This window comes from Leptolyngbya boryana PCC 6306 (assembly GCF_000353285.1).
Taxonomy (GTDB): domain Bacteria; phylum Cyanobacteriota; class Cyanobacteriia; order Leptolyngbyales; family Leptolyngbyaceae; genus Leptolyngbya; species Leptolyngbya boryana.
The window spans coordinates 1-45,320 of the sequence record NZ_KB731327.1; the positions used below are offsets into that span (position 1 = coordinate 1).

Here is a 45,320-nt window from a genome sequence, read left to right on the forward strand (position 1 = left end):
CAGAACTTACTTGCATCCCTATGTCAACCCATCCATACCTATAAGATATCCATATCATTCTGCTCCTATATAAATTACTTATGGATAACAACCGCGTATACATACTCATAGAAATGGCGGGGATCGCTGAAAGCTATACAGGCAGAGGGTTGCAGCGTTTGGTAGTTGCTCACGGCGCGATCGTACCCTTGTCCACACTATTAGATATCTATATCATTATAAGCTGCTTTATTGAATATTGATATAGATATCCGTATCTTTATTGAGTTTTACTTATGGATAAGTACTCGCGGGGATTGGATGATAAGCGATTTGTATCAGTCGCTTTTCTTCTCTTGCTATTTGTGCTTAGTGCCTGAAATGCCCGCTATGTATGGGTTTTGATGTATATGCATAATTAGCTTGCATATTCCAATTACTTGCATATTGATACGGATTGCGCTATGATATACATATCCAAAGGGCAATCGATCCAATTCCACTCGCATCGATTGCCCACCCCATGAACAGGAGTCTTTTTATGTTATCAGTTTCTTCTACTTCACTCTCAACCGATGAAGCCGCGATCGTTGATCATGCCGCTGAACTCCTCAAACTTGTGAACCTCTCCATGAATGACCAACTCACGATCGAACACGCCATCGGTCTGATCGCGATCAACCGCAATTGCACTCGCCCCCGCGCCGCTCAAATCCTCAATAAAATCGCGTTCCCTCAAAACTTCTAACGCTGGAATGTGCCCCGGTCAAATCAAGGGCGATCGGGGCTTCTAACCCAAACATCACAATCTTCTGGAGATTCAATCATGGCACTCATTCTTAACTTCAACGCCGCTCATCGCGCCAAGCAACTAAAACAGCCGATTCACGCGATCGAGAAACTACAAAACACACCCCAAGGACATAAACAGGCTGAGGCATTGAATCAACAGATTCGCCAACAGTGGAGAGATCGAGGATCAGCATCCTTGAAACAGCAACAGGGATTGATGGATCAAACTCGAAGAGTAATTAAAGATTCTCTGGGGGCGGATCATTGGAGTCTCGATTACATTAAGTTCACGACCGCAGAATACACCGAACTCAATAACCTCAAACAGCATCGAGTCGCACAACGCAATGAGGCAACTCAACAACTGGATAACCCTAGTGCGATCGTGGCTAAAGCCGCACGACTGCTCGACTTTATGCTTAAATCAGTGAAGCTGTTCTGCTATTGATACTGTGACTGAAACTTCTAAGTCAAAACGCTCCCTCACCAGAATTGCCGGAATCGTTGCGATCGCCACGCTCATCAGTAAAGTTTTTGGACTTGTGCGCCAAGTTGCGATTGCAGCGGCATTTGGAGCGGGAGCCGCAGCCGGAGCGTATAACTTTGCCTATGTAATTCCCGGCTTTCTGTTTGTGCTGTTGGGCGGCATTAATGGACCGTTTCACAGTGCGATTGTCAGTGTTCTTGCCAAACGCAAACGCGAAGAAATTGCGCCCGTTATCGAAACGATTTCAACCATAGTGGGTGGGTTACTGCTGCTGCTAACGATCGGAATTATCGTTTTTGCTGAACCATTGATGCATCTGACCGCTCCCGGACTGTTTATCTCTCCAGCAGAAGCCACCGCAAAAGGGTTAACCCCTGAACGGTTGCAGGTGCTTCAGCAAACGCGGGACATTGCGATCGTTCAGCTTAAAATCATGGCTCCAATGGCGCTTCTTTCTGGTCTAATCGGCATCGGTTTTGGAACGCTAAATGCAGCAGATCAATATTGGCTCCCATCGATTAGCCCATTGTTATCAAGTTCGGCGCTGATCGTTGGATTAGGAGGCTTAACCCTTGTGCTCGGAGCCAACATTCTCAAGCCGGAATATGCCATGTTAGGCGGTGAAGTCCTCGCTTGGGGAACGCTGAGCGGCGCAATTTTGCAATGGTTGATTCAACTTCCGGCACAGTGGAAATCGGGACTCGGCGGTTTACGATTACGCTTCGATTTTCGCCGCCCTGAAGTGAAAGAAGTTCTCAGAGTGATGGGTCCGGCTACATTTTCATCCGGCATGTTGCAGATTAATGTCTGGACAGACCTATTCTTTGCGTCCTTTCTAAAAAATGCTGAGGCGGCGGTTTCAGCAATGGGGTATGCTGGATTGCTGATGCAGACTCCGTTGGGAATTCTGTCTAACGTAATTTTGGTTCCGCTACTGCCAATCTTTTCTCGCCTTGCCGCTCCAGAAAATTGGGATGAACTCAAACAGCGCATTCGTCAAGGGTTACTTCTAACCGCCGTTGCAATGCTGCCATTGAGTGCTTTAATGGTTGCGTTAGCACAACCGATCGTTAGTATCATTTACGAACGGTACGCTTTTAATCAATCCGATGTCCAACTTACCGCTATTATTCTAATGGCTTACAGCGTCGGAATGTTTGTGTACTTGGGTCGCGATGTTTTAGTTCGAGTCTTCTATGCATTAGGCGACGGAGATACACCCTTTCGCATTAGCATCGTGAATATTTTTCTGAATGCGGTCTTCGATTATTTGTTAATCAATCTTCTCGGTGCGCCTGGACTCATACTGGCAACGGTCTGCGTCAATCTCATCTCGATGATTGTGTTAATGGTCTTTCTTGATCGCAGGCTCAATGGTTTACCCTGGCGTGAGTGGAGCTTACCGATTTTAGGGCTGACGATCGCAAGCGGTATTTCCGGTGCAGCCGCTTGGGGATCTGCAAATTTCATTCAGCGCTTTTTAGGACCAGCCAGCTTCCTGACCCATCTAATTCAACTGAGTGTGGCGGGTTTGATTGGGCTAATCATCTTTGCCCTCATTGCGATTCAGCTAAAGTTGCCAGAAGTCAATCTGTTTGCTAATCGACTTCGTCAACGTATCTTCAGACGGTAATATGCAACCTACTCCCTACACCGTAATTTAAGGTGTTGGTAAATTAGCGGATGAATTTTATATTTCTACTCCTAAAGAAGTAGAAGAGAAATCTCGATGAAATGTCCCGAATGTAGCAGAGAACGCGTTTGTCTGAACCCGAAGTTGTGAGAATACACATGCTTTTTCAGAGCAGGGTTGAGAGATGTCATACCGCCAAGATGCTTTTCATCTGACACTCCAGAGCTTTATGCCTCTCGCAATTGCTGGGAACTCAAGTAATAATAGAGACCCCGCTTTGTGATCAGTTGTTCGTGAGTTCCTTGTTCTAAAATATTGCCTCCTTCAATTACTACAATTCGATCTGCCGTCGCGACAGTCGAGAGTCGATGAGAAATAAAAAGTATAGTGAGATTGTGAAAAAAGTTATCTAAATTCTTAAGAACTAGAGCTTCTGTTTCGTGATCTAGAGCTGAAGTTGCCTCATCCAAAATGAGAAGGCGTGGCTTTCTCACCAGAGCACGAGCAAGCGCAATCCGCTGACGTTGCCCCCCGCTGAGATTTTCTGCCTTCTCCGCGAGCATAGTATCGTACTGTTGAGGTAACTGACTAATAAATTCGTGAGCAGCCGCACATTTTGCTGCCTCAATAATCTCGTCCAAAGAGGATCCTGAATTTCCATAAGCAATGTTTTCGCGAATGGTGCCCTCAAACAGATCACTGTGCTGGGTGACCACACCAATCTGGGAGCGAAGAGAAGGTAGCCAAGCCTTAGCAACATCAAAGCCGTCTAGATAAATTTTGCCTAAGGAAGGGGGATAGAAACCAAGCAGTAGCTTGATTAGGGTCGATTTACCTGAGCCGCTGCGACCGACGAACGCGATTCGCTCTCCCGGCTGCACCTCTAAGCTAATATTTTGCAAGACATTTCTCTGACCATCAGATTCATAACGAAATGTCAGACGCTCAAATTGGACATGACCTTGTAGATTCGGCAATCTAATGTTTTCTTTTGCGGCTTTGACATTTAATTCGGGTTTACTCTCTAACACATCGTTCACCCGCTCAATAGCATTTAAGGTTTCTTGAAAAACGTTCCAAATTCCAACGAGTTGAGTAACCGGAGCAGAAAAGCTTTTTGCCAATAGGGTAAATGCAACAAGTTCTCCCACGGTCATCTGGCTCTGAAGCACCATGATCGCTCCATAGAACAGCACAGCAGAGTCACTCAAATGACTGACGACTCCGCTTGCCAAGTTAGAAACGATGCCCAGTTGAATAGTTCGTAGATAGGCGTTGGTAGAACGAAGATATAGATTTTCTGCCTGCCAACGGGTTGGGTACTCAATCCCCAAAGTTTTGATAGTGCCCAATCCACTCAAGGATTCGATCAGAAAGCTTTGGGCATCTGCTCCCTTCTCAAACACATTCCGGTAGGAATACTGCATCTGAGGAGTAACCCAGTATAGGTTAACGAGGTGTAAAGCCAAAAAGAAACAGGCAACGAGTGTGAGTGCACTATTTAAATAGAACATGAGTCCCAGATACAGAATGGCAGAGAACACGTTCAAGAAAGATTGCAAACCAATGTGTGTAAAAAAATTGGTGATTTTTTGGGTTTCCTCGAACCGACTCGTAACATCTCCAACCTTACGAGCTTCAAAAAAACATAAGGGCAGGGAGAGCAAATGCTTATAAAAATCAGTCAACATCAGCAGATTTGTTCGCATGGAAACGAACAAGAGAAGTTGCTGACGGCAAGAACTGATATAGGCATTTAATAGAACAACTGTACAAAGAACAATTAGGCTATACAAAAGCCAGTACGAGGTTTGATTGATAACAACTTTATCTAAAATAAACTTAGTCAAGATTGGCAAACACAGTCCAAGCAATTGAATCACCAATGATGCTAAAGCAATTTCCAGCACTAAGTATTTGTATGAATTTACATAGGGAACAAACTGTTGCAAGGTAGGTTTTGACTCTTCGATCTGCTTAATGACTTCCGTTGGTTTCAAGTAAAGCGTGTAACGAGTCCAGCCTTTCAGAAAATCCGCTTTGGACAAGTTCAGAAGCCCCTCCCCTGGATCGGCAACTTTCACAGTTCTATCGTTCGCTTTGTAAACGACAACCCAGTGATACCCTCGCCAGTTCACGATCGCAGGCAATGGCTTTTGAACCAAATTGTCGTAGGTTTCCAATATTGCTTCTGTTTCATATCCCAAGGTATTGGCTGCTTTTAGCAGATGGAGCATGGAAGACCCTGACTGTCCAACATGAGCCAACTCTCTTATTCGGTTGAGGCTGACGTGCTTTCCGTAGTAACGACAAATTGTTGCTAAACAGGCAGCACCACAGTCCATTGTGCTTTGCTGATAGATCAATGGAAAACAGCCGAAGCGATTCTTAAAGCTGACCTGCATTGCAACGTTCTCCGACCTCGTATTTTTCTAAGTTCTAGATGACAACTTATCTGGGAAACTCTGTTTTTAGCTACGATTCTTCCAGAAGCTTGCTATGCGATACAAAGGCAGCTTGCTAGGCAATCACGGGTGTTCTTTCATTTGCTTAATAGCACATCGAATAAGCGTTGATTTCTCGTTTGAACCTCTGCTTGAACGGTGAGTCCTGAAAATAACTGTATTGAATGCTCGTTAGTTTTAATCGAGTTTTGAAGTAAGCCTAGTGTTACAGTAAAATTATCTTCGTTACTAGAGTCAGGCGTAATCTGTTGCACTTGAGCTGAAATACTACCAAATTGCTGGAATGGGTAGGCATCAACCTTGATTCGTGCTAACATACCCACCTTGATAAAGCCAATATCTTTGTTTGGCACAGTTGCCTTTACTACAAGCGGTGTCGTTTTCGTTGGAACGATTTTTCCTCGTGCGCTCACCCAAACTGGAACTCGCCCCAAGTAGAGTAAACACAAAATCGCTCCTAAAGCAGCGGTCATGAAGTAGATAGCACCTCGTTGCATGAGCGAAGGTTCTACCATCATGACTTCCGATAGCTGGTTCGTCTGCAACGCTTTTTGAGCAAATGTATCTAGCGTTGCAATATCTTGCTCTGAAACTGAAGCAGTTGTTTGAGAAGCTTGTTTCACCATCTTAATTCATATCCTGCTGTACAAACTAGCGTATAAACCACCTTGGTCTATTAATTGGGCGTGGGTACCGCACTCCAGAATCCGTCCTTGATCCAACACCAAAATGAGGTTAGCCGCACAGATAGTACTTAAGCGATGGGCAAAGATAAAACTGGTTCGGTTTGCCATTTGCCGTTCTAAATTATCTTGGATTATTCGCTCTGATTCTGAGTCGAGTGAAGCAGTAGGCTCATCCAGAATTAAGATACGGGGATTGGTTAAGAGGGCACGCGCGATCGAGAGACGCTGTCGTTGACCGCCGCTCAGGGTAATACCACGTTCCCCAATTTGAGTGTCGTAATCCATCGACAATTTTTCGATGAATTCATGGGCACCTGCTAGCTTAGAGGCTCGCACAACACATTCTAAATCTGATGTTGGATCAGCTTTCGCAATGTTTTCTCGAATAGTACCATTGAATAGAAAAGCATTCTGTTCGACAACGCCTAATTGATTGCGGTACGAAGACAATTCAATATCACGAATATCAATTCCATCTACTAAAATAGTGCCACTCGTGGGCTGCAAAAGCTTGCTTAATAGTCTTGCTAGCGTGGTTTTTCCGGAGCCACTTCTGCCCACAATCGCGATTTTTTGACCCGGTGACACCTCTAAATTGAGATCGCATAGAACATTGCGATCGCTGCCATCGTAACAAAAGCAAACTTGTTTGAGACTTACGGAACCCGAAATCGTCGGCATTACAGCAGTCCGGTCCTGATGTTCGGGCGGGATCACCAAAACATCGTTAATCCGCTCGAAGGCAATCCGGATCTCTTGCAGGTCATCCCACACCCCGATCAAACTTTGTAGAGGTGTCAAAAGCAAGCCCAGCATGGCGTTAAATGCAACCAGTTCCCCAATTGTCAAGGCACCCTTGATTGTGAGATTAGCGCCATAAGCCAGGATAACGACAGTCCCAATTTGTTGAATCAGATCACCCATCAAGCTGACATTGAATGCGAGCAGCGAACCTTTGAACTCTGTCATTAACGCTTTGCCCATCAGGGTGCTTCCTCGCCTGAAAAAGAGGGTTTCCGTCGAGACCGCTTTAATGGTTTCGATCCCACTGATTGCCTCAATCATATGAGACGCTACCTCCTGACGACATTCAAACACCCGCTGATTATTCGCACGCAGTAGCGGTGCCGAGATAATCAGAACGCATCCGTACATTGCAACGAACAAGATAGCCACACCTGTCAGTCGAGCATTTTGGTTCAAGAGAAACGCTAGATAAATAAGAACCGTTAAACTATCAACAATAATTTTGAAACCGCTTTGGGTCACTAGTTGCAGTAGCCTTTCGTTTTCCTCAAATCGAATCGTGAAATCTCCAACTCGCCATTTTGAGAGGATTTGTGGGGGTAGAGAGAGAACATGATTAAACAACTGAATGGTGATCGATACACTGAGGCGTTTGAGAGCATGTGCCAACAATATTTCACGCAAAGCACCACTTGCAAGTTGTACACCTGTGACGATTAGCATTCCGAGCAACATGAGTTGGAGTAAAGAGCTGTTGCTGTAAGCAAGCACTTTGTCGATCGTAACTTGAGTGAATAGAGGCGCAATTAAACCCAACAATTGTAAGATTAGGGAGATGATGCCAATCCATACCAGAACTCGTCCATAGGGACGGAGCATGGGTAGAAACTGTTGCAGAATTTGATTAGAGCGGCTGCCTAAATTGCCAAAATTTGGCATGTAACTGATATTCAGCAATTTGCCATTCCAGGATTGAACAAACTTCTGTCTAGGAATGAGATTAATTCCAGTCAAGGGATTTGCCAGCGTGACCTGCGTACGAGAAACAGACAGGATGACCACTAACTGATCCTCAGGACTTTCCACTATGGCTGGAAGCATCACCATCGAGAGCCGTTGGTCGTTTAGGGACAGTAATCGTGTAAGGTATCCCCATGCTTCCGCCTTCTGACTAATGGTCACTAACGTGTCAGGGCAATTTTTCTGAAGCTGTTTGCGGATGATAAGTTGCAGATTACGCGGTCGCTGATAAAGACGATCAATCAGCGCAAGACAAGCAACTCCCGCGAGCACCGGTGTTCCAACTTGGACAAACAGGTAGTGACGGGAAAACCATCCTTCTCCAACTTTGACCTTCTTGAACTGAAACGTGGAGAATGGGTCAGGTTCCTTATGTAGTGGACGTGGACTCGCTAAAACTGCCTGCTGTTGTAAAGTACGATGTTTCGCAAGTTGGGTGATGTAGTCTCGGACTTGTGCATTGGCAACCAGTTGAGAACAGACCAATTGATCCAGACACCAAACAACGGCATCTTCAAGAGCAATGGCACTTGTTGAATATGTGGATTGACCCAGCAAGGCAGTTTCACCACAAAGATCACCTGTTTTTAAGGTGGCTAGAGCTATTTGATTTGTGCCTTCTTTAATCAGGACAATACGCCCTTCACGGATAATAAAAGCGGCATTGGTGATCGCGCCTTCTTGAAACAGAAGTTCACCTGACTTTACATGAAGTTTTTCAACGGATTGGAATAGCGCTTGGCTTTCTAGCAAGCTTAGAGCAGAGAAAGATTCAAGTTTCCTAAGAAATGCCAATTCCCTTTGCTGGTGGACTCGAACTTCTAAATCCTTCCGAAAGTGAGGAAACTGACGCACGAGCCACTCAAAGTCTGTCGCTCTCAACTTGAGAAGTGTGAGAGGTTCAGTTACCCGAATCGTGAACTCAACAGGCTCTTGAAACAGTAGAGATGCTTCCCCAAAGCTATCATTCATGCCAAGAATCGCCAGTGTGATGGGTTGGTTGACAGCATCATAAGTCACTGCTCTCGCTTTGCCTGCGATAATCAGATAAAACGCCTCTCCAGGCTCACCAGCACGAAGGATGATGTCCCCCAACTGGAAAGAAATTAAGATCGCCTTTTTCACCAGTCCATCAATTACGGCTGGTGGGAGGGAGTTAAAGAGGCTATGTTGCAGGAGTTGCTGCTCAACATTCATAAGTATACTAGCCGCTGAATTGACGCACATTCAACTTAGAGAAGACTGTACTCTGGTAGAATTGTTTGATTCGGTTGAAAAACTCTTTGGGAATTTCACCAAGCCATTTATTCTCGATCACTCCATCGTTTACCAGTACGGCAATGGGAAAGCTATCGACTAAGTAACCGAACAGTAATCTATCCATTTGGACAATAGGAAAGCGAACCAGATGTTGCACCTTAAAGGCTTCGATTTCTTCAGGTTTGAGGGACATAATGCCGATAACGCTGGGTAGATCCTTCTGAGTATTCATAACATTCAGCAAGGGCACCCATTGTTTGCAATAAGGACAGTCTCTGCCGAGGAAGACGACAAAGTGGGTTCCTTGCTGTAGGCTTGCGTTATTGTCTTTCAACCATTGAGGAGACCAGCGTTTCCCAGCTTTGAGTCGTGAGAAGTCTATCAGTGGTTTAGATCGCGATCGCCAACCGAGGAGGCTACCGATGGGCAAGGCGATGAGCGTGACGATCCACTGCCAGGAGTACGTTTGGTAATCGGGTGTTGGGTAAAGCCAAGCTAAGTCTAAAAGCAGAATGTAGGCGAGATTGAGCAAGATGCTTTTCTGAGGAGTGATAACGAACAATCCGCTATAACAGCCACAATCTTCAGTACGCCCTGAGGACACGGACCAAGTTGTGAGTGCAGAGAGCGCCAGAATGAGAACAATCGTTCCAGGAACTAGCCACTGAGGGAAATCATGAAGGATTAATGCTGTCCCTAACGCGCACTCCAGACCGATAAATGCGATTGCACTTGGTAGTACGATTCGGGGAAACAGCCCATATCGAAAGAGCTGGACCATGAAAGATTGAGAATTGAGTGCCTTAACGATTCCTGTAATAAGGAAGACAAGACCAACAACAAAGGTGCTGAGGTGTGCAATCATCACAGGTCCTCAAAAATAGGATAGATAATTTTTGACTCAATACGCATTTTTGCAACTAGCTTGTTAAACAGGAGTGTGCGAATAGTGTCTTGCTCTGCTTCCAGATTGGCTGGATAAATGGCACCTACCTTAAACAGGTTATAGCCTTGCTCAGTTTTAGTAGGACCCACAATGTCTCCTGCCTGAGCATTAAACACGGCAGCTTCAATCTCAGTAATCACTTCGTTGCGGCTCATTCTACCAACATAACCTGCTTTTGGCTTGCTCTCCTCATCAAGAGAATGTTGCATTGCCAGCAAATGAAAGTTTTCATCTTCCTCGGTGATTTTAGCGTAGAGTTCTTCAGCTATCTGTTGATTCTTAACACGGATGCTGTAGAGATCAGCTCGGTCAAACTCCAGTTGATGTTGAGCAAAATAAGCTTCAACATCCCTGTCAGGAATACTTTCTCGAACCTTGTTACGCAGTAAATAGTAATCAAGGTGATTCTGGAGGGATAGGATATTTTGATGTTTATCTCTCAACCAATGCCTCAATTTCTCGACAGATTCCAGCCCAAGATGATAGCGAAATTCGTCGGATGCAACCTGCAATTCTTCTGTGGAGTTGCTGAGGTTGTTTTGAAGGGCATATTGGCGAACAAGCAATTCTATGATAAATCTGCCAAAATAAATTTCTACATCATCAAACATGAAACGGCGAAGAGCTTCGCGTAAGTCAAAAGCATCGCCGTTGACAGTGACCAGAGCGGGAACTTCTCGCCCTACATGTTCTTGCAAACTCTGCAACGTCATAGAATTGCCCCATAGTATGTAAACAAATTTGCGATGAGAACCAACCCCCTAGTTTGTCAGGAGAATGATCAAACTATGCTACTAGTAGCTAGATCTGCCAGGTAATGAAAAATCACTGTAATGCTCTTATGGATAGACTATGCTGATTTGTCGTGAAATCACACATATTGGCTAGCTTGTAAGAGTATTCCAGATTCTTTCTGGTTACCTGGCAACCTCAACTTCTTATTTTCCAGATCTAGGAGAATAAAATGAGAGATTTTTAGAAGTCAATCTCTATCTATCCAGGAAGGCAACGTCCTGCTGGACCAACAAAGATGTTATATGGCACACAGGTCAATCCTGGGCAGCGGCAGCTGGGACCGAATACTGCATTACATGGTTGACCCACTCCATCAGCGGGACAAGCGCCACCATAGATGCTACTCAACGCAACCATGCTCACGACAGTAGCGCGTGCAGGTAAGTCTTGAACATCAAACTCTTGCCGCACAGTGGTTGGAATCAATGAATTCCTGCGTAACATAACTGGTTCTCCAATTTCAAGATGTTGTTAATCGTTACTAACTATCGAAGAGTTGATTTTCGATAGATTTCGATAGAAGTGTCTATCGCTTCTTTAATCAACCTGAAGTACAGAATATAGGAAGAAAAAAAGCCTAACAACGTACAAAAGATCATATCTTTATTAACGTTCTTGCAATCACGATAGTCAATGTAATCTCAAGACAAGTAAAATCTGCTGTTGGCAATTGACTTGAGAATTGCTAGCTACACATTCATTTTCGGCTCTTATCTGCTAAAGGGTGTTATCCACTTTGAAAACAGTTGGCTCTATGGGCTACTTTCAATCATCTATCAAAATTACTAATATGAGCTGAATTCCCTCTCTAGCTTGGGTGCTACAAAAGTACATAACACCCTCTAGTACTGTCACAACAAAACATTTAAAGCGCGCGAAAGCTTATATTTTTATTGCTCCTATCTTGACAGCAATAGCCACAGCATGAGCACGATTATTGGCACACAGCTTTTGCAAAATACAACTGATATTCGATTTGACTGTACGCTCTGCCAAATTTAAACAAGAAGCAATTTCTTTATTACTCTTTCCAGCAACTATCAATTGAAGAACTTCACATTCGCGGACAGTTAGTTGTGCTGAACCATTTGAAGAGCACAACCCCTCGTCATTACCTGTTGAATGATTCATATTGAAAATCTAACTCATTAGGAAAGCCGCCGCATAAAATTAATTCTTAGTAAACCTGACTAAAGACCCTAAAAATATACTGTAATTCTCGCTCTTCTAGAAGTTGAATCGTATTGATAAGAATTAGCAATAGTATTTGCTTTATTTGCTACTTTTCTCTAATAAAGCTTGTGCTTGTTAATTCTGTCTATCACCCATTTGAGCTACGGAATTTCTCAATCGATACTTGTTCATCAAAGATTGCCCAACCTGATTGAGGTATTGAAAGAGGACAAATTTTCAGGCAGAAGCGGCTCAAAAAACAAATGCTAGTAAATGAATTATTTAGTGTAGGGTGTTTACTAATTAAACCTTGCGTTTTAATCTCAAGAAACAATTAAAAGTTTTATAGATAGGCATCTCAGCCTCTGATTAATGAGGAATTGAAAGTCTTGTAGAACATGGATTTCAAATCGATTTTCTGCTATCACGCAAAAAATCTACCTAGTCTAAGTAGTCAATATTATGTTAGAAAACATAGAGACTCGAAGGCTATTGAGTAGGAAGATTATGCAAGAGACGAAGGATATTAAGCCGGAAGAAAAATCTACTCCTGACAGTCAATCTGTTTTGGATTTATCAATTAAACGAGTTTCTAAAATCTACCGCTTCTTGGACTAGCGCATTGCTATTGCCGTAGTTAGTATCCTTGGAGTTGATACTTAGCTTGGCTGCACATACATTCTGAAACGTTCCGCTGATTCTGTCGCTTATAGTTGTTCCAGCCACTCAAGGTAATGTTGAAATTACAGTCACTCAAATAAGATACAGAGTCTATCAATTGCTCTCATTACCCGCCCTTAGTGAACTATATTCTTAGAAGTCTTGACCTTGATTGAATTTTCGGTGCGTCGCTAACTGCAAACTCCATTAATAGGATTTGACCAACTCATCCTTGCCAATTTACTCTATATACCAATGACTGAGAAAATTTTGAGAGCATTGTCTGCTCTGATGCACGCTCTAACCAAAGCACATAGTGATCTATTTGGTCATACACTTGTATTAATTTCTTACAATAGAAAACTTCTAGCCTTCTAGATTATTACTTAAATTGAACTATCGTATGTACACATACGATAGTTTAATTATAAGCTCTGTATGATGGATACCCATCATACGAACTGTCAACTGTAGGAAGTTAAAGGAAGTAAAGCTAAAGGTTAAAGACAAATTAAAAGCTAGGCAAAGGTAGCCATGACAGATATCAAATCAACAGACGCTAGACCAGCAGAGAACTTAGTACCTGAGAAACAATCTCCACCCACTAAGACTAAATTTGTGCAGGGTAGAAGGCGATTTTCTTGGCGCATTGGGCTTGGTGCTATGGGTATCATTGGCACTGCGAGCTTTGGATACAGCCGCTTCTTCAATCGCCCTTCTGAAGCCGTTCCCGTTGTCCTTGTTCCCGTAACCAGGAGCAATGTTGAACTTACCGTGACAGAAAGTGGCACGATTGAGCTTGGTGGACAACAAACCCTGAAATCGCCGCACGACGTGACTGTTGAGCAAGTCAATGTGAAAGAAGGCGACCGCGTTCAGCAAGGACAAGCATTGCTGATTTTGCGTGATCGTGAAACTCAAGACAAATTACAAACTCAGCAAGTCGAAACGGGCAAATTTCAGCTTGATCTTGCCCGTAATCGTGACAAAGTAGACGAAGCTCAACAGAGGCTTAAACTAGCAACGGGAAGGTATCAAGCAGCACAAAATGTATTTCGCCAGGGCGCGATTTCTGGCTCCGAATTTCAGCGATTTCAAGACGAATTAGAAAAAGCAAACACGGAGTTCAAAGATTCTCAAACTGACCTGCAAAAGTCTGAACTTGAAACCCGCAAAGGACAAGAGAAACTCATCGGGATGCAGCAGCAATTGAGCGATCGTATTGTTACGGCTCCAATCAGTGGCATGGTGTTGAAGGTGAACGTGAAGAACGGAGACGGAACGAAAACTGAAAGCAATTTACTGACGATCGGCGATCCAGCAAAAGAAGTTGTGAAGTTACAACTAACGACGCTGAATGCAGCGAAAGTTCGGATCAACCAGCCTGCAAAAGTGAGTGTAATTGGACCAGACGCTAAAACATTCACGGGAAGAGTCATCAGTCTATCGCCGCAAGCAACCTCTCCAAGAGAAGGCGAAAGCAGTAACACAGGGATGAATTCTGGTGGATTAGGCAATGAACAGGCTAAAGTTGAAGCCAGAGTCATGCTTGATCGTCCTAGCACTTCACTAATTCCCGGAAGCTTAGTAAGTGTTGAGGTGATCACTGACCAGCGGCAGAATGTGGTTGCAATTCCGCCTGAAGCAGTTCAGCGCACTGAAGCATCACCCTTTGTTTGGGTAAAAGATGCTCAAGGGAAAGCACAGAAACAATTGATCGCTTTAGGACTTCAAGGCTTACAGCAAGTCGAGGTGACATCCGGACTAAATCAGAACGATCAAATCGTACTCGCTTCTCCAAGTCTGCCGCTTACGGTTGGAACACCGCTCAAACTGGGTAGCCCACCTCAAGTATCTCCTGAAGGCGCAAAACCGTAGTGCAAGTTGATCAAGATTGCTGTTCATTCGAGAAGCTTCTATGACACTCTCATTTGGCGATTTGCTGGGTACAACTTGGAAATCTCTTGCGAATGACTTAATGAGATCGGGACTCACAACGCTCGGTGTGTTTATGGGTGTTGCTGCTGTCAATGCCACCTTAAACATTCAAACAATTAGCAGCACACAGCTTGCGTTGAAGTTAGCCGATCGAGACCAGCCTTATATTGTCCCGTTTGTGCAACCTCAAGCCGAAACTCTGCCACCCGAACTTGGAGTTGCAGATCAACAAGCATTAAGGCAAGCTGTTCCCTTGATTCGATCAATCAGTAAAGTCGGTCGGGTGTTTAGTATTCGCTCCGTACAGTTTGAAGGTCAGGAAGCGAAAGAGATCGAATCGAACAGTGTTTCTCTCAACTATCTAGAAACAACTGGGCGCAGAATGGTTCAGGGAAGATTCTTCGATCGTGCGGATTTTGATCAATACCGTCCAGTAGTCATTCTTGATCAAAAGTTAGCAGCAACCTTGTTTGCAGGACAGAACCCAATCCGACAGGCAGTTTATGCTTCTGGTAATCGCTTTACTGTTATTGGAGTAACACAGACGAAATCCAGCGGCTCAGAGTTTATGCGATCAGAAGGAATGATTTGGCTTACAGAACCTTATGCCACTGCCATTCAAGGCGGATTTCAATACAGTACTTTGCAGATTAGCGCTCATCGACTCGAAGACATTAAAGAACTCTCAGAGAAGATTGAACAAGTCCTATCACAACGCTATCCGCAAGCGAGAGTAATGATTATTGATAACGCAAAGGATTTAGTTAGAGAGCAGGAAGCACAAAAAATCGCGTCTACAGCATTGATGCTGGTTGGATTAGTGGCGCTAGGAATTGGTGGAGTTGGAATTGCGAACATCACGATCGCATCTGTGATCGAACGGACTAAAGAAATCGGTATCCGTCGGGCAGTTGGGGCAACTCAGTTTGAAATTATGATGCAGTTTATTTTAGAAGCTACTTGTCTGAGTGTCGTGGGCGGTGCGATCGCAATTATTACCGTTCACGGCATCACTTACGTGGCAACCAGCACTGTTTTTCCTGCCCCCTACAAATTCTCTTTCAACAATACAGTTTTGGCAATGAGTTCAGCACTCTTGGTTGGCGTTGGAGCAAGTTTCTTTCCTGCTCTCCGCGCCACTCAGGTAAATGTAGTACAAGCGCTTCGGAGTGAGTAGCAGTTTAGGAGGTGGTAACGAAGCTAGAGAGCAGACTAGATGATGTGAACACTGCATAGAGTCCAAAAAAGCGGTCGTTGCATAATAGAAAGATGAATTAAGGGTGGTTCTCATGCAATGCCCCGAATGCCAGTCTACTCATATCCGCAAAAATGGAAAGAGAAAGAGTAAACAAAATCACATCTGCGTCAATTTAATTGTGGGCGACAGTTCATCGATTGCTATGAGCCGCCGAAAGGCTACAGGGTCAGGCGAGAGCGATAACACGATCGCATTCGGCGCTATTGCATACTCGATCAGATATGGATATGCAATCAAGTGAAGTTCGAGTACACCCAACCGCTCCCAATGCGATCGCACTAATTCCGGCAATCGCTCAGTGTCGATCGCCATTTCTTCAATGCTCGGATTGCCTGTCTCTCGATCAACCTGATACGTCACCCATGATCGCTCTCGTTCAGCAAATGGATACTCAGAGCGCAACTCATGTAAACGTTCTGTCACTGCGGGTACGCCTTGCCACGCCGCGAGTTCTTCGTCTCCTGCAAAAACATCGGGCGGAGTCGTTTCTCCATAAACAGAGCGAAGAGCGGCTTGAATCTTTTCAAATTGCTCGTCCTGCCAAACCGTATGTCGATCCAGTTGTTCAGTTAACGCAGGCGCATCAAAGGGCGGTAGTTCTAGATCTGGGTACACGGCTGAGATCGCTTGCTGGTCCTGCTCAAAGGCAAAAAGCTGCTCTTCCTGTGTTTCCATTGCGAAGAGGTCAGATCGCCAGAGGCGGCGTTGGTCAATCAGCAGCGCGGTTCTTGTCATCCACGTTCGCCAAGTTTCGGCAGTCAACCCGCTCGACCTGAGAGAGCCGTCGCCATCAGGATGCTGATCGAAGGGCGGAACGCGCAACCCATCTTGTTCGAGTAACCACACACAAAAGTAGATCGCAGATCCCATGCCCAAACTGAGGAAAAACAGGGGATCGGGATTTTCGGGCGGTGGACTCTCAAGTAAAAACATTAGCAGTGCCTACGAGAATGGTCGCTGCTTATCAGAATAAACGATCGCACAATCCTTCGAGTCCGCGATCGTTGACCACGCCGTTGATTTGCTCAAACTCACTCACCTCTCCATGAACGACCAACTCACTATCGAACACGCCATCGGTCTGATCGCGATCAACCGCAATTGCACTCGCCCTCGTGCCGCTCAAGTGCTGAACAAGATGGCGTTTCCCGATAACTTCTAACACTCGAATATGTGCCCCGATCGATAAGGGTTGGGGCATTTTGAAGTACTGCCGATTCAATTCCTATCCAATTTATTGATCTATATGCGTATTCAAGTTGAATCTACCTCAACTTGCAATAATTGCGGCAATGTTCTTATCGATTGCAATGAAATTTTGCGTGAGAGTGCAAAAAGCCGAATCAGCCAAAGTGCAAACACTGTGACAATCGCGGGTGCTACGAAAGGCTGATCGCACACTTGCAGATTGCCTCCGTTGTGACCGACCAACAGCCTATGAGGATTAAAGGCACACGCGCCTGACCTCATTTACTAATGGGGTTTTTAGTGAGCCGGAGAAACCGATGAGCCTCTACAGCTAGAACTGGTACGATCGCCGATTAATCACCCGTGTAGTCAGACACTCGAATCACCTCCGATGGCTTGATCGATTTGCTGCCAGTTCCAGGAACGTGAACTGTAATACTATTGGGCTTTTCAGATAAAACTCTAACCAACGTTTCACCACCTGCTTGCAGCCGAGCGTAAACCCACTTGTTATGACTCGCAGGCTTCACAGGCTCTTGGGCAGTTTCAAGCTCTTGAACGGGTTCTGCTGCCGTCTCTGGAGTCTCAAATTGCTGCCAGCATTCGTAGAACCGCACTTGCTGTTCATCATCGTCAACTTGAGTCGTAAAAGCATCGAGAATTTGCTGCTGTTGACCCTGAGAGCAACGCTCAAAGCGATCGTAGAACTGTTGGAAGGCTTCAACCGAATTAATTAAAGCCATCCGGTCTACGGCTCGTTGAACTACGTCTTGAGGCAGCAGAGTAGGATTGTCCACCCTGTCCGCTTTGTCCAAATTTGCTGAATCGGCTGAAACTGGCTCTACGCCTACCTGTCCACTCTGTCCAGCCTGTCCGTCCAGAGTCTTGACCCTTAAAGAGTCTTCCTCAACTTGTAGACTGGCATCATTTGATTTCAAATCTACTTCAAAACCTTTACCCTGAACAGTTGATCCACCCTGGACACCCGCACTGTATAAAGGTTTCAGGCTGTCCACCCCTTGATTTTCAGAATTTTGAGGCGGGACACCCTGGACACCCGCATTGTGTAAGGATTCTGGCGTTTCAGAGAGTGAAATATCAGGTGGATTCCAGTAAGCCTCAAACTCCTCAAGCCCGCCCTCGACACACATAGCTTTCAAGCAAGTCCATTCTGGATTTTGGGGAAATTCCGCATTACCCCCACCCGAAGACACAAACACTCTTGGCACAGGAGTAATGCCCCTCCAATGAGCAGGGATGCGGCTGCGTTCGCCCTCAACCATCGGACTCCAGCCGCGATCGACGTAGTTTCGAGACAACACGGTTCTCAAGTGTGAAATAAATTTGGTTTGTCCCAGATGGGTATAGCCGTGTTGCTGGCAATAAGCCCGATACCAGTCATAGAGTTGGGCATGAGAAACAGTCTCGGTCGGATCAGCACTTGGGCGCAGGCACAAATCGACAAAGCTCTTAGTAGAATCGCCATATAGTGCTGCATCCAGAACGAGATTTTTGGCGCGATCGCTGGTGGGAGGCGAAAGCAGGATGGCATCACGCTCCGACCGGGGCATTGCCAGCGCCCACGCGATCACTTCTGCCTTGACCGCTTGCAATTTCGCGCCAAGATTGGGATCGGCAATCACTAGCCGCTCAATCACAGCAATGGGATCAACTCTACGACCCCAGCCGTCAGCAGCATTTTCGATTTGTAGATGTGAAACAGACCCAATCCAAAAGCGAATGTTCCAGGTTTTTTGATAAGCGACAGGGCTAAACAGCGCCCGCCCGGTCATGGCTCCATTGTCTACCAGTTCATAAAACGCCTGAAGCCCTTGCACAAAACCGCCAACGTCAGCAAAGCCGAAAATGCGCTTGCCAGTCAGATGTTGATGCCTACCTTCTGGTGTAGATAGGTCAGAGAATGCAGTTGAACTACCAGAACACTCTTCCCCAAGCAGGCTATTCCAGAACCGCCCCAAAGTGCCTTTACCGCCGCCCGATTTCCCAATCAGGTGAGGAACCCGCCCATAGGGGGCGGTTGGATCGAGAAAAGCTGATGTGTGGGCGCGAATTTTTGCAAGTTGATCCGCACCAAACGCTTCAAGCACAAACTTGAGGAAGACTTCAGGGCATTCGCTACTGGGCTGGTAATTGTGCGGAATCACGGTCGTCAGCAGAAATGCCTTGTCGTGAGGCATTGTTTGACCAGTCCTGAGATCAACGGTCACATCGTTAAATGCCAACAAATGCGCGTTGGTGGTCAGCGTTTCTCGCTCAAGTCTGGAGCGGCAATACTTGAAAGCAGATTCCTTGTGCTTGTTATCTTCGTAGGGACGAGTGATATACGGTTGTCCGTATCGGGGGATATTGATTTTGAATGCCTTTGCCCCATAGTCGGTGATCAGCTTGTTGATCGCGGTATCGGTCTTGTGTTCCCAGTAGCGTCCATTCCAGCAATAAAAGGCAGAGTTGATCACAATCCAATCGCCTGTTTCCCCACCAAATAGAACTCGGTAGGCGGAACCGTCAAACTGCTGACGGGTGCAGCAGTATTGAAAATTCAGCCCCATGTCTGCACAAACCTGTCTAAACGGGTTGTCTGGGTTGCCATCATCCCCGCCGCCATCGCCATCATCGCCGCCCCCGCCGTTGAAAGGAGGCTCGTTACCGCCGCCCTGGTGCTGCCGCAGTTCGACTTGACGATGGATCTCAGCTTCCAGCCGCTTGATGAATTCTTCCCCGCCGATCGACGCGACCATATCAACCGCATCGCTCTTTGGCGCTAGGTCAGAGTCGATATTTGTGGGCACAATCGCTAAAAACGGTACACCTGCACGATCGCAGGCTTGCTGAAGCAGTTCTGCTTTCTTGTACCCGGCTGTATCGTGATCAGGATGGTAGACTAGCCCCACATTTTCAGCCTTGAGCAGTGCGATCAAGTCGTTAATGGCTGCTTCACCCCAGTCTGAGCCTTGCAGGGTGATCGCCGCATAGCCTTGTTGCCAGTAGATCTCGGCTGCTGGCTCTCCCTCAACTCCGACTAGGAAAGTTGCAGTACACGATCGCACAGCCGCGATCGCGCTTTCCCATCGATAGGGCATCCAGGGCGCTAGACCTTTTGAGCAAACAGGCTCACCCATAACGGCTTCACGGGTTCCAGTCTGCTCACTATTTTCCCAGACCGGCACTTCTTCCCCTTCCTCTGCTGAATGCCACTGACGATAGGTCTTGTCGTAGCCTTTGGGCTTCGATTCGTCAGCCCATTGAACCCGTTCAACCCACTGAGAGGAAGAATATTCAAACCGCCAAACTAGCGTTTCCCCATGCTGTTTGCTGCGTTTCCGCTGTGGCTTGGGGCTATCTGTAACAGGTTCAGCTAGTCGAGCCAGCACCACGCCCTCAGATGGCAAGGGAGCGGGTTTAGGAGGTTTCTTTGAGGGCGTGATAGTGCCGCGAACCCATTCCCCAGCAACGGGAGCAAGGCTGTAGCTTCCCTTTCGCACTGTTTCCTTCTGATTGTCTACAACTTCTGACCAGGGACGCAAGGCTTCCTTGATCTCGCGTTTGTGCTGTTCGGTTTTGTCGTTCCAGCAGCCAAAATTGGGAACGTTATGGCTGTTCAGCTTTTTGCTGATTGAAAAGTTGTCCTCTCCGCAGGCAGGGCAGATGAATTTTCCCTTCTTTCCTTTTCCTGTAGCGGGCTGTAGATGATCGATGAAATGCCGAATGTCAAACGGCGGTAGCTGTTTCAGATACATGATTTTGGATGCTCTAGGTTTCGTTCTATGAGTGAACAGAAACCAGGTGCGCCAAACCTCACAAGCCGCGTAGAGCCTCAAAACCTAGTCTAGATAGGGGTTCTGAGAAATTTGATACCAAGTGGCTACTTTTGCTATCATTGCACTACGGGGTTGCAGCATTCAAACTGCAACTGGGAAAAGGTCTGGGAAAGCCGTTCAAACTTTACGACCTGATTTCAAATTGAATCAATTTGCTGAAAACCTCATCTGTCACAATTCGTGACGTTGGGGTTTTTTAGCGAGTAGAGCTTACTGCCCTGTTGGGACTAGCCAAGCTTTAATAAATGGTAGCAGTTGAGATTCCTCCAGTACATAAATACTTGAACGTCTACGGAGCAGCAGAACTCGTTGATCACCAACTGTGGTGTACAACGAGTCTGAGTGCTGTCCGATTCTTGTCTGCCCCGTCAGAACCAACAGTTTAACCGCAGAGCGGTTTCTGTCGCGTGACGACGTTCCAAACAATTCTGCTTGGCGATTCATTCTAAGCCAAAACTCTTGCAGTGCTAATCGCTCAATATGATCAGGCTTCCAGGGTTTTAAACCACTGCTTCCAGTCCTAATGTAAAGAGCTTCTTTTTGCTCATTGTAAAAAACTGTTCCTTTGCCCTGACTGCGGAGAGCAATCGTAAAGACAGTTTTCTTTGGCGGTAACGGAAATTTGATGAAAAGGTCTAGCCTGCCGTGATCCGGCACTGGCAAATCAGTAAAAATTTGAATCTCTTGATCACGGAAGGCTTCATCCAATGCCTTTCCGTTTCTGAGGATGCTGTTGACTTTTTGCGTTCGCGTTAAGAGAAATCTAGACCCGATCGTGCCACCTAAGAAACTACTCGTCCTTAAGAAAAGCTCAGGAATGACAACACTTGCGGTAAGCGCCCCAGCCGCTACAGCATAAGCCGCCATTATCCAGCGGTCTTCTTCCTCAAGCCGTCTAAATTCTGCCTGGTTATCGTGTTTCGTTTCCACCACACACCCATCATCAAGAGATGTCTCTATTCTCCCCCTTGAGCTTGCGCCCCTGATTAGTTCTAAGTGTGGCTTGTTTTGCACAAACATCCCTACTCGCTCTCTCCGGCTGTAAGAACTTGCTGCGCTGTCAAATTCAAAGCCTTGAAGGTTGAAGATTTAATACGATCGCTCCCGCGAAACTCTGATGCTTTGTAAGCTTTGCCATCCAGAGACAGCACCAGCACGACTTCTCGCAACGGATCAACGATCCAAAACTCAGGAATGCCCCGTTTCGCGTACTCTTTGGGTTTTTCAACGTAGTCTCGATCGTAATTATTACTACCAGGCTCCCCCGGCGAAACCACTTCAACGACGAGTCTCGGAGCAGGCAGATCCGATTCAATCAGTGATCGTCGATCTCGCTTCAGCGCTTGATGAATCTCTTCTGTCACTACCATCAAATCGGGGTAGCGAGATGTTACCAAGGTGCTTGAGACCCGAATTTCAGTTCCTCGACGCATGAGATAGTGCGGAACAAATTGCAGCAGCACAGAAAACAGAAACCCAGCGATCAATACATTCCCATCGTTCTCAGCGCCCATCTCAACGATTACCCCATCGACCAACTCATAATTGCCCTCTGGCAGTTCAGACGGGTCTAGTGCTGCATACTCCTCAAACGTTCTGAACCGTGATTTCGCTTGCGTCATGGCGATTGCCCTCGCTACTGCCTACGTCAATGATGGCTTAAATTCTTCAACTGAGTGCTTTTTCAATCTCAGCCCCCAGCCGATCCAGTGCCTTCTCTTTAACGTGATCGGCTGCGCTTCTTGCACTCTCAGCGAGAATCGTATCAGTATTGGGTGTGAGTTTCAGCGCTCCTCCCAAGTAGCTAAGTGCTTTGCAGTAGTAATCAGATAAATGAGTTGATGCCAACCGCTTTACGGTCTGATGGTCGCCGCTCTGAAATGCAGCAAGCGCTCGGTTGTGAAGCTCAGTTTCAGGATTGCCAAGTGTTTCAAGAATCGCTGCAACCGCTTGATTGACCTTCTCTAAGGTGAGTTCACTACTTTGTGTCACTTCCATTGCTGTTTCTCCTATTCGTAATCTTCTTTTGCGTCTCGTTCAATCTGGGGCAAATAGGCGGATTCCCAATTGTCTATTAAGTGCGTTCTAACCATTCGTCCGATCATCTGTGGGTAGCTATCTCGATGAACGATGTGTCCCACGCGCAACAGAACGTAGTTATAGCGAGAAAGTTCGATCGTGTTGTATTTGCGGCGATACCGTTCTTCCATTGGTATTGGTGGAATGGTATCAATCGGGGATTGTCCAAATAACGGCAAAGATTTGAGATAAGTGGGCAGGTCCTCCTCAGAACGATCTCGAAGAATTAGAAAATGTTCTGATGAGGTGATGCCTCTCGCTTGAGCATCTGCGATTCCTGCCTTGACATAGAAATCGCGGTAGCGCTTGAAGTAAGCCTGCAAAGCGTTTTTAAGAATTGAAGATTTGTTATATCCCAGTTCCTCACACGCTTGCATTAGCTTGTCCCAATCGTCATCTCCCAAGAGAACATGGTTGATTCGTAGTTCTTTGATCGCCATTCTAGAAAATTGTATTCATACTCATAGCAAAGTTTCTCACAAATAGAACAACGTTATATCACCTGACAGAAATCATAAGCCACAGTAATGAAATAAAACAGCCTAGTTAGGAAAGATTATGCTATACCTATAGCATTCGGGTGACATTACTCGATCTTCAACTGACTTTGAGGAGACATCTTATGATGTTCAGTCCATCTAAAACTGACTTGAGCAACGATGAAATTGACGTTTCAGATATCAATTCATCTAGAAACGTAATTGAACTTCACCCGAATTCGCCTGACGTTTCACTTGATGCTATTTCAGAAGAGCCAATTACTGTTTCTGATTTTTGCCAACAGTACAGTATCACCTCAGATCAATTTTTGGCACTGCGACGCAAAGCTGCAAGAAAATATCCAGATTTAGACTTCAAGCCTATTCGCGAAGGTTCGCGTACTTTCTGGGTGCAAAACGCTGAAATTTTGATTCAAATGATCAAAGAAGGTGCGGTAGAGGCTAAGTCTACAACTGCAAAAAAGCCGGATGCGATCGACGGTGAAATTGTCAACGAACAGCAATTAGCGGACGGCTCTTCATTAATTGTGCGACGGCAAGTCTTTGAAGTTTCTCTACACCCATTTGACGCGCCTAAAACCCGCGAATTCGTTGAAATTGATGCTTCACCAATTCAGCAATTGAATGCCTCCCTAAAAGCCGATCAAGATGCTGCTAAAGAAGCAGAAAAGCTAACTCGTTTGGGACGAATCGCGAATGAAGCCATTGTTGAGAAAGAACAAGAAACTTTAGTTCGACTGTTGATCAAGCAAGGCTATAGCAAAGAACAAGCGATAAGAATTGCTTCAGGAATCAATTAAACAAACAGCAGGGAGAAAGCGCTATGCCTAGAGGCAAAAAATCAGAAGTGAATCCAGTGACCGAGATGCCAGTGATCGAAGTAACTCCCGTAATGGGCGAACCCGACAAGGTAAATGTAGAACGCAAAGAATCCAACAATGTGATTCCATTCACCGGAACTGATCAATCCGTACAAAACAAACCAGATACCACCGCAATCGATCAGTTTCTTGCACAGTACGGAATTGAACTTGTCTAGGAGAAGATACTATGCCCTTTCAGCTTCCTCAAAATTTCAATGTTAATCTGCCGAATTTTCAAGAACTGGCAGAAAGCGCGATCGGTACACCAGAAAGCGGATTTGCCCCGACTGAAGTAATCGCAAGAACCTCTGATACAGATCGAGAGCAACACGCGCAGATTTATCGCGAACAAATGAACACGATCGACAACCTGAAAGACGGTCTTCGACTCGTAAACAACGTTGTGACTGCGGGTGTAGAAGCTACCGTATTAGGTCAAACCCTGCTCAAGTACCAGACTGGACTAGAAAAGGTTCGCAACGAAGGTGTAAAGCTCCAGAAAGCGCAAACGCAAACCGCAATTTCGCAAGCAGAATTATCGCAATTGCAACTCAAACTTGGATTTGAAACCGACAAGCTGCCAATTCTGAACGTTGGCTATCAAGCCAAACTGCAAGGGTTACAGGTACAGGCAGAAATGGCACAACGCGAAACCGAGAAGTTGATGATTGAACGCGATACCCGCTACCCGATCGTAGATGTTCAAGCGATCGCCGCCTAAATCCGAAAGGGGCGTTAGAGCGCCCCTCATCAGTCCCAACCATCACGAAGGAACTAGAACCATGTTAAATCGAGAATTGCTCAATCAATTAGCAGAAACGGTTTCAGTTAGCGGAATCGCTGCAAGTGCCGTCATCACGCTTGCAACCAACACGATTCTTCCTAGCCCTCAGATTGCCACACTCAGCACAATGGCAGGAGTTGGATTTGCGGTGTCCTACAGAGGATTGAATCGAGATCAAACCATTCGCAAATTGCAGTCCGAGCGCAACAATTTTGAACAACAGAAGCTAAAGGCTGAAACCGCTCTCAGTGATGCTCAGAACCGTCTTGAGCAAGGCTTAAAAGACCGTCAGGACTACTACGAACAAAAACTGGTTGATCTGCGATCGCAGATCAGCGCAGACACGAATTTGAGGACAAAATACGAGGAAGTCAAACGAGCCTTTGATCAAGGTGCAACTGAACTTAGATCAACCCTTGCTGAATGTGACCAGCTTCGATCGACCGTTGCAGGGTTCGAGGGTCAGAAACAACAATGGATTCAGAAGTTTGATGCAATCATCCTAAACCACACTCAAGAGAGTGAGAAATTGCATGAGCAAATTCGCCAGCTTGAGCGCGAGAATCTAGAGTACAAAGCGCGATTCGACAGCATTGACGAACTTGCGAAACTGAGAGCCGACAAGGAAGCCTCAGAACTGCGAGACGCGATCGCGCACTTGCAGAAAGTCTACGAGCAAAAAATGGCTGAATATGTGCAGCTTGCCCATCGCTACAACGACCTCAGAACTGAGGATGACGCTAAATTTGCCGAGCTACAGGGCAAATTCTCCTATCTCACAGGTGAAGGCTTTCAAGAAGTTCAGCAAGAATTCAGTGCGGACCTCTCTGATCGCGATCGAATGCTGATTGCGGCAAGCGCCAGGATCTCAGAGCTTGAATCGCCCTACTATTTCGATGAGATTGGCGAATTTACCCGCCCAAATCGCTTGATTAAAGCCTTGTGGGAGAGTGAGCAGCCCATTTGCCTCGATGCCTCTGAAATTGTGCCCTACAGCGATGGGACTGGCTTTGATGTCTTTCTCAGTTTGCGAGATCGCAAAATCAGAGGGCAAGCGACGATCGATGCACTCAATGATCGCGGCAACGAGTTCAGCGTTTTGTGCGGTTGCATTAAGGATCTGAAGTTTGAATACGATCGCACCAACCCACATCGCATCAAAACGGCAATGGTGTTCCGTAAGACTGCGAAAACCGACTCGAAAGCGACGATCGATAAGCTGTGGATTCCAGCCGATCAGTTTGCTGCAAAAGTACCGAAGCTCCTGAAAAAAGCCATGACCCGCATCATGGCATCCACAGGCGAGGGCAAAGGCATCTTTGTCAATTTGCTTCTAGCCGTCGAAGCCAATCAGATGGCTCCTGCTTTTGTGCGATTGCATGACCCGATGGACGGTTCCGCAGAAGACCACTGGCAAATCCCCAAAGCGTCGAAAGGAGCCGCCCAAAGCGTCAAAGCCATGAAAGCGTTTCTTGCCGAATTTGATCAGCGTTTGGAAAAACACATTGCCCACCCTAAAACACTCGACATCTTCGATGAAGTCGATATCCTTGCCGAGCGCGATAGCAGCATCAATAAATCTATGCTGACTTGTGCTAAAGGAATGCGGCACAACGGCATGAGAGCCTATCTCATCGGACAGTCCCCCAGTGCTGGAAAAAAGGGCTTTGAATGGGCAGACTTCGACAATTTTAACTGCGTTTATTTCGGGACTGCTACCATTACCGCGATCGACAAAACACCTGCCCTAGAAACAAAGAAAGACGCGCTCCGCAAGGAGTATGACAAACTCAAAGAATACTGCGATCGCCAAAATGAGGAGTTTGGCTTAGACGGTTGGAATGAATATCGAATTGGGCTGATTGTCACAGGTGGAAAGGCTTTCTTCTTCGAGCTTCCCAATGCAGATTCAATCGTTTGTGATTGGAGCAAATTGACACAACAGCCAACAGAAAAAGTGGAAACCCTAGAGCCTGTAAAGTCAAACTTCGACTGTCCCGAATGCAGTTCTAGCAACACAAAAGATCGATCAGGCAGAAAGAAACTGGCAAATCAGCTAACCAGATATTATCGAGTTTGTAGCGATTGCCAGCATAAATTTGAAACTGATTTGTAGGGCATTGTATCAGCGCAAGCCGTTGCGCTACTCTGCGCTTCAATGCGCGACGGCTTCTAAAAGCTTTGCTACACAGGCAATTCATCAGCGCAATCATCAGCGCATCTTCAGCTTGTTTGGGATCGCGTTTGAAGCGCAACTGTTAGAAAATAATACTGAGATTGTATTAGGAGAAGTCATGTACGGTTATCGAGGAAATCGAGGAGTCATTAGCAACTTTCTTGGAACTCTGTTAGCAGGTTATCTAGTGGGTCAAATTCTGCCGCTCGGTTCACTGGTTAACGCAATCGGTCAAAACATCGACAATATTGCTAAATCAGGACAGGTAAAACGATGAAGCATCTATCGAGCGAGTACAAAGCTTACATCAATTCGGCTGGTTGGAAAAAGTCGTTAAGACGTGCGATCGCATTCAATTTGTTATTGGGTCAAGACGTTGTTTTCCCATTCCTAAAAGCTCACGATATTGAGCATCTGAGCTATAAGCGAATTAACTTCAAGAATTGCAGAGGGTACGAAATCCCATTTCTTGATCTACTGCCGCTCAATCGTGTAATTCATCGTCAAGTTGTCACACCCATCAAAGATGTGTTGCGATCCCTGTTTGGACGGAAATTAGGCAGTGCGATCGTCGCTTACTTCTTAAGAATGTGCCTACTGTTTTGGTATGCGATAGTTCTGCTTACCGTAGTTACATTTTTCTCGCTGTCAAATCTGCTTTGAGTTCTTATTGCGATCCTCGCATTGAACTAGGGCGGAATGCAACGAACTTCACGCAGCCTTTTCATTACCTGTCTGGTTGTCTTTGCTGGCGTTAACACAATCTTCTAGTGAAGACGCTTGTTATCAATTCTTATCACTTCACCATTCACATAGAACAAAACAATGTCTCAATACTCATCTGAATCAGCGCACCAACAAACGGTTGAAATTTTGCAACAGTTACAAGTGCCAAACCCAGAGTATGCTGTGAATCTGATTGCTTGGCTCGAATCAATTGCGACTGACTCGAATTTTCAGAATTCGGTGCAAACTGAAGCACAACGATTTGCAATTCAGTGGCATTGCGCGAAGCAATATGCAATCTCTGTTTTGGATGTTGCAGATCCAACCCCAGAGCTTATTTTAGAGATGTACCGAACGATTTATTCAAAGCAGTCTGAAAGTGCGATTGGAGAGGTTGCTTCAGCCATTCGAGAGTTTGTGACTGAACTCAGCCGAATTCGCCAAAGTAGATAGCAAACCTACTTACGCCAGTTATCAGCATAAGTAAAGCGGTTCGTCGCCGCTTTTTCGATTTAGCTGGACGCTTCGCTTTCACAACCAGCTCAGATAATAGAGTTCGCGGCATCACAGCAACGAATTCTAGCAGTTTGAGATCACGCTTAATAGCCTACTGGCACTGTATTTACTTGGAGTCCGCTTGTTCAGATCACTTCGTCGCTTAGAAAGTAAATCGAAATTAGTACTTATTAAATGACTAAATTCAGCTATTGCATAATTCACCAAAAGCAGTTTTAATACGTTGAGCAAGAAATGTTGCTCTACACTCTTCTCGTTTTGCTAAAGGTGTTTTATGCAAACGCTAACCTGTACCTCGCTATCGGGAGGGCAAGGAAAAACGACCACTTCTATCTTTCTTGGACGGACATTAGTTCAAGCTGGATACCGAGTTCTAATGATCGATGCCGATCCTCAATCCAGTTTGACCTTCTATTTGGGGCAGGAAGTTCAACCGAATCAGCCGACCTTGCTAGAGGTTCTCAAAAAGCTAGTGCCAGTTGAGGATGGAATTTATGAAGTACAAGACAATCTTTGGCTGATGCCTTCAGATGATGCCTTAGATAATGCTCAAGATTATCTTTCTGGAAGCGGAATGGGAGCGATCGTACTCGGAAAACGACTGAAGGAAGTTTCAGATTTGTTTCAGTTCTGCATCATTGATGCACCACCTCAGCGATCGCAGATTTGTTTAACAACGGTTGGAGCCGCAGATTATGTTCTAATTCCGGCTGAAGCGTCCTCGAAAGGAGTTAATTCGCTCATTCGGACGCTTGATCTGATTCAAGAGCTTAAAGATATGGACGCTTTTTCGGGTTCAGTTCTGGGAGTTCTACCGTTTCGCGATCGCTGGACGGGACGAACTCAGGCGAATCAAAGCAAAAAAAGTATTGAAACGATGCGCGAGATTGCGGGAGAAATGCCAATTCTTCCCTCGATTCTGGAGTCTGAGCAGTTCAAAAAAGCGATCGATCAAGGCAAAATGCTCAACGAATTAGGTCATCCGAATCTTGAGCATCCATTTCAGCAAATCGTTCAAAAGTTGGTAGGTGGAAAATGACGGACGCTTTCGACCGCTTAAAAAATCGCTCTAGAGCAACAGTGCCTTTGAGAGATGCTTCATTAGTTAAAGACATAAATGACGTAAAGACTGAATTTAGTCATTTGTCAGAGACGGAAGTGACTAAGGTAGAACAATCTCTTTCGGAACTCAATGAGGTCGAAGCATTTCCTGAAGTTGTGCGGCGAACGATTCGACTAGAACAGCAAGTCGATGAAGAACTGGAGCGATTGTGTAGTCGCGAGCGCCTCACACGAGAAACGTTTCTGGAAGCAGCATATTTGCTGTGCAACGACAAGCCAGAAATTCTACAGGAGGTGCTGACGATCGCGAAAGAACGATACCGTCAGCGTAAAGCTGCGGGTGAAAAGCGCAAGTTTCAAACGATGGGTAAAAAGTTTGAGTCATAAACAACTAAAAGACTGAATTTAGTCATTCAATCTTGACTGAATGAATTTGAACCAACAGCGAGAGCGACCATGCCACGAATTTTTGACAACATCGAACTGAAGCTGCTGCCAATCTTGCAAGAAACGTTGAAGGATGCAAAACGGGCGGATTTTTGTGTTGGATATTTCAATCTACGGGGCTGGCAAGCGATCGATTCCTACATTGAAAAACTTCCAGATGGCAATCAAGAATGTTGTCGATTAATTGTGGGAATGCAAACACTACCGCGTGAGCAGCTTCATCGAGCGCTGTCCCTAACTGATGTGGAGTGGGAAGTTGATCAGCGTGAGGCAATCCGACTCAAGAAACGAGCAGCGCAGGAGTTTCGCGATCAGTTAATGATGGGTGCACCGACAAATGAGGATGAAGCGGGACTGCGGCGGCTGAGTCGGCAATTGAAGTCAAAGAAATTGGCGGTTAAGCTGTTTCTTCGCCATCCGCTTCATGCCAAGCTCTATCTGATTCATCAAGCAAATCCCAATTTACCAACCATTGGCTTTTTAGGAAGCAGTAATTTGACGTTAGCTGGATTGCGGTATCAGGGAGAGTTGAACGTTGATGTTTTAGACCATGATGCGACTGAGAAATTGAAGCGCTGGTTTGAAGAAATGTGGGGCGATCGCTTTTGCCTAGATATCTCAGCCGAACTTGTCCAACTGATTGACGAAAGCTGGGCGCGAGAAGAACTGATTTCGCCGTATCACATCTATCTGAAAATTGCCTACCATTTGTCGCAAGAGGCTCGCACTGGGTTGTCTGAGTATCGAGTGCCGAAAGAATTTCGCGATCGCCTATTTGACTTTCAAAGTGCAGCCGTCCAGATTGCAGCACAGCACGTTAACAAACGGGGTGGTGTTTTGATCGGGGACGTGGTGGGATTAGGAAAAACAATGGTCGGGTCTGCACTAGCGCGGATTCTGCAAGAAGATGCTTTTCTAGAAACCCTAATCATTTGTCCCAAAAATCTCGTTTCAATGTGGTGGGACTATGTGCGCGAATATCGGCTGATTGCAGAAGTGATCTCGATGAGTCAAGTTCAAACCGAACTGCCAAACCTGCGTCGATATCGCGTGGTGCTGATTGATGAAAGCCATAACCTGAGAAATCCAAATGGGAAGCGGTATCGAGCGATTCAAGAATACATTGCGATGAACGAAAGCAAGTGTATTTTGCTTACAGCTACGCCCTACAACAAAACCTATTTAGATTTATCAGCCCAGTTGCGGCTGTTTATCCCGGAAGACAAAGACTTAGGCATTCGACCGGAGCGGCTATTACAGGAGCTTGGCGGAGAGATCGCATTTAAACGGAAACATCAAGTTCCAGTGCGATCGCTGCGCGGCTTCGAGATAAGCGAGTATGCAGACGACTGGCGAGACTTAATGAAGCTCTATATGGTAAGACGAACCCGCAGCTTCATCAAAACTTACTACACTCAAGCGGATGAAGACGGGCGACGATATTTAACTTATCAGGATGGATCGCGAGCTTACTTTCCAGAGCGTGTTCCCAAAACCGCAAAGTTTGAGATTGGAGATCCGATCAATGATCCATATGCTCGGCTTTATTCTGACTCCGTTGTAACTGTAATTAATCAATTAAATTTACCGAGATACGGATTAGGAAATTACATTCAAGCCACGATCAAGAAGAATGCGAAAACAAAGAGTGATGAAGCTGAGCAGCGATTAGTTGAGGGACTGTCACGCGCCGGACGACGATTGATGGGATTCTGCCGCACGAACTTATTTAAGCGGCTAGAAAGTGGAGGAGTTGCTTTTATTCAATCCTTAGAGCGTCATATCTTGCGGAATTACATTTATCTGTATGCGATCGAGCAGGATTTAGAAATTCCGATCGGCACTCAAGAAGCAGAGTTACTCGACACTCGCAACAATGACGAAGACTCAGATTCGCTACTCGCCTCATTGTTTGATGTTGAAGTTGAAGAAACTGATACAGAAAGCGTTCGGGAAGTGCTAGATGTCTCTGAAGCGGTATTCTCAAAACTGTTGCAGGCTTCCTCAATGCTCAAGGCGACACTCTGTTAATCGGAGTCAATGACGCAGGAGAAGCGATCGGACTCGCTAACGACTACCGCACCCTCAAATCCGGCAAACAAAACCGCGACGGCTTCGAGCTATGGCTGATGGGCGATTTACTCCTCAAAGAATTGGGCAATGATTTAGCACCCACGATCGCGATCACGTTCCATCTGCTCAACGGGCAAGACATCTGCAAAGTTACCGTCAACCCTGCCCCTCACGAAGTGTTCGTCATCCTCAAAGACAGAAACGGGCAATCCAAAAAATGCTTCTTCATCCGCGCTGGAAACTCAACCCGTAGCCTCGACGATCCCAGTGAGCTTATCAGTTACATTCGCGATCGCTGGAAATCTTAGGCTGACTCTCTCCATTAAAATCCTCTAGCAAGTAGGCGGCAAGCTCTTCGGTCATCACAAATCGAAGAACATCATTGTAGGTAATTTCATAAACGAGCGCGTGATTTTCCAAAATTCTCAGCTTGCCTCTTAAATAGGGGTGCTGTTCAAAATAGTAAGAAAAGATGATGTTGTTCGGGTTGGCATCATAAATCCATCCGTCGCTAAGAAGCACAAACTCTCGCACAAACGGGTATTGGCTAAGGTCATTCTTCATGTCTGCCAGCAGTTCTGGAATTAGCGCTTCAACTGATGAAAATACGCTTTCGTCTCGTTTGGGCAGTAGCGGACTCGCTTTAACTACTTTTTCACGGGAGGTTTTGAGATGGGCGATCGTGCTGTCGATTGATTTCAATACTTTGACAATTTCATTAGTGGGATCGCCGCCAATTGAGATCGGTGGAAGTGAACTTGTAGCTTGAATGGCTGCACTATACACATAGTGATTTCCAGCAAGGTCGTCGTATTCGGCATTCAAAACAATATCTCGATCAAACTCACTGCTCGAACCTGCATAGGTAGCAATATCAAAAAAGTACGGATTGCTACGATCGATCATGGAACATTTTATCGGAAATTGAGCCGAGTAATTTTGCAGCAATCGTGGCAGAGGCGAAATTGAGATCGACACATTGAGTGCTGGAGCATCAGTTAATGCCAAAACCCCAAGTTGTGCCACCAACTCTTTATCTGGCTTTAATCGCAATGAATGTGTTAGTCGAGGTTTAGATAAATGCCGCTTCGCCCAAATTGCTTCGACGATAAAATGTTGTGCCCTCTCAGTATGAGCGCCTGCCCGAATGTAATAACATTTGTCCGGAGCCATGTGTGGTCCAGCATTACTTTCAGCGATCACAACCAGCAAAACTGCAAAGCCTGCCTTAATTTCACCTCGCCCTGCTGAATCCTGAATCAATTTAATTTCATAGCTTGGCGTAGGCTCAACTTGGTAAACCGCTTGGTCAACCCAATCTCGTAATGCCTGTTTTCCCACTTTAAGCGGAACTCCACCATCCGCATTTCCATCGCCATCAACCCCAGCGACAAAACATCCGCCGCCAGAGTTTGCAAATCCTGAGACAGCGCATTTTAATTTCTTCTTGAGGTCGTCCATACTAACGCCGCTGCATTTAAACTCGAAATGATCATCCTCAGCCGTCGGAAGTTGTGTTAAATCAAAGCTTTCAAGATCGATTTTGAGCATGACTGAAAGTAAGTAACAGGAACAAACTATTGAGCTAAAATGTTGAGACGGGAGGCTAAGAAATTCCTAGCCTCCCGCTCAACTATGGATTCGTCACTTGAATCAGAACGTACCCGTCTCCAGTTCCCTGAGTGGGAGGAAACGGTTCACCCTTGACACAAGTAACGTTGCGTCCCGTCGATCGAGCGAATCGATTAACTTCGGCATAGATGCCGCTAATCGGTACGGTTTGACCAGGACGGTATACAGTTGCAGTTGACATAAATCCTCCAAAATACGAGGTTTGTAAGACAGAGTTGCCGCTCTGTCTTTTTCACATCAGAGCTTGAGCGCTATATGTGCGCCCTTCGCTGAATTCTAATGCTAGAGATAGCGTAACTCACATAATCGAAAATGATCAAAGAATTTGACTAAACGATCGAATTCTTCTACCGATTTCCGCTATACTGCCAACATGACCACTGGATTCAACCGCCAAGAAGTGATTGCGATGACTGGAATAAAACCCAGTAATTTAAGTTATTTAGACGAAACTGACTTAGTAAAACCGCACAAAATAGGTGAATCTAAGAAACCGCAGGTCATTTATTCAATCGAACAAGTCATTCAGATTAAACTGATTCAACGATTGAGAGAACAGCTTTCGTTGCAAGAGATTCGCAAAATCTTTCAGTTCTTAGTTGATCGACAATATCAACCCAGCATTTTCGGCTGCAAATTAATGCGCGTTGGAAAAGAACTTTACTTCGTCGAAAGTGAATGTGAGTTCGGGGCTTATGTTCTGTCCGTTTCTGGAAAACATAAGGGACAAATTATGATTCATCAAATTGGCGAACTTGGAGAGGCAATTGTTGAGCTACAACAAGAGGCGCTCAAGCGACAAATTTTGGATTATGAAAAACGTGCAAAGGGAACGCTTCTCGAAACAGTTTCACAGGTTATGGCTAAGAAGTAATTTGATGAGATTTAGTGACTGTTCAATCAACTCTATATCTTGATTAACGGTCAACTACTGAATTTAGTCATTCAGTAATTACTCAATCGTTTGCTACCAAACAGTCAGTACGTGGGAAGCGGAACGAGGTTTTCCGAAATTGAATCCTACGCAGGTGAAAATTTTTGTAAGAAATTAGATTGTGCCCTAGAGGAATTGGCTGAAGCGTTCGCTAATTCTGGGTCAGTCAGCGACCACCCTCTTGAACGAAGCGCTTAATACTCTGTCGATTTGAGTTTTGTGAGATCGCTCTCTTCTTTAACCTCTTCCAATTCTCACACTAAGCTCTTCTCTAAAAATGGCAGCGGTGCAACCCTCCCACCGCTTTCCCGATCGCCATACTGCACCGTCAAAAATGAAGTAAATTACCCTTACCTGATTTTTATCTTCATCCACTTTTAAGAAATAATTTCTCTTCTGCACAAAATCAAACAGCACAAAATAGGGAAATTCAGAACTGATTTCCAACCAAGTGTCTAACGCAGTATCACTTGGAAAATGCGAATCGATCACTTCTACTGCAACCCAGGGAGATAACTTAGTGTGTTTATGCAGCGAATGACCTCCAAAAATGTCATGTCGCCATTGAAGTTCACTCGACATTGTACGGGTTACTTCTTTTGCCCAAACGTATTTTTCACTCTTAAATAGCGGCACAAGGAGTTGCTCTTCCGTATCAAAGCTTCGATGCCCAAACAATAGATCTTGTTTTTGGAACAGCGATAGTAATTCAGCGACTCTATTATTATGACGAGTCGAAGTCTCTCCACGGCTTTCAGGCAGTTTCATTGTCTTGGACGGGGTATAGAAGTGGGGCGTATCTGACCTGTAGCGAAGTCGCAACCTATTCTTTCTATCAAAGTCCCAGAGTTCTTGAGTTCGTAGAAAAGCTCGAAATGCTGGATCGCGCAATTCTTCAGGGTAGATAGTCACCCAAGTTCGATTTGAGGCTTGATATGTAGCTCTATCCCACTTTGGTTTTGACATAGGCAAGAGTTGGTCACTATGTTGTTAAACCTATCAATTCTGGAAATGACTATCTATGCGATCTTTCCAGTCAACATATCTATTTCTACACTGTGATTCATCAAGAATCACAAGCACTTCCGATTACAACTCAATTTCTTGAGACTTTTCAGGCAGCCCTTTCGGTAACGGCGGTTCCACCCTCTCTGGTTGAGTGGTTGTCTGTTGATTTTGAGAGCCTTTCTGCTGCCGTTTTTTCTCCCGCGCCGCTTGATGTCGCATCCGCTCCTCATGTTGCTGAATTACCGATCGCTGCCACGCTTGCAACCGCTCAAGATCAGCTTGAGTTAATCCGTTGCTTTGATACACATCGTCGAATCGCTCCAGCACCGTCTCACCCATGCGGTGAAGTTCTGGGTGCCCAGATGGGGCGAGTTGAATTTGATACTCTTCAAACGTCGCAGTTTTGAGTTTAGGCAATCCCGCCCGTGAATGTTCCCAAATGTCTTCGACCAAACAGATTGCATCCCATAATTGAACTTGTTGCTGAACCTCTTGCCCCGTCTGTTTCTGCTCTAGGTCAGGCTGACGTGACTGCTCCGGTTGCTCAATCTGAATTAATAAGGCTTGGCATTCTTGAGCATTCATCGCATTGAGTTGCCGCAGCATCGCATCATCCCGCTCCGGCTGGTAATCTACCCCTGCGTACTCGTATAGCCCGTTGAAGGAGAAGCGATCGCCCAGTTGCCGCCCCTTAAAGTATTTGCCTTCCGCCCCAAAACTAACGCCCCTACCATCATCGAATTCGTGAAACTTCATCGTGTAGCCTTGAGCTTTGATTCGCACCATTAATAGTGGCATCGATGGCTGATCCGCGACGGCTTCATCTAGGGCATTTCGGAGCGTGTCTTTCGTCAGCGTTTGCCCCTGTTCTTTTAGTTTCACCTCAGCGATCGACGTATTGACCCGCTCCCCTTTTTCTTTCGGAGGGCAATACTGCAAATCCCGCTTCAACTCGATCTCTCGTTCAACGTCTTTCAGCTTGACTCGCTCATAGGCATCATCGACCCAAGTTCCATCCAGACGCACCGTTGACGAGAGAACATGAATGTGATGAACGTCGCGCTTATCAATTTTCTCAAAATGCTCAACCGCAAAAAATTGGCAATTTTGCCCGTGATTTCGCAGCTCTAGCAAATCATCCACAATACCAATTTTGGTTTGAAGGTCTGGGGTTTCTCCCGGTGGAAAGCTGATCTTGTACTGCACATAAGTTCGGTCAACGTTGCCATTCTGATCGGATGAAAACCTTAGCTCTTCCGTCAACTCCTGCTCAGTCTCTCCGAACATATTGGTGTGAAAGATTGGATTTTCGGCTTCCCGCCCCTTTTCGCGCTTATCTGTTCGCAGCAGATAGCCCATTACTGACCCTGGTTGACGACCGCGATCGACGATGATTCTCATGAGTTACGCTCCACTTGTCGCGCCAATCGATATAAAACAACTTCCCGCCCGACTTCCCGACAGACTGCGATTGCGTCCCGCAACAGCGAAGCTCCCGCTTCTTGCTGAAACTCAGAGGCAGGCATCGCCTTTAGATTCTGATTCAAGTTCATGAGTTGAGTGTAGATGTCTGCTAGGGTTGTAGAGTCCTCAGCATCTCTAACTCGCCCGTCGTCTAGCCCCTTCTTAAGTAGGTATGAGTTTACGCTTAACTTGGCTGATTCTGCCTTAATCTTAATTCGCTCTCTTTCCGCTTCAGTACACCGAACTAAAACTGAAACCATGCTATCACCTGCCACAACTTGATAAAAATATAGCAAGGCAAAACACAGATTGCGTAATGAAAAATGTAAGAAGATATAGATACTAATGCTCAAACATAATTGAGTTATCTAGATAAGAACAGGAGAAAAAATGGTTAAGCTTAGTAAAGAAGCTCTGAAACAAATTCAGTCAGAATTAGGAAACGTTAATGCAAGCTGGCAGGAAGAATTTAACCTGCGTCAAACCGTAGAAGAGTGTTTCGACCTGATTGAGTCAGCAAGAAGTTATAACGTTTCTTGGGAAAGAATTACAGACATTATTAAAAAAGCAAGTGGAACAACTGAAGGAATCAGCCCTGCAAGCATTAGTAAATATTATTTGGAACTTGCAAAAACCTCTAAAACTCAGCAAAGGAAAAAGAAAAAAACAAGTGTACCAAAACGTAAACAGATTGAATCGAACAAAGATACTTCTCCTAAAATAATCAAATCTACTTCCGAAGCAGTCGCCAATCCTCAATCCTCAACTTCCGAAGAAAGTAGCAATTCAGACGTGAATCAGAACGAAGATACGCAAAGTAGAACCAGTGAAAAGTTTGGTTCTTTCTATGGCTCGGACAAGCAGAAAGTCTCTGACCAATTCAACATCTAGAAGAAGCGCATGGGAGCATCAAAAGCAAGTAAATCTCCAAGCAGCGGTAAGACTGTAATTCCCTTTTTTGATGGTATTAATGGCGTTGTTCACCTGTTCGATGGCGATAAGGGGGGCGTTGGGAAAAGTTTTTGTTGTGCAACCTTTACTCAATACTTTCTCGATAGTGGACTTCCCTTTATTCTGCTAGAAGCAGATCGATATAATCCGGATCTCGCTCGAAGATACAAAGGTGTAGCAGAGATCGATTTTGCTATTTTCTCGGACGATCCAGATAAAACAAAAGCCGATGAAATCATTGAGTACGCAAAAGAGCGGCAAGTCATCATTTCTCTTCCCTCACAAGTTGGTAAGCCTTTAGCCGAGTGGCTCGAAGATGGGCTACCCACTGCGATCGACAACCGAATCAAGTTTGTTCGATGGTTTGTGGTGTCAGGCTCGTATGAATCGTTCAATCTGCTGAGATTGTCACTCAAACAATACGGGAGCCAGATCCAATATGTTGTCGTTAAAAATTTTGGCTTCAATGATGACTGGGCACCGCTAGACGCTGAACCAGATTCAAACATCAACTACGAACAATTGCCTGAATGGAAGCCTTTAGAGTCGGTGAATGACGAAGAGGCTGAATTAGAGCGACTGGTGAACCAAAGAGAACTGGAAGCAAAGCAAATTGTCTATTTCATGCGGAAATATGGGGTGAAGACGATCGATTTCCCAAAACTTCCAACCCGTGAACGTTATCTTCTTGATGCGTACAATCTCACTTTTAGTCGAGCGTTAACCTCAAAGGTTTTTGCAGCACGATCGACCAGCCTCACTCGAATCAAAAAGTTTCTGGCAGAAGCTTACACCCAATTTGAAAGCACAGGATTGATCCTGAAATGACTGACACAAATGGTTCGACAAGCGCAATAGTCCAAAGATTTCCACATCTTGCACCCGATGATGATCTTCTAAGAATTCTGGCTTGGTGCGAAGGTTTAGAGGAAAAAGTTGAAAACTTTGGAGAGAGCTTAAACGTATGGACGCAAGCTATTCTGAAACAGACCGACCTATCGACTCAGCAGAACCAGTTGATCGTCAGTCAAAATTTGACCCTGCAAGAGACAGCGAAAACCAACGCCGCGCTTGGGCAAACCTTGGTTCAATTGAAGCAGGGCTTGACTCAATTGCAGACGGAATTCACATCGCTGAAGAATACAATCTCAACGCACGGAACTGCCTTGAGCAGCTTGAACACGCAGGTCCAGAGCTTGAGCAAGAAGCTGGACGATCTCAGCCTGAAGTTGAAATCGCTGGAAACGCTCAAGGTTCTGAACAACAAAGTAGACAGCTTGACGACCGACGTTCAAACTTTGAACACCAACGTCAGCAAATTGACGACCAACTTGAACTCTAATCGGCTCATCCCGATTGCCTTTGGCGTTTTTATTTTAGTCGTTCAAATTATGCAGCTATTTGCCTATAAAGGACTCTCGGAAAGTTTACAAAGTGCAATTCAAGGTGTTCGAGATCGCGCAGAGTGGGCACTGGTAAAACTAGAACGATTGGAAAGACGATGAACCTGCATTAAGCGGGGTGTTCAACGGCGATCGCGTTAAGTCGTTAATCGCTTTTGGCGTAAATCTGAAGCTACGATCCACCGCCAACATTTAGCGTTAGATCTCATCTCTGCTGGTGGTGGATCATTTTCTTTGATTGCTTGGTCGCTCTAGCGGAAGGCGAATTTCAGACGGAAAATGACTCAACGCTGTAAAATCTTTGCCAGAAACCAGAGGATCGGTAGATAATTGGGCACAACAGCCATGATTTAATGGCACATTCCCTCGACGAAGTATGGCGATTATGGCGCGGCAAATTGTGAATAACCAATGGCTTCGACAGTTGCGACATGAAGCGAACTGGACACAAGAGCAACTTGCCGTTCGCATCGGGGTGGCATCATCAACGCTGCGATCGTGGGAGCAAGGCAAGGTTAAAGTGGCAATGACATTGGAGCAGTGGGAAGAGTTAGCGATCGCCGTCAATGTTTCTCTGAGCGATCTTCATTCGAGAATTCGCAAACTGCATCAAAAGACTGCTGAATGAAGCGATCGCACAGTCCCCGGTATCGACTGCTCAAATTTCCAGAAGTTCTATAACTTAATCGCAGTCGAAATTTGAAAGGGATGAGCAAAGCAACGGAACCCCATAGGAATTAATTCCACTCGATGCCTTCGAGTCCTAAAATTCAAACCGGAACTGTATGATTCTGATTCCAAATTAGTTTGTGTTTTGTAAGGAAAGTGAGTCATTGTGGGAGCAACCGCCTAAGCTGAAAGAGATGCCCGACGGAGGAATAGCCTCTATGAGCGCCCGCAAGCAACGCAGCACGGCTGGAGATAAAACGATTTGCCTGCCAATAGCTGATGATGTGAACTACAACCAACTGGTTGAGGATACGAAAGGGTTCCGCGCCTACCTGGATGGCGTGATTGCCACGCATCCGGAGTTGTTTCCAGCAGGGATTGAAGAGGGCTATTGCTTTCATGGGTTTGTGGAGTCGGGCAAACTGCACCTGAGTACACGCCGGATTCGGTTGAAGTGCAATGGGCAAGCGTATCAGATTCGACCGGACACGGTGATGCCCTACATGATCGGCAAGACCGAGGAGGTCGAGAAAGGACTCTACTTACGCCGCTACGGGGTGCCGTATGAGGGCATTGCCCATGTGTTGGGGCATTCGGCGATGTACTGGTTTAACGCGACGCAAGCGTTAGGACGCCCCTCGATGGTGGGCAGTACGGTGAAAGACCCCGAACGGCTCCCCCCCATCTGAGTGCCGACGAAAAGCATAGCTGGTGGCGGGGAAACCGGATTTACATCGCCGTAACCGCCGCGCTGGGCTGTTTCTTCGGGGTCGGCATTGCCGAGCGTGCGGATGCGGAAGCGTTAAGCGAAGCCTACCGAGGTTTTCAGCAAGAGACACAGCAACTCAAGCCGGACTATCAACCGCAAAGCGTCAATACCGATGGCTGGGAAGGCACGCAACTTGCCTGGAAGAGGTTGTTTCCTGAGATTACGCTGGTGCTGTGTTTCCTCCATACGGTCTTGGGCATTCAACAGCGCTGTCGGCGACTGAGGGAAGTCTGCCACACGGTCACCGACAAACTCTGGCACCTCTACTACAGTTCGACGTTGCGGCAGTTTGCGCAACGCTTGCGACGCCTGCACGAGTGGGCAAGCAATCCCAAAATCGACTTACCGGATGCCGTGCGCCAGAAGTTGCTGGGCTTGAAGGCGAAAGCACCGCAGTTCACCGTTGCCTTTGACTTGCCCGATGCGGCTCGCACGAGCAATCAAGTAGACCGATTGATCAACTATCAAGACCGACTCCTCTATGCCATGCAGTACTTTCACGGCACCCTCGCCTCTGCTAATCAAGCCCTGAGAGCGATGGCATTGTTGTGGAACTTCCATCCTTACTGTTACAAGGTGCGCTCCGTGCCACCCTATGTACGATCGCCGTTTGAAGCCTTGAATGGGTTTCGCTATCATGACCACTGGTTGCGCAATCTTTTGATCGCCACGTTGTGGAACTTCCATCCTTACTGTTACAAGGTGCGCTCCGTGCCACCCTATGTACGATCGCCGTTTGAAGCCTTGAATGGGTTTCGCTATCATGACCACTGGTTGCGCAATCTTTTGATCGCCACTTCACTGAATGGGCGAGGCACCGCTAAACCAGTCAAACACAAACAAATTTAGAACTAGGTATGATTTTCTGGAAACTCGACGAGTCGATCGACGGTAATTTCTTCGATCGTAAAGTGGAATGGGTCTTTTGGCTGTAGCGGATCGAGGGCAGCCGCTCTCCAGATCACATCACCACTTCCAATATCTCTGTACTGCCAGGGTTCTTGCAGTAGCGGTTGAATGGAATGGCAAGTCTTCGCGAGATCAACAGCGCTAAAGATGCCAGCAAGTCTACTAACTCCACCGCCGTAATTTGCGTAGAGTCCCCAAACAGACTGACCGGAAAGAGAGTGATAAGACATCAGCGGACTCCAACTGTTTACAACTGCTGAAACAGCAGTTTAGTGACTCAGGGATGAAAAATCTTAGAAACGTAGAAAACTGTTACGTTCTGCTCAAAGCCTGATCTGAGACCAAGACTTGATTTCGCCTAAATCCTTGAACTGCATGAGCATTACGCACCTGCAAGTTGAATTACGTCTTCAATTTTCGCCTTCCCACGATGCCCATAATTATGTTTGTCCGGGTCGATCTGATGCTTGTAATGGTGCTGTTGGATCTCAGCTTGCCGTGTTCCCTCGATCGTTTCTCCTTTGCGGTTTCGTCCACCGATCGTGGCCACGATCGCTTCTTGGGATTTAGCAAATGCTTTGAGTGTATTAATCCCAATTGCCCATTTTTCTGTATGTTTGCGATCTGGCGCATCGTTGTACGCGAAGATGGCATTGATCGCTTGATTAATGCGTTCGGTTGTTTCCGCCGCTCCTGCTCGTTGTCTCGGTTGGCTTGCTTCCTTTTGGACTGCCTTGCTTGTTTCAGTTGGTTGACTGGGTGTAATTGTCTCGTGCGTTTCGGCTGAAGTTGCTTTCGGTTTTGCGGCTCTCACAGGTGTAGCAGGAGGATTAACTTGAGTCTGCAACAGTGCCTTGTTCACCTCGACCAGTTGCGCGATCGCGGCAATCAGTTGATCAAATTTCTCCGCTTGTGGAATTGCGAGCGTTGAAACTGGAGTGACTTCGGAAGTATCCAATTCCGACTGATCCAATTCCGACTGAGCTTCTACTGTTTGAGGTTGCATCGGGATATCCTCTTCTACGGTTGATTGAAGCTGACCCAAAGTGTTCTGCTGTGATTCAAACCAGTTCAGAAAAGCGTGGAAGCGTTCTTGCTGTTGTGTCCCTGCATCTCTAAACTGCTCTAGAATTTGGTCAAATCGCTGCTTGTCTTCTTGCCAGATGCGATAAGAGGAGCGCGTTTTGCGCTCTTTTGGTGTGGGTTGGTTCTCTGGCATTCCAGCTATAAAAGTATCCAATGGTTGAATTCCTCCATGCCCCAATTTGATGCCCTTGCGCTTGCCACGATGGAGCGCGATCAATTCGTCTTCAATTTCGTACAGGCGGTAGTGTCGTTCTGAGCTAAAGGTTTCGAGCCGTTGCTGAAGTTTGCGACCGTCGCTTTTCTCGCTCTGGGTCAGCGTCTCGAAATGCCCCATAATGTGCGCCTTAAACAAAAGGTCATCGACGTGCTTGGGGCAATACCAAAAGGTTGCAATGCAGCAAAAGACCGACCGCCACAAGTGGGTATAGAGTTTGTCTTTTCCACCTGGAGCGGGAACGAGATCCGCAAAGTGACGATCGCTCATTTCTGCTACCTTGTTCTCATTCGCATCGGCTGGGGTAATACGTCGAAGTTTGGCAACACCTTCTAAAAACCGTTTTGCTGTGGTGAGCAGCGGAATAACAAAAATGAGTGGAACTGTCTCACCCCGCCGCTTTAAAGCCCCTCTAAAGGACACGCTCCACTGATCCCTCGCTTCAAACTCAGCGGTGTACAGCACTTCCCCAAGTCGCCGTCCTGATAGCAAGGACAAGGCAGCCGCGACCGTCGCCCAATCCGGTGATTCTAGGAGTGAAACGGCTCTTGCTACAATCGCATCTGGATCATGCAGATAGCACTGCTGCAATTGCCGATCTCTGGCTCTACCCTGCTTTTGGCGATTGAGTTCAAAGTTTTCTTCTCGACTGAACCCGATGTAGTTGAGACTCCAATGATTCTCGCCTAAAGAGTCCTTAATCACACGGCGCGTCTGATCCATTAGTCCTTGTTGCTGGCTCAAGGTTTTAGAACCTCGATCGCTCCACTGTTGGCGAATGCGTTGATTCAGTGCTTCAGCCTGTTTGTGTCCCTTTGGTGTGTCTTGTAACTCCTCGATCTTGGGAATGTAGTCGAGTGCGATCGCGTCTTGAAGCCATTTGCGGGTCATTGTGGTTCTCCTAATTGAAAAGAATAAGGGGACAGTTTAATGGCACTGTCCAAGCTCAGTTATGCAATCGGACAGCGAAAACTAATCCAGAAGTGTTTCGGTAGAGACTACGCCTGCATCGACGAGTTTGCTGTAGGCGGGCATGGTCACGAGTGCTTTGAAGAAGCCAGAATTTCCGAACGGTGATTTATGCCAGTAGTGGTCTTTGTTGCCAAATTCAGCGTGTTCAATTCCTGGTACTTTCGGACGAATCCGCAATGTTTTAAGTAGCGTTCTCACAGTTGTGTCATCAGCCTCAGCCCAACGAATGCTGAAGCAGTTATAGACATAGCTACCCAAAATAGGCTTAGTCGGATTGCTGCTTTCACCCATTTCGGGGTAGAAGCAATGCGGACGATCATCGATAGGGAACACGATCGCGTGAATCGGCTGTTTCAGTTGTTTCGCACGTTGAGCGGCATTGAAGTTGAGAATTTGAGCCATGATGAATTTCCAGAGGTTTATGAATTTCGTCTGAGTGCCCCAACTTACGAGGGTTAGGGCACATTCCATCGTTATTAGTTATCTGGGAACGCCCGTTTATTCAGCAATTGAGCGGCTCTGTGGCGAGTGCAATTGCGAGTGATAGCGATGAGACCGATCGCGTGTTCGATAGTGAGTTGGTCATTCATAGAGAGGTGCGTGAGTTTGAGCAAATCAGCGGCATGATCAACGATCGCGGCTTCATCGGTTGAGAGTGAAGTAGAAGAAACTGATACCATAAAAAGACTCCTGTTCATGGGGTGGGCAATCGATGCGAGTGGAATTGGATCGATTGCCCTTTGGATATACATATCATAGCGCAGTCCATATCAATACGCAAGTAATTAGATATAGACACTCTAAATACGCATACACATAAAATTCATACGCAGTAAACATTACAGCCATCTAACCGAAACTAGCGAGAAAGAAGACGACTGATACAAATCACTTATCATCTCACTTATCATCCAATTCCTGTCCCCAGCCATTCATAAGTAAAACTCAATAAAAGTATGAATATCTATATCAACATTCAATAAATCGACTGTAAATGATATGGATGCTTAATAGGTATGGATAGGAGACAGATACCATGCGAGTACACACGAGTCTCTGAAACCCGCCCTCTGTATAGCTTTCATCGATTCCCGTATTTTTGTGAGTATGTATACGCGGTTGTTATCCATAAGTAATTTATATAGGATCAGAATGATACGGATATCTTGTAGGTATGGATGAGTCGACATAGGGATGCGAGTAAGTTCTGAACTTAC

At 45.9% G+C, this 45,320-nt stretch carries 46 protein-coding genes and 1 pseudogene; 26 read left to right on the forward strand and 21 right to left on the reverse strand.

Annotated features, from left to right (window positions below; genetic code table 11):
- The first annotated feature begins 520 nt into the window (after nt 1-520).
- The 3 genes from LEPBO_RS0135260 (at nt 521) to murJ (ending at nt 2,891) form a co-directional block, all read left to right on the forward strand.
- Complete coding sequence (locus LEPBO_RS0135260; protein ID WP_017292301.1) at nt 521-727, forward strand: hypothetical protein; 207 nt, start codon at nt 521-523, stop codon at nt 725-727.
- 78 nt (nt 728-805) lie between these two features.
- On the forward strand, nt 806-1,219 hold the full coding sequence (locus tag LEPBO_RS0135265; protein ID WP_017292302.1) for a hypothetical protein: 414 nt from the start codon (nt 806-808) through the stop codon (nt 1,217-1,219).
- Between the two features lie 4 nt (nt 1,220-1,223).
- Entirely contained in the window at nt 1,224-2,891 is a 1,668-nt protein-coding gene (gene murJ / locus LEPBO_RS0135270; RefSeq protein ID WP_017292303.1) for a murein biosynthesis integral membrane protein MurJ, read from the forward strand.
- 227 nt (nt 2,892-3,118) lie between these two features.
- Here the strand turns inward: murJ and LEPBO_RS39585 are convergent, their stop codons facing one another.
- From LEPBO_RS39585 to LEPBO_RS41480, 7 genes are all read right to left on the reverse strand, one after another.
- A complete protein-coding gene (locus LEPBO_RS39585) occupies nt 3,119-5,296 on the reverse strand; it encodes a peptidase domain-containing ABC transporter (protein ID WP_017292304.1) in 2,178 nt (725 codons plus the stop codon).
- Nucleotides 5,297-5,433: 137 nt separating this feature from the next.
- A complete protein-coding gene (locus tag LEPBO_RS0135280) occupies nt 5,434-5,982 on the reverse strand; it encodes an HlyD family efflux transporter periplasmic adaptor subunit (protein ID WP_017292305.1) in 549 nt (182 codons plus the stop codon).
- Nucleotides 5,983-5,988: 6 nt separating this feature from the next.
- Nucleotides 5,989-9,006, reverse strand: a complete 3,018-nt coding sequence (locus LEPBO_RS39590) for a peptidase domain-containing ABC transporter (protein WP_017292306.1) — start codon at nt 9,004-9,006, stop codon at nt 5,989-5,991.
- Between the two features lie 7 nt (nt 9,007-9,013).
- Complete coding sequence (locus LEPBO_RS0135290) at nt 9,014-9,934, reverse strand: peroxiredoxin family protein (protein ID WP_017292307.1); 921 nt, start codon at nt 9,932-9,934, stop codon at nt 9,014-9,016.
- On the reverse strand, nt 9,934-10,728 hold the full coding sequence (locus tag LEPBO_RS0135295) for a peptidylprolyl isomerase (RefSeq protein ID WP_017292308.1): 795 nt from the start codon (nt 10,726-10,728) through the stop codon (nt 9,934-9,936). The genes LEPBO_RS0135290 and LEPBO_RS0135295 overlap by 1 nt, the downstream gene beginning before the upstream one ends.
- Nucleotides 10,729-11,008: 280 nt before the next feature.
- Nucleotides 11,009-11,254, reverse strand: coding sequence for a hypothetical protein (locus LEPBO_RS0135300; RefSeq protein WP_026149169.1), 246 nt, complete (start codon nt 11,252-11,254; stop codon nt 11,009-11,011).
- Nucleotides 11,255-11,692: 438 nt separating this feature from the next.
- Entirely contained in the window at nt 11,693-11,941 is a 249-nt protein-coding gene (locus LEPBO_RS41480; protein WP_071596278.1) for a helix-turn-helix domain-containing protein, read from the reverse strand.
- 1,236 nt (nt 11,942-13,177) lie between these two features.
- Here LEPBO_RS41480 and LEPBO_RS39595 point away from each other — a divergent pair.
- From LEPBO_RS39595 to LEPBO_RS41490, 4 genes and pseudogenes are all read left to right on the forward strand, one after another.
- Nucleotides 13,178-14,521: an efflux RND transporter periplasmic adaptor subunit gene (locus LEPBO_RS39595; protein ID WP_081614847.1), complete on the forward strand. Its 1,344-nt coding sequence runs from the start codon at nt 13,178-13,180 to the stop codon at nt 14,519-14,521.
- 40 nt (nt 14,522-14,561) lie between these two features.
- The gene (locus LEPBO_RS0135310) at nt 14,562-15,758 is read left to right on the forward strand and encodes an ABC transporter permease (protein WP_017292310.1); all 1,197 of its coding nucleotides are present in this window, start codon (nt 14,562-14,564) and stop codon (nt 15,756-15,758) included.
- Nucleotides 15,759-15,870: 112 nt separating this feature from the next.
- Nucleotides 15,871-16,001 (forward strand): annotated as a pseudogene (locus tag LEPBO_RS41485) (IS1/IS1595 family N-terminal zinc-binding domain-containing protein); the annotation flags it as partial.
- 65 nt (nt 16,002-16,066) lie between these two features.
- A complete protein-coding gene (locus LEPBO_RS41490) occupies nt 16,067-16,615 on the forward strand; it encodes a hypothetical protein (protein WP_071596279.1) in 549 nt (182 codons plus the stop codon).
- 188 nt (nt 16,616-16,803) lie between these two features.
- Here the strand turns inward: LEPBO_RS41490 and LEPBO_RS0135320 are convergent, their stop codons facing one another.
- The 6 genes from LEPBO_RS0135320 to LEPBO_RS0135350 all read right to left on the reverse strand — a co-directional run bounded on the left by LEPBO_RS0135320 (nt 16,804) and on the right by LEPBO_RS0135350 (nt 23,385).
- Entirely contained in the window at nt 16,804-17,040 is a 237-nt protein-coding gene (locus tag LEPBO_RS0135320) for a hypothetical protein (protein ID WP_017292312.1), read from the reverse strand.
- 340 nt (nt 17,041-17,380) lie between these two features.
- Complete coding sequence (locus LEPBO_RS0135330; RefSeq protein WP_017292314.1) at nt 17,381-20,785, reverse strand: hypothetical protein; 3,405 nt, start codon at nt 20,783-20,785, stop codon at nt 17,381-17,383.
- A gap of 291 nt (nt 20,786-21,076) precedes the next feature.
- Nucleotides 21,077-21,796 carry a hypothetical protein gene (locus LEPBO_RS40690; RefSeq protein WP_148664763.1) on the reverse strand — a complete coding sequence of 240 codons (720 nt, stop codon included), beginning with the start codon at nt 21,794-21,796 and terminating at the stop codon, nt 21,077-21,079.
- A gap of 92 nt (nt 21,797-21,888) precedes the next feature.
- Nucleotides 21,889-22,488: a Uma2 family endonuclease gene (locus LEPBO_RS0135340; RefSeq protein WP_017292316.1), complete on the reverse strand. Its 600-nt coding sequence runs from the start codon at nt 22,486-22,488 to the stop codon at nt 21,889-21,891.
- Between the two features lie 46 nt (nt 22,489-22,534).
- The gene (locus LEPBO_RS0135345) at nt 22,535-22,864 is read right to left on the reverse strand and encodes a hypothetical protein (RefSeq protein WP_017292317.1); all 330 of its coding nucleotides are present in this window, start codon (nt 22,862-22,864) and stop codon (nt 22,535-22,537) included.
- A gap of 11 nt (nt 22,865-22,875) precedes the next feature.
- Complete coding sequence (locus tag LEPBO_RS0135350; protein WP_017292318.1) at nt 22,876-23,385, reverse strand: hypothetical protein; 510 nt, start codon at nt 23,383-23,385, stop codon at nt 22,876-22,878.
- A 182-nt stretch (nt 23,386-23,567) separates the two neighbouring features.
- On the opposite strand from LEPBO_RS0135350, the gene LEPBO_RS0135355 reads away from it, so the two are divergent.
- From LEPBO_RS0135355 to LEPBO_RS42070, 11 genes are all read left to right on the forward strand, one after another.
- Entirely contained in the window at nt 23,568-24,245 is a 678-nt protein-coding gene (locus tag LEPBO_RS0135355) for a hypothetical protein (protein ID WP_026149170.1), read from the forward strand.
- A 23-nt stretch (nt 24,246-24,268) separates the two neighbouring features.
- Complete coding sequence (locus LEPBO_RS0135360; RefSeq protein ID WP_017292320.1) at nt 24,269-24,484, forward strand: hypothetical protein; 216 nt, start codon at nt 24,269-24,271, stop codon at nt 24,482-24,484.
- Nucleotides 24,485-24,495: 11 nt separating this feature from the next.
- Entirely contained in the window at nt 24,496-25,029 is a 534-nt protein-coding gene (locus tag LEPBO_RS0135365; protein ID WP_017292321.1) for a hypothetical protein, read from the forward strand.
- 61 nt (nt 25,030-25,090) lie between these two features.
- Entirely contained in the window at nt 25,091-27,208 is a 2,118-nt protein-coding gene (locus tag LEPBO_RS0135370) for a GumC domain-containing protein (RefSeq protein ID WP_017292322.1), read from the forward strand.
- Nucleotides 27,192-27,545 (forward strand): hypothetical protein, encoded by a 354-nt coding sequence (locus LEPBO_RS0135375; RefSeq protein ID WP_144056495.1) that lies wholly within the window; start codon nt 27,192-27,194, stop codon nt 27,543-27,545. Before LEPBO_RS0135370 ends, LEPBO_RS0135375 begins: the two co-directional genes overlap by 17 nt.
- Entirely contained in the window at nt 27,542-27,931 is a 390-nt protein-coding gene (locus tag LEPBO_RS0135380) for a hypothetical protein (RefSeq protein ID WP_017292324.1), read from the forward strand. The genes LEPBO_RS0135375 and LEPBO_RS0135380 overlap by 4 nt, the downstream gene beginning before the upstream one ends.
- A gap of 162 nt (nt 27,932-28,093) precedes the next feature.
- Complete coding sequence (locus LEPBO_RS0135385) at nt 28,094-28,447, forward strand: hypothetical protein (RefSeq protein ID WP_017292325.1); 354 nt, start codon at nt 28,094-28,096, stop codon at nt 28,445-28,447.
- Nucleotides 28,448-28,784: 337 nt separating this feature from the next.
- On the forward strand, nt 28,785-29,549 hold the full coding sequence (locus tag LEPBO_RS0135390) for a ParA family protein (protein ID WP_017292326.1): 765 nt from the start codon (nt 28,785-28,787) through the stop codon (nt 29,547-29,549).
- A complete protein-coding gene (locus LEPBO_RS40695) occupies nt 29,546-29,959 on the forward strand; it encodes a hypothetical protein (protein ID WP_017292327.1) in 414 nt (137 codons plus the stop codon). Before LEPBO_RS0135390 ends, LEPBO_RS40695 begins: the two co-directional genes overlap by 4 nt.
- A gap of 69 nt (nt 29,960-30,028) precedes the next feature.
- Nucleotides 30,029-32,050, forward strand: a complete 2,022-nt coding sequence (locus LEPBO_RS0135400) for a phospholipase D-like domain-containing protein (protein ID WP_017292328.1) — start codon at nt 30,029-30,031, stop codon at nt 32,048-32,050.
- The gene (locus LEPBO_RS42070) at nt 32,050-32,400 is read left to right on the forward strand and encodes an AlbA family DNA-binding domain-containing protein (protein ID WP_263970859.1); all 351 of its coding nucleotides are present in this window, start codon (nt 32,050-32,052) and stop codon (nt 32,398-32,400) included. The genes LEPBO_RS0135400 and LEPBO_RS42070 overlap by 1 nt, the downstream gene beginning before the upstream one ends.
- On the opposite strand, the gene LEPBO_RS0135405 is transcribed toward LEPBO_RS42070, so the two are convergent.
- Together LEPBO_RS0135405 and LEPBO_RS0135410 are read right to left on the reverse strand one after the other, a co-directional pair.
- Nucleotides 32,369-33,643, reverse strand: a complete 1,275-nt coding sequence (locus LEPBO_RS0135405; RefSeq protein WP_017292329.1) for an AlbA family DNA-binding domain-containing protein — start codon at nt 33,641-33,643, stop codon at nt 32,369-32,371. The genes LEPBO_RS42070 and LEPBO_RS0135405 overlap by 32 nt on opposite strands.
- Nucleotides 33,644-33,725: 82 nt before the next feature.
- On the reverse strand, nt 33,726-33,905 hold the full coding sequence (locus LEPBO_RS0135410) for a YjzC family protein (RefSeq protein WP_017292330.1): 180 nt from the start codon (nt 33,903-33,905) through the stop codon (nt 33,726-33,728).
- A gap of 192 nt (nt 33,906-34,097) precedes the next feature.
- On the opposite strand from LEPBO_RS0135410, the gene LEPBO_RS0135415 reads away from it, so the two are divergent.
- Nucleotides 34,098-34,598, forward strand: coding sequence for a helix-turn-helix domain-containing protein (locus LEPBO_RS0135415; RefSeq protein ID WP_017292331.1), 501 nt, complete (start codon nt 34,098-34,100; stop codon nt 34,596-34,598).
- A 297-nt stretch (nt 34,599-34,895) separates the two neighbouring features.
- On the opposite strand, the gene LEPBO_RS39610 is transcribed toward LEPBO_RS0135415, so the two are convergent.
- The 3 genes from LEPBO_RS39610 to LEPBO_RS0135430 form a co-directional block, all read right to left on the reverse strand.
- Nucleotides 34,896-35,426, reverse strand: coding sequence for a hypothetical protein (locus LEPBO_RS39610; RefSeq protein ID WP_036047298.1), 531 nt, complete (start codon nt 35,424-35,426; stop codon nt 34,896-34,898).
- A gap of 321 nt (nt 35,427-35,747) precedes the next feature.
- A complete protein-coding gene (locus LEPBO_RS0135425; RefSeq protein WP_017292333.1) occupies nt 35,748-37,067 on the reverse strand; it encodes a relaxase/mobilization nuclease domain-containing protein in 1,320 nt (439 codons plus the stop codon).
- Complete coding sequence (locus tag LEPBO_RS0135430) at nt 37,064-37,390, reverse strand: plasmid mobilization protein (RefSeq protein ID WP_017292334.1); 327 nt, start codon at nt 37,388-37,390, stop codon at nt 37,064-37,066. Before LEPBO_RS0135430 ends, LEPBO_RS0135425 begins: the two co-directional genes overlap by 4 nt.
- 130 nt (nt 37,391-37,520) lie before the next feature.
- Here LEPBO_RS0135430 and LEPBO_RS0135435 point away from each other — a divergent pair, with 130 nt between their 5' ends.
- The 6 genes from LEPBO_RS0135435 to LEPBO_RS42075 all read left to right on the forward strand — a co-directional run bounded on the left by LEPBO_RS0135435 (nt 37,521) and on the right by LEPBO_RS42075 (nt 41,771).
- Nucleotides 37,521-38,021, forward strand: coding sequence for a hypothetical protein (locus LEPBO_RS0135435; protein ID WP_017292335.1), 501 nt, complete (start codon nt 37,521-37,523; stop codon nt 38,019-38,021).
- A gap of 9 nt (nt 38,022-38,030) precedes the next feature.
- Nucleotides 38,031-38,909 carry a P-loop NTPase family protein gene (locus LEPBO_RS40700; RefSeq protein ID WP_017292336.1) on the forward strand — a complete coding sequence of 293 codons (879 nt, stop codon included), beginning with the start codon at nt 38,031-38,033 and terminating at the stop codon, nt 38,907-38,909.
- Nucleotides 38,906-39,586, forward strand: a complete 681-nt coding sequence (locus LEPBO_RS0135445; protein ID WP_017292337.1) for a hypothetical protein — start codon at nt 38,906-38,908, stop codon at nt 39,584-39,586. Before LEPBO_RS40700 ends, LEPBO_RS0135445 begins: the two co-directional genes overlap by 4 nt.
- A 274-nt stretch (nt 39,587-39,860) precedes the next feature.
- Nucleotides 39,861-40,112, forward strand: coding sequence for a helix-turn-helix transcriptional regulator (locus LEPBO_RS39620; protein ID WP_051077922.1), 252 nt, complete (start codon nt 39,861-39,863; stop codon nt 40,110-40,112).
- A 382-nt stretch (nt 40,113-40,494) separates the two neighbouring features.
- Complete coding sequence (locus tag LEPBO_RS43815) at nt 40,495-40,842, forward strand: hypothetical protein (protein WP_225885758.1); 348 nt, start codon at nt 40,495-40,497, stop codon at nt 40,840-40,842.
- A gap of 248 nt (nt 40,843-41,090) precedes the next feature.
- Entirely contained in the window at nt 41,091-41,771 is a 681-nt protein-coding gene (locus LEPBO_RS42075) for a hypothetical protein (RefSeq protein WP_192820025.1), read from the forward strand.
- Nucleotides 41,772-41,773: 2 nt separating this feature from the next.
- On the opposite strand, the gene LEPBO_RS0135470 is transcribed toward LEPBO_RS42075, so the two are convergent.
- The 3 genes from LEPBO_RS0135470 to LEPBO_RS0135480 form a co-directional block, all read right to left on the reverse strand.
- A complete protein-coding gene (locus LEPBO_RS0135470; protein ID WP_017292342.1) occupies nt 41,774-42,061 on the reverse strand; it encodes a hypothetical protein in 288 nt (95 codons plus the stop codon).
- Nucleotides 42,062-42,213: 152 nt separating this feature from the next.
- Nucleotides 42,214-44,022, reverse strand: coding sequence for a protelomerase family protein (locus LEPBO_RS0135475; RefSeq protein ID WP_017292343.1), 1,809 nt, complete (start codon nt 44,020-44,022; stop codon nt 42,214-42,216).
- A gap of 81 nt (nt 44,023-44,103) precedes the next feature.
- Nucleotides 44,104-44,505, reverse strand: a complete 402-nt coding sequence (locus tag LEPBO_RS0135480) for a hypothetical protein (protein WP_017292344.1) — start codon at nt 44,503-44,505, stop codon at nt 44,104-44,106.
- Between the two features lie 119 nt (nt 44,506-44,624).
- On the opposite strand from LEPBO_RS0135480, the gene LEPBO_RS44735 reads away from it, so the two are divergent.
- Entirely contained in the window at nt 44,625-44,756 is a 132-nt protein-coding gene (locus tag LEPBO_RS44735; RefSeq protein WP_017292345.1) for a hypothetical protein, read from the forward strand.
- Nucleotides 44,757-45,320 lie beyond the last annotated feature (564 nt).

What these genes read in the sequence shown, in the direction of transcription:
- LEPBO_RS0135435 (WP_017292335.1), top strand. Translation starts at nt 37,521, where the DNA reads ATGGTTAAGCTTAGTAAAGAAGCTCTGAAACAAATTCAGTCAGAATTA.
- LEPBO_RS0135380 (WP_017292324.1), top strand. Translation starts at nt 27,542, where the DNA reads ATGAAGCATCTATCGAGCGAGTACAAAGCTTACATCAATTCGGCTGGT.
- LEPBO_RS39610 (WP_036047298.1), bottom strand. Translation starts at nt 35,426, where the DNA reads ATGAAACTGCCTGAAAGCCGTGGAGAGACTTCGACTCGTCATAATAAT.
- LEPBO_RS39620 (WP_051077922.1), top strand. Translation starts at nt 39,861, where the DNA reads ATGGCGATTATGGCGCGGCAAATTGTGAATAACCAATGGCTTCGACAG.
- LEPBO_RS41480 (WP_071596278.1), bottom strand. Translation starts at nt 11,941, where the DNA reads ATGAATCATTCAACAGGTAATGACGAGGGGTTGTGCTCTTCAAATGGT.
- LEPBO_RS0135390 (WP_017292326.1), top strand. Translation starts at nt 28,785, where the DNA reads ATGCAAACGCTAACCTGTACCTCGCTATCGGGAGGGCAAGGAAAAACG.
- LEPBO_RS39595 (WP_081614847.1), top strand. Translation starts at nt 13,178, where the DNA reads ATGACAGATATCAAATCAACAGACGCTAGACCAGCAGAGAACTTAGTA.
- LEPBO_RS0135340 (WP_017292316.1), bottom strand. Translation starts at nt 22,488, where the DNA reads ATGACGCAAGCGAAATCACGGTTCAGAACGTTTGAGGAGTATGCAGCA.
- LEPBO_RS0135430 (WP_017292334.1), bottom strand. Translation starts at nt 37,390, where the DNA reads ATGGTTTCAGTTTTAGTTCGGTGTACTGAAGCGGAAAGAGAGCGAATT.
- LEPBO_RS0135480 (WP_017292344.1), bottom strand. Translation starts at nt 44,505, where the DNA reads ATGGCTCAAATTCTCAACTTCAATGCCGCTCAACGTGCGAAACAACTG.
- LEPBO_RS0135310 (WP_017292310.1), top strand. Translation starts at nt 14,562, where the DNA reads ATGACACTCTCATTTGGCGATTTGCTGGGTACAACTTGGAAATCTCTT.
- LEPBO_RS0135295 (WP_017292308.1), bottom strand. Translation starts at nt 10,728, where the DNA reads ATGACGTTGCAGAGTTTGCAAGAACATGTAGGGCGAGAAGTTCCCGCT.
- LEPBO_RS39585 (WP_017292304.1), bottom strand. Translation starts at nt 5,296, where the DNA reads ATGCAGGTCAGCTTTAAGAATCGCTTCGGCTGTTTTCCATTGATCTAT.
- LEPBO_RS0135345 (WP_017292317.1), bottom strand. Translation starts at nt 22,864, where the DNA reads ATGGAAGTGACACAAAGTAGTGAACTCACCTTAGAGAAGGTCAATCAA.
- LEPBO_RS0135405 (WP_017292329.1), bottom strand. Translation starts at nt 33,643, where the DNA reads ATGCTCAAAATCGATCTTGAAAGCTTTGATTTAACACAACTTCCGACG.
- LEPBO_RS0135370 (WP_017292322.1), top strand. Translation starts at nt 25,091, where the DNA reads ATGTTAAATCGAGAATTGCTCAATCAATTAGCAGAAACGGTTTCAGTT.
- LEPBO_RS0135400 (WP_017292328.1), top strand. Translation starts at nt 30,029, where the DNA reads ATGCCACGAATTTTTGACAACATCGAACTGAAGCTGCTGCCAATCTTG.
- LEPBO_RS0135475 (WP_017292343.1), bottom strand. Translation starts at nt 44,022, where the DNA reads ATGACCCGCAAATGGCTTCAAGACGCGATCGCACTCGACTACATTCCC.
- LEPBO_RS0135425 (WP_017292333.1), bottom strand. Translation starts at nt 37,067, where the DNA reads ATGAGAATCATCGTCGATCGCGGTCGTCAACCAGGGTCAGTAATGGGC.
- LEPBO_RS0135445 (WP_017292337.1), top strand. Translation starts at nt 38,906, where the DNA reads ATGACTGACACAAATGGTTCGACAAGCGCAATAGTCCAAAGATTTCCA.
- LEPBO_RS0135280 (WP_017292305.1), bottom strand. Translation starts at nt 5,982, where the DNA reads ATGGTGAAACAAGCTTCTCAAACAACTGCTTCAGTTTCAGAGCAAGAT.
- LEPBO_RS0135260 (WP_017292301.1), top strand. Translation starts at nt 521, where the DNA reads ATGTTATCAGTTTCTTCTACTTCACTCTCAACCGATGAAGCCGCGATC.
- LEPBO_RS0135290 (WP_017292307.1), bottom strand. Translation starts at nt 9,934, where the DNA reads ATGATTGCACACCTCAGCACCTTTGTTGTTGGTCTTGTCTTCCTTATT.
- LEPBO_RS0135410 (WP_017292330.1), bottom strand. Translation starts at nt 33,905, where the DNA reads ATGTCAACTGCAACTGTATACCGTCCTGGTCAAACCGTACCGATTAGC.
- LEPBO_RS39590 (WP_017292306.1), bottom strand. Translation starts at nt 9,006, where the DNA reads ATGAATGTTGAGCAGCAACTCCTGCAACATAGCCTCTTTAACTCCCTC.
- LEPBO_RS0135320 (WP_017292312.1), bottom strand. Translation starts at nt 17,040, where the DNA reads ATGCCCCAACCCTTATCGATCGGGGCACATATTCGAGTGTTAGAAGTT.
- LEPBO_RS0135385 (WP_017292325.1), top strand. Translation starts at nt 28,094, where the DNA reads ATGTCTCAATACTCATCTGAATCAGCGCACCAACAAACGGTTGAAATT.
- LEPBO_RS0135355 (WP_026149170.1), top strand. Translation starts at nt 23,568, where the DNA reads ATGATGTTCAGTCCATCTAAAACTGACTTGAGCAACGATGAAATTGAC.
- LEPBO_RS0135300 (WP_026149169.1), bottom strand. Translation starts at nt 11,254, where the DNA reads ATGTTACGCAGGAATTCATTGATTCCAACCACTGTGCGGCAAGAGTTT.
- LEPBO_RS0135470 (WP_017292342.1), bottom strand. Translation starts at nt 42,061, where the DNA reads ATGTCTTATCACTCTCTTTCCGGTCAGTCTGTTTGGGGACTCTACGCA.
- LEPBO_RS0135415 (WP_017292331.1), top strand. Translation starts at nt 34,098, where the DNA reads ATGACCACTGGATTCAACCGCCAAGAAGTGATTGCGATGACTGGAATA.
- LEPBO_RS0135330 (WP_017292314.1), bottom strand. Translation starts at nt 20,785, where the DNA reads ATGTATCTGAAACAGCTACCGCCGTTTGACATTCGGCATTTCATCGAT.
- LEPBO_RS40700 (WP_017292336.1), top strand. Translation starts at nt 38,031, where the DNA reads ATGGGAGCATCAAAAGCAAGTAAATCTCCAAGCAGCGGTAAGACTGTA.
- LEPBO_RS0135360 (WP_017292320.1), top strand. Translation starts at nt 24,269, where the DNA reads ATGCCTAGAGGCAAAAAATCAGAAGTGAATCCAGTGACCGAGATGCCA.
- LEPBO_RS41490 (WP_071596279.1), top strand. Translation starts at nt 16,067, where the DNA reads ATGCAATCAAGTGAAGTTCGAGTACACCCAACCGCTCCCAATGCGATC.
- LEPBO_RS0135265 (WP_017292302.1), top strand. Translation starts at nt 806, where the DNA reads ATGGCACTCATTCTTAACTTCAACGCCGCTCATCGCGCCAAGCAACTA.
- LEPBO_RS0135365 (WP_017292321.1), top strand. Translation starts at nt 24,496, where the DNA reads ATGCCCTTTCAGCTTCCTCAAAATTTCAATGTTAATCTGCCGAATTTT.
- LEPBO_RS0135350 (WP_017292318.1), bottom strand. Translation starts at nt 23,385, where the DNA reads ATGGCGATCAAAGAACTACGAATCAACCATGTTCTCTTGGGAGATGAC.
- LEPBO_RS40695 (WP_017292327.1), top strand. Translation starts at nt 29,546, where the DNA reads ATGACGGACGCTTTCGACCGCTTAAAAAATCGCTCTAGAGCAACAGTG.